The following is a 44,245-nucleotide window of genomic DNA, read 5'->3' on the forward strand; positions in this document are numbered from 1 at the left end:
CCAACGCGAAAAGCGCCACCAGCCAACCAGGGCGCAGCCGGCGAGTCATGCTAGCGAGATTAACCGACTCAGACCCGGCCCCGGGCGATCGAGCGTCACGCTAGCGTGGCGCCCGTCGGCAAGCGCCGCCCCAGCGTGACGCTCGGGCGGCAGGTGCCCCATCAGCGGCTAACGCCGTGCCCGTTCATGCCGGGGTCGGGTCGGGTGAACACCGTGACGAAGTTCTCCAGCGACGTGTTGATGTCGCCCCGCAGGGCGGCGGCCACGATCATGCCGATCGGCCCGAACAGCGCCGGGCCGCCGAGGTGGACGTCGAAGCTGACGGTGGAGCCCTCCTCTGCGGGCTGAACCTTCGCCATCAGCTTGACCTTCACGCCGCCGACGCCGTCGCCGTTGAGTGTCATGCCTTCCGGCGGCTTGTACCGCACCACCGTCCATTTGATCCGGTTGTACATGCCCTTGACTTCGACGATCGACTCCACGACCGTGCCCTTCTCGATGTCGTCGGGCAGTTTGCTGCGCCACACCCGGTGGATAGTCAGCCAATCCTTGTACCGGGACAGGTCCGACGCGTGCTTCCAGGCCACCTCGGGTGGCAGCGGGACATCGATCGATCCGGAGAGTTTCGCCATGAGCTCAGTTCTGGTTGTCGCCTTTTGCCGCGGCCTCGGCTGCCTTCTTGGCCTCTTCCTGCACTTTGTGGATGGTGTCGGAGTACTTGTGCTGGGTCTTGTCGTCGACGAATTCGCCGGCCTTGTCGATCGCAGTCCCGACCTTGTCGGCGTTCTGCGACAACAGGTCTTTCGCCTTGTCCAGGAGTCCCATGCACCCGTCCTTTCTCCGCCGGAAATCCTACTAACCCAGCGGGCCCGAGCTCCGGGTGGTCAGCGCCACAATCGCGGCTGCACGCCCAGCATCCGCGCCCGGATCCACCACATCGCCTCGACCGCGGCCGCGCCCAGCACGCCGACCCCCACGGCGGTCGACGTCACCACCACATCGGAGGGGTCGAGCAGGAACGCCTTGCGGGCCAGCGGGATGCTGAAGATCGCGACGTAGGCCAGGGCCGAGGCGATGACCAGCGCGACCCGCCACCATTGGTAGGGACGGGCCACCACTGCGAGCACCCACAGCGCCGTCATCAGCAGCGTGATCAGGGCCGCGGTGGACGCCTGCTCCTGTTGCTGAAACGTCGCGTGCCGGCCGTGGTAGGCCAGCAGATAGGACGCGAAGGTCGCGGTGCCCACGATCACCCCGGACGGCAGCGCCGAACTGAGCACCCGCCGGACGAAGCCGGGGTAGGCGCGTTCGTTGTTGGGGGCGAGCGACAGGATGAACGACGGGATTCCGATGGTGAACCACGCCGCGATCGTCACGTGAATAGGCTGAAACGGGTACAGCAAGGGATCGGCTTTGATCGCCTTGGCGAACAGGCATTCAATGCCGACCAGAAGCGCGAGCAGCACAGAGTAGACGGTCTTGGTCAAGAACAGGTTGGCGACGCGCTCGATGTTGCCGATCACCCGCCTGCCCTCGGCGACGACGTACGGCAGAGTGGCGAACCTGTTGTCCAGCAACACGATTTGTGCGACCGCGCGCGAGGCCGGGCTGCCGGCCCCCATCGCGACGCCGATGTCGGCATCCTTGAGGGCCAGCACGTCGTTGACGCCGTCGCCGGTCATCGCGACGGTATGCCCGTGCGCTTGCAGGGCGTGCACGATCGACCGCTTCTGGTCGGGCCGCACCCGCCCGAACGTGGTGTAGGTATCCAGCGCGTTGGCCAGTTGCGCGGGTTCCGACGGCAGCCGGCGCGCATCCATCGTCTCACCTCGCAGCCCGAGCTTCTCGGCGACGGCTCCGACGGACACCGCGTTGTCGCCAGAGATCACCTTCACCGAAACGCCCTGCTCGGCAAAGTAATCCAACGTTTCCGCGGCGTCGGGGCGCACCCTTTGCTCGAGAACCACCAGCGCGACGGGGGTGACGCGCCCCGGGGCGTCCGGGTGGTCTACGGCCACATCGCCGGTGCCGACCAGCAGCACCCGCAGCCCCTGCGCGCCGATGCGCTCGGCCCGCCCGGCCGCTTCCGACGCCGGATCGAGCAGCACGTCCGGCGCCCCGATCACCCAGTTGCCGCGGTCGCCGTACGAGACCCCGCTCCACTTGGTGGCCGACTTGAAAGGCGCGGTCGCCGTGGCCACCCAGTCGGGTGGCCGCTGATAGGTCTCGGCGATCGCCTGCATACTGGCGTTGGGCCGCGGGTCGGCGGCGGCCAACGCCGCCAGCGCCTCATCGACGTTGTCGCGTTGCGCCGCTTGGAGTTCCTCGACCCCCGCCACGCGCATGCCGTTCTCGGTCAAGGTGCCGGTCTTGTCCGCGCAGACCACATCGACCCTGGCGAGCCCTTCGATGGCGGGCAGCTCCTGCACCAGGCACTGGCGCTGGCCGAGCCGGATCACCCCAACGGCGAACGCGACCGACGTCAGCAGGACCAGCCCTTCGGGCACCATCGGCACCAGAGCACCGACCGTCCGCAGCACCGACTGCCGCCAGCCCGCATGGGTGGTGAAGAACTGGGTGTAAATCGTCAGCAAGCCGGCCGGAATCAACAGGTAGGTGATGAACTGCAGGATCCGGTTGATGCCCATGCGCAGTTCGGATTTGACCAAGGTGAACTTGCTGGCCTCTTCGGCGAGCTTGGCGGCGTACGCCTCCGGTCCGACCTTGGTGGCCCGGTAGGCCCCCGTCCCGGCGACGACGAAGCTTCCCGACATCACGGCGTCGCCGGTGGCCTTGCCGATCGGGTCGGCCTCACCGGTCAGCAGCGATTCGTCGATCTCCAGGTTCGTCTCTTCGACGACCTGGCCATCGACGACGACCTGGTCGCCGGGTCCGAGTTCGATGATGTCATCGAGCACCACCTCCGAGGGCGGCAGCGTACGAGTCCCGGATGACCTGCGCACCAACGGTTTCGCCTGTCCCACGATCGCCAGCGCGTCCAGAGTCTGCTTGGCCCGGATCTCCTGCACCATGCCGACGACGCTGTTGGCGACGATAAGCAAGCCGAACATCCCGTTGATCACCGAGCCGGTCGCCAACACGATCAGCAGCAACACGCCCAGGATGGCGTTGATCCGGGTGAAGACGTTGGCCCGCACGATGTCCGGAATGCTGCGGGTGGCCCGTTCTCGGACAGCGTTGCTCTTCCCGTCGGCGACCCGCTGCGCCACCTCGGCATCGGTCAGACCGGCGATCATCGGGTAAACGTTCCCAGTTTGTCGGAGTCGTAGTACTCCAGGTTCAGCGTGTTACCGGAGAACACGGCCTTCGAAATCGTTCCCGGTGGGGCATTTTCGTCGGTCAGACCGAAGGTGAAGGTGTCGCCGTCCCAATGCGTCAGGCTGAGAGCACGGTTCTTCGGCCCCATCACCAACTGCAGGCCACCGTCGCGCTCCGTAACGACGGCCGGGCCCCAGTAGTCGTTGGCGTAGACGCCGGCGTAGTCGCCGAGCGCTCTGGCCGGTGCGGGGTTGGAGGGCGGTTGCTTGCCGACCAGCGAACCCTGCGGGTTGTTGAGCCAGCCGATCGCCTTCTTGTACAGCGCACCCCAGTCCTCGCGGATCTGGCCATACTCAACGAGTTCGATGAACTGAGCCGCCAGCGTCTCCGGGATGCCGTAGGGCGCGCCGTTCGTCAGCGCGATGATGGCCAGGTCCTCCGAGGGCAGCGCGACGAAGTTCGTGGCCGCCCCCAGATCGAAAGCGCCCGAATGGGAGTACTCGGTTCGCCCGGAGGAATCAACCGATGCGTTGAAGCCGTATCCGTAGAACCCGGAGCGTGCCATGGGCGTCTTAGCCGGCGCCGAGACGGCCTGCGGACTGGTAGCTGGCAGCAAGGCTTCCGGCGACACGATCCGCTGCCCGTCGTAACTTCCCTTGCCCAGCAACATCATCAGCCAGCGGGCCATGTCATGGACCGATGAACTGACGCCTCCCGCGGGTGACTGAGGATCGGGGTCGCGCTGGAATCGCGCTTCCCACTTGTCGCCGACCTTGATGTGGTTGACCGCATGGTTGGGCCGGGCGACGAAGTCAACGAACCGCGAACTGGTCGATGTCATCCCCAGCGGGCGGTAGAGCACCTCCTCGCAGAGGTCTTCCCATGACTTGCCCGCCGCGGCGGCCACCGCCTCGGCGGCCGCGGTCACCCCATAGTTCGTGTAGGCGTAGCTGGCCCGAAACGGGGCCAGCGACAGGAACTTCAGCCGCTCGAGCGTCTGCCGTCGGTCGTAACCCAGGTCTTCGAGTTTGTCGCCGGCGTGGTCGGGCAGCCCGGAACGGTGCGAATAAAGATCGGCGACGGTCACATGGCTGGTGACGTAGGGATCGCTGAGCGTGAACCACGGCAGCTTGGACGCGACCGGGGTGTCCCAGGCGAGGACGCTGTCACCGACTTCATGCGCGACCACCGTGGAACCGACCGATTTGGACACCGACGCCAACTGGAAGACGGTGTCGGCGTCGACGACGTTGTCTTGGCCCTGCCCCTTCCTCACGTCCTTGACTCCGAAGCCCTTGGCGTACAACACTTTCCCGCCGTGGACGATGGCCACGGCCATCCCCGGGACGCCGGTGCTCTTCATCAGGTCGCCGACCAGGCCGTCGACCTTTGCGACGGCGTCGTCGATGCGACCGGCGGGGATGACAACGCCGGAGATCTCGTTGGGCGGTGCGTCAGAGAGCGCGGGCGGGCTGGAAGTGGGGTGCGCGGGCCCGCATCCGGTCATGCCGAGCAGCACCGTGACAGCGGCTGCGGCGGCGCGTTTCGTCATGGCGGAACCTTAGCGTGGGGAGGTTTCCGGGCTCCCCAATCAGAGCCGCCACCACGGGTTCGATTTCACCGGCGACGTGGGATCGATGCGCTGGCCCGGGGCGGGCACCGCGACGTCGACCCGCTCCTGCTCCGCGGCGGTGAGCAGTCGCTCGACCGGCTCGGCCCACGGATGGGGGGCCAACCGGAACGTGCCCCAGTGGATCGGCACCAGCAGCCCGGCCTCGGTGAGGTCCAGGTGCGCCCGAACCGCCTCCTCGGGGTTCATGTGCACGTCCGGCCACGCGGTGTTGTAGGCCCCGATGGGCAGCAGGGTCAGGTCGAACGGCCCGTGCTCTTCGCCGATGTGCGCGAAGCTCTTGGTGTACCCGGTGTCGCCGCCGAAATACGCGCGGTGGTTCGGGCCGACGAAGGCCCATGACGCCCACAGCGTGGCGTTGCGGTCCAGGAAGCGACCCGAGAAGTGCCGCGCCGGCAGGCAAGTCACGATGAGCTCATCGAGCTTGGCACTCTGATGCCAGTCGAGTTCGACGATGCGCCGCTCGGGGATTCCCCACGCCCGCAGGTGGGCGCCGACACCGAGGGGGACGAAGAAGGGCGCCCGCTGTGTGTGGGCCAGCGCCATGACCGTGTCGATGTCGAGGTGGTCGTAGTGGTCGTGGCTGATCACCACCGCATCGACGGCGGGCAGCCCCTCCAATTGCACCGGCGGCGGATGCAGCCGCCGCGGCCCCACGATGTCCGACGGTGAGCACCGGTCGCTCCACACCGGATCGGTGAGCACCCGGTAACCGTCGATTTCCAGCAGCGCCGTCGAGTGGCCGAACCAGCTGACCGCGAGCGGGCCGGAATCACCCTCGAAGATCGCCGGCGCGGCCAACGGGATCGGCGACGCCGGCCGGCCAACACCACGATTGCCGATCAGCTCCCAGACGACGAGCCGCAGTTCTTCGCGGTCCATGGAATCGGAGGCGGGGTCGAGGTTGACGAATACGCCGTCGCGGTAATTCGGTGATCCCTCGGCCATCGCCCGTATGGCGGCGGGGCGCGCACCGAGGGCCGCCGGTGCCCCATGCAGCGCCCGCACCACCCAGCTGCCGGCCGCCAGCGACGCCGTCCCCGCGGCCAGCCGCAGCGCCCCCCGCAGCATGACGGTCAGGCCCCCTTGAACTTCGGCGGTCGCTTCTCGATGCGGGCCACCTGGGCTTCGATGACGTCCTGGCTCCCCCACGCTTTGTCGAAGAGCTCCTTGTGCACCGGCCCGGCCTCTTCGATGGCACCGTCGTCGTTGAGTACCCGCTTGGCATGCTGAAGTGCCAGCGGGGCCAGGCCGGCGATCTCGGCTGCCCAGGCCTGGGCGTCGGCCAGGGTCCCGATGCGGTTGGCCATTCCGGTCTGCAGCGCAGCGTCTGCGGTGAGCTTCTCCGCGGCCAGCAGCATCGCGCGGGCCCGGCCGTGACCGACCAGCGAAGACAACCGCCGGATGCTCCAATTGTCAAGCGCCAGACCGTATTTCGAGGTAGGGAACTGAAAGAACGCCTCAGGTGCGACAACCCGCAGATCGCATTGCATGGCCAGCTGCAGGCCCGCGCCGATGGCGGGGCCGTTGATGGCGCCGATCACCGGGATCAGGGTGGCATCCATCAACTTGTGCAACTCGATCAGCCGGTCGGGATAGTCGGCGGCGAACGCATCGCCGCTCAGGTCGGCACCGGCGCAGAACACGGTGCCCTGGCCGGTCAGCACGATGGCCCGCACAGTGCCGTCGCTCGCCTTCTGGAAGGCCTCCCGCAGCTCCTCGACGAGCTGCGAATTGAGCGCGTTGCGCCGCTCCGACCGCTGCAACTCAATGGTCAGCACGGCTTCGGCCTGGGTAACACCGATCATGGCAGCCACCCTATATAGCCTCGTGTCGTGAGTCGTATCACGGCTGATCAGCTGCGCGACGCGGTGCTGGACGACGGTTCCTTCGTCCGCTGGGACGGCGAGCCGCTCGCCATCCCGGTCAGCGACGCGTATTCGCGAGAGTTGGCCGAGGCGCGGGCGGCCACCGGCCTGGATGAATCGGTGCTGACGGGCGAGGGCCGCATTTACGGGCGTCGGGTGGCGGTCGTGGTGTGTGAATTCGGTTTCCTGGGCGGCTCGATCGGCGTGGCGGCGGCCGAGCGAATCACCGCCGCGGTGCAGCGGGCGACCGCCGAGGGCCTGCCGTTGTTGGCCTCGCCGAGCTCCGGCGGCACCCGTATGCAGGAGGGCACGGTCGCCTTTCTGCAAATGGTGAAGATCGCCGCCGCGGTGCGACTGCACAAGCGGGCCCACCTGCCCTACCTGGTCTACCTGCGCAACCCGACTACCGGCGGGGTGTTCGCGTCGTGGGGTTCGCTGGGCCACGTCACGGTGGCCGAGCCGGGCGCCCTGATCGGATTTCTCGGGCCCCGGGTGTATCAGCTGCTCTACGGCGAGCCGTTTCCCGAGGGCATCCAGACCGCGGAGAACCTGCACCGCCACGGCGTGATCGACGGTGTCGTCGCGGTCGACGAGCTGCGCCGGATGCTCCACCTCGCGCTGACCGTCCTCGCCGACCCGCCCGAACCGCTGCCGGCGGCTCCGCCGCCCGAACCGATCCCCGACGTGCCGGCGTGGGACTCCGTGGTGGCGTCCCGCCGCCCTGACCGTCCGGGTGTCGGCCAGTTGTTGCGCCACGGCGCCTCCGATCTGGTGCTGCTGTCGGGGACGGGGCAGGGGGAAGCGGCGACGACCCTGTTGGCCCTGACCCGCTTCGCCGGGCAGCCCGCGGTGGTGCTCGGCCAGCAACGGGTTACGGGCGGGATGGTGGGACCCGCGTCGCTGCGGGAGGCCCGGCGGGGCATGGCGCTGGCCGCCGAGCTGCGCCTGCCGCTGGTGCTGGTGATCGACACCGCCGGCCCAGCGCTGTCGGCCGAGGCCGAACAGGGCGGGCTGGCCGGGCAGATCGCCCAGTGCCTGGCCGAGCTGGTGACCCTCGACACCCAGACGGTGTCGGTGTTGCTCGGACAGGGCAGCGGTGGGCCGGCGCTTGCGATGGTGCCCGCCGATCGGGTGCTGGCCGCTTTGCACGGTTGGCTGGCACCGTTGCCGCCGGAAGGCGCGAGCGCGATCGTCTTCCGCGACACCGTTCACGCCGCCGAACTCGCTGCGGCGCAAGGTATCCGGTCCGCCGACCTGCTGGCGTCGGGCATTGTCGACGCGGTGGTGGCGGAGCATCCCGACGCCGCCGACGAACCGGTCGAGTTCTGCCAGCGGCTCTCCCGCACCATCGCCGCCGAGCTGCAGGGGTTGCGGGCGACGCCCGACGACGAGCGCCTGGCAAGCAGACTTCACCGCTACCGCCGCATCGGGCTGCCCTGACTTTCGCGACACATAAGCGACGCACACCACACGCGGCCGCAAAGCGTCGCCGTGGTTCATGTCTCGCGGGTCAGCCCTCGGGCAACCCGAGGTAACGCTGGATCGTCGGACCGAGCCACTCCACGATCTCGTCTCGGCTCATCTCCACGATCGGCGGGAGCCGTAAGACGAAGCGGCACAGGGCCATCCCCAGGATCTGCGTCGCGATCAGCCCGGCCCGCACGTCGGCGTCGGGCGGCGGCACGAAGGAGGCCACCAGCGGCTGGATCTGGCTCCCGAAGATCTCCTGCATCCGTTGCGCCGCTTCGCCGTTGGTGGTGCTGGACCGCAGCAGGATCACCAGCGCCTCGTCACCCTCCCAGCGTTCGAGAAAGTGCCGGACCATCGAGTGCCCGACCTGCGCCGGGTCGATTGCAGCCACGTCCGGGAACCGCAGATCGAACTCGGCCGCGGCCGCGAACAACTTGTCCTTGCTGCCGTAGTACCGCATGACCATCGCCGGATCGATCCCCGCGTCGGCGGCGATCGTCCGGATGGTCGCGCCCTGAAAGCCGACCGCGCCGAACCGCTCGCGGGCCGCCGCCAGGATCGCCGCCTTGGTCTGGTCCGACGACCTTCTCATGCCAACGATTGTAGGCCAACAACTGTTGACATAGTGCGATCGGCGCGCCAGCATGGAGTCATGCCAACAAGCGTTGACTAACGCACAACGGAGAGAGGAGCCGGGCATGCACGACACCGATGTCCTGGTGGTGGGGGCAGGTCCGACCGGTCTGACACTCGCGGCCGCACTGCTGCGCCGCGGGATCGGAGCGACCGTCGTCGACAAGATGGCGGCCGGCGCCAACACGTCCCGCGCCGCGGCCGTCAACGCCCGCACCCTGGAGGTGCTCGAAGGGCTCGACGTGTCCCGACGGATGGTCAAGGCGGGGCTGATCGCGCCGCGATTCACCATTCGGCAGGGCGGGCGCGTCCTGATGCCCGTCGACTTCGACCAGCTGCCCTCGGCACATCGCTACACCCTGATGCTGTCCCAGGCGGATACCGAGCGGCTGCTGCTCGAGCGGCTGCACGAACTCGGCGGCGACGTAGCCCGGCCCAAGGCGCTGAGCCGCATCACCCAGGACGCCGACGGCGTCACCGCGACGTTCGACGACGGCGACACCATCAGGGCGCGCTATGCCGTCGGGGCTGACGGCATGCACAGTACGGTCCGCGCACAGGCCGGAATCGGCTTCAAGGGTGGGGAATTCGGCGAATCCTTCACACTCGCCGATGTGCGAGTGACCGGCGAGGCGCCCCGCGACGAGGTGATCCTGTTTTACGCCAAAGACGGCCTGACGGTCCTGGCGCCGCTGCCCGGTGACATCTTTCGCGTCGTCGCACCGACCGCCGACGCACCCGAGCGGCCGTCGGTGGAGTTCGTGCAACAACTATTGGACGCCCGGGGCTTCGGGCCGGGCCGAACGGTCGTCACCGAGCTGGTCTGGGGATCGCGGTTCCACATCCATCACCGCGTCGCCGACAGCTACCGGGCCGGCCGTCTGTTGCTGGCCGGCGACGCGGCCCACGTGCACAGCCCGGCCGGGGGCCAGGGGATGAACCTGGGGATCGCCGACGCCGCGGCGCTGGCCGGGGCGCTCACCGAGGTCCTGCGCGGCGGCCCGCAGGACACACTGGACGTCTACAGCACCACGCAGCGCCAGCGCGCCGAGCGCGTGCTGAAACTGACGGGGCGGCTAACCCGGGTCTCTACGCTGCCACGCCCGTTGCGCCCCCTGCGCAACACCGGAATGCGGCTGGCCGCAGGGATCCCGGCGGTGCGACGGCGGCTGGCGTTGCGGTTGAGTGGGCTCGCACCCCAGTGATCCACGGGTCCAACGGAAGTCACTGGGCAACCGGGGCTGGTGGTCGCCGTGACACCGACTGGGAACGGAACGCCTCGCAGGCGAATGTCCAATTCCACCAAAGATTTTGACGCGGTTAAGCCGCTACCAGCGCGCAGTTTCGGCGCAGCGTCGAAAACGTAACCATTTAGGCACCGGCGGACCATCCAGGGCACCGCACCGCGCGACAATCAGGCAAGATGGGCGGCATGGACACTGGTGGGACTTCGCCTCGCGTCTTGGTCGTCGACGACGACTCCGATGTACTCGCCTCGCTGGAACGTGGCCTGCGGCTGTCCGGGTTCGAGGTGTCGACCGCGGTCGACGGCGCTGAAGCCTTGCGCAGCGCCACCGAGACCCGGCCGGACGCGATCGTGCTCGACATCAACATGCCCGTGCTGGACGGCGTCAGCGTCGTCACCGCCCTGCGGGCGATGGACAACGACGTCCCGGTCTGCGTGCTCTCGGCGCGCAGCTCGGTCGATGACCGCGTCGCCGGCCTGGAAGCCGGCGCCGACGATTACTTGGTTAAACCGTTCGTGTTGGCCGAGCTCGTCGCGCGGGTGAAGGCACTGCTGCGCCGTCGCGGCGCGGTCGCCTCGACCTCCTCGGAGACCATCACGGTCGGCCCGCTGGAAGTAGACATTCCCGGTCGGCGCGCCCGGGTCAACGGCGTCGACGTCGACCTGACCAAGCGTGAGTTCGACCTGCTGGCCGTGTTGGCCGAGCACAAGACCGCGGTGCTGTCCCGGGCGCAGCTGTTGGAGCTGGTGTGGGGTTACGACTTCGCCGCCGACACCAATGTGGTCGACGTGTTCATCGGGTACCTGCGCCGCAAGCTGGAGGCCAACGGCGGGCCCAGACTGCTGCACACCGTCCGCGGAGTTGGGTTCGTGCTGCGCATGCAGTGACAAGTCGAGCGGCGATGAATTTTCTGTCCCGGATCCTGACCCGTACGCCGTCGCTACGCGCCCGGGTTGTGGTCGCGACGGCCATCGGCGCGGCGATTCCCGTGCTCATCGTCGGCGTCGTCGTCTGGGTGGGCATTACCAACGACCGCAAAGAACGGTTGGACCGCCGCCTCGACGAGGCCGCGGGTTTCGCCATCCCTTTCCTGCCGCGCGGCCTCGACGAAATCCCGCGCTCCCCCAACAACAACGACGCCAAAATGACCATCCGCCGTGGCGACCAGGTCAAGTCGAACTCCAACGTGACGCTGCCCAAGCTGGACGTCGACTACGCCGACGCCTACGTCAACGGCGTGCGGTATCGGGTGCGGACGGTGACGATTCCCGCGCCGGAACCCACGTCGCTGGCCGTGGGCGCGACGTATGACGCGACGCTCGCCGAGACCAACAACCTGCACCGGCGGGTACTGCTGATCTGTGGCTTCGCCATCGGCGCGGCCGCCGTGTTCGCCTGGCTATTGGCCGCGTTCGCCGTGCGCCCATTCAAACAGCTCGCCCAGCAGACCCGATCGATCGACGCGGGAGACGAGGCGCCGCGGGTGGAGGTGCACGGCGCCACCGAGGCCGTCGAGATCGCCGAGGCCATGCGCGGCATGCTGCAGCGCATCTGGAACGAGCAGAACCGGACCAAGGAGGCGCTGGCGTCGGCCCGCGACTTCGCCGCCGTGTCCTCGCACGAGCTGCGCACCCCGCTGACCGCGATGCGCACCAACCTCGAGGTGCTGTCCACCCTGGATATGACCGACGACCAACGCAAGGAGGTACTGAGCGACGTCATCCGCACCCAGTCGCGGATCGAAGCCACCTTGAGCGCCCTGGAGCGGCTGGCCCAGGGCGAACTGTCGACCTCCGACGATCACGTGCCCGTCGACATCACCGAGCTCCTCGACCGCGCCGCCCACGACGCCATGCGCATCTACCCCGACCTCGACGTGTCACTGGTCCCCTCGCCGACGTGCATCATCGTCGGCTTGCCCGCCGGATTGCGCCTGGCGGTGGACAACGCGATCGCCAATGCCGTCAAGCACGGCGGCGCGACCCGTGTCCAGCTCTCGGCGGTCAGCTCGCGCGCCGGGGTCGAGATCGCTATCGACGACAACGGCGGCGGCGTGCCCGAAGACGAACGCGACGTGGTGTTCGAGCGGTTCTCCCGCGGGTCGACCGCCTCGCATTCGGGCTCGGGGCTGGGGCTCGCGTTGGTGGCCCAGCAGGCCCACTTGCACCGCGGGACAGCGGCATTGGAAAGCAGCCCGCTGGGCGGCGCCCGGCTGGTGTTGCGGCTCCCCGGCCCGAGCTAGCGCGACTTCGTCGAGGGCACAAGGCTTTTGACCGGTCCCCCGCGCAGGCCTGTCCGCGCGGCCCGCGATGGGGACCTAGCGAGCCGCCCCCTGCCGGGTCGGGCACACTGGAGCGATGGCCAACGGCAAGAAACCGACCGACAACGAAACCCTGGCGCACATCCGCGACCTGGTCGCCGAGGAGAAAACCCTGCGGGCGCAGCTGCAACAGCACGACATCTCCGAATCGGAGGAGCACGATCGCCTGCGGCGGCTCGAGGTCGAGCTCGACCAGTGTTGGGACCTGCTGCGGCAGCGTCGCGCGCTGCGCGACAGCGGCGGTGACCCTCGCGAGGCCGAGGTGCGTCCGCCCGACGAGGTTGAGGGCTACCTGAACTGAGCCACGCCGCGGATGTCGACGCCGTCGTCATAGGTGGCGGCCACAACGGCCTGGTCGCCGCGGCGTATCTGGCCCGGGCGGGCCTGCGGGTGCGGGTGCTGGAGCGGCTCGGGCACATCGGCGGAGCCGCGGTGTCGGCGCAGGCCTTCGACGGGGTGGGTGTGCGGCTGTCCCGGTATTCCTATCTGGTCAGCCTGTTGCCGCCCCGCATCGTCGACGACCTGGGTGCCCGGGTGCGGTTGGCCCGGCGGCGGTACTCCTCTTACACCCCGGATCCGGCCACGGCTGGGCGCCGCGGGCTGCTGATCGGGGCGGCCGGTGACGCGTTCGCCGCGATCGGCGCCGCGCCCGACGCGCAGGGGTTCGCCGCCTTTTACGAACGCTGCCGGCTGGTGACCCAGCGGCTCTGGCCGACGCTGCTGGAACCGCTGCGCACTCGCGAACAGGCCCGCCGGTGGGTCGCCGACGCAGGCGAGGCGGCGGCCGCGTGGCGCGCCTTGATCGACGAGCCGATCGGACATGCCATCACCGCGGCCGTCGGCAACGACGTAGTCCGCGGCGTGATCGCGACGGACGCGCTGATCGGAACATTCGCTCGCCTCGACGACCCGTCGCTGATCCAGAATGTCTGCTTGCTGTATCACGTGCTCGGCGGCGGGACCGGGGACTGGGATGTCCCGGTCGGCGGGATGGGCGCGCTGACCGAGGCCCTGGCGGCCGCCGCCGTGGGTCACGGCGCCGAAATCACCACCGCCGCTGAGGTTTATGCCGTCGAACCGGACGGTCTGGTGCGTTTCCGCGCCCGCGACGATGAGCACGCCGTCCGGGCCCGGTTTGTCCTTGCGGGTGTCACGCCGGCGGTACTGTCCGGCCTGCTTGGCGAACGACCGCCCACACCCGCCCAGGGGGCGCAGGTCAAGGTCAACATGGTGCTGCGGCGGCTGCCCCGGCTGCGGGACGACGGGGTGACCTCCGAGCAGGCGTTCGCCGGGACGTTTCACGTCAACGAGGCCTGGACACAGCTGGATACGGCATACGCGCGGGCCACCTCCGGGCATGTCCCGGATCCGCTGCCCTGCGAAGCCTATTGCCATTCGCTGACCGACCCGAGCATCCTGTCGGCCGACCTGCGCGGGGCGGGCGCCCACACGATGACGGTGTTCGGCCTGCACACCCCGCACTCGCTGTTCGATGGCACCTACTCCGGCGCGCTGCGCGACCGGCTCACCGAGTCGGTGCTGGCGTCACTGAATTCCGTTCTGGCCGAACCAATTCAGGAACTGCTGCTGCCCGACGCGCACGGACGCCCCTGCATCGAGACGACGACCACCCTCGACCTGCACCGCACGCTGCGGATGACTGCCGGCAACATCTTCCACGGCGGCCTGGCGTGGCCGTTCGCGGACGACGACGACCCGTTGGACACGCCGGCGCTGCGGTGGGGGGTGGCCACCGCGCATGAGCGGATCATGCTCTGCGGCTCAGGCGCCCGCCGCGGCGGTGCGGTGTCGGGCATCGGCGGACACAACGCCGCCATGGCGGTGCTCGCCTCGCTGTGACTGCCAGAGATGGCGACCCGCGTCGCCCGGTTACCGGGCGTCGATGGTCTTGTAGTTGCGCTCGGTGTAGCCGGTGTAGATCTGGCGCGGACGGCCGATCTTGCTGTCACCCTCGTCGTGCATCTCACGCCAGTGCGCGATCCAGCCGGGCAGCCGGCCCAGCGCGAACAGCACCGTGAACATCCGGACCGGGAAGCCCAAGGCCCGATAGATCAGCCCGGTGTAGAAGTCGACGTTCGGGTACAGCTTGCGCTCGACGAAGTAGTCATCGGTCAGCGCCGCTTCTTCCAGTTCCTTGGCGATGTCCAGCAGCGGGTCGCCGCCCAGCTTGGCCAGGATCTTGTCGGCCTGTTCCTTGACGATGCGGGCGCGGGGGTCGTAGTTCTTGTAGACCCGGTGGCCAAAGCCCATCAGCTTGACGCCCTCTTCGCGGTTCTTCACCTTGCGGACGAACTCGCTGACGTCGTCGCCACTTTCGCGAATCTGCTCGAGCATCTCGAGCACCGCCTGGTTGGCGCCGCCGTGCAGGGGCCCCCACAGCGCGTTGATGCCACCGGAGATCGAGGTGAACAGGTTGGCCCGCGACGACCCCACCAGCCGCACCGTCGACGTCGAGCAGTTCTGCTCGTGGTCGGCGTGCAGGATGAGCAGCATGTCCAGCGCCCTTACCACTTCGGGGTCGGCCTGATAAGGCTCGGCAGGCAGCCCGAATGTCATCCGCAGGAAGTTCTCCACCAGCGTCAGGTTGTTGTCCGGATAGAGGAACGGCTGGCCGACGGACTTCTTGTACGCGTACGCGGCGATGGTGGGCAGTTTCGCGAGCAGGCGGATCGTCGACAGCTCGACCTGGCTGTTGTCCATCGGGTCGAGCGCGTCGGGATAGTAGGCGCTCAGCGCGTTCACCACGCTCGACAGCACCGGCATCGGGTGGGCGTTGCGGGGGAAGCCGTCGAAGAATCGCTTGAGGTCCTCGTGCAGCATGGTGTGCAGCTGGATCCGCTTGGTGAACTCGGCGAGCTGGTCGGAGTCCGGCAGCTCGCCGTAGATCAGCAGGTAGCTCACCTCGATGAAGGTCGACTTCTCGGCGAGCTGGTCGATCGGGTAGCCGCGGTACCGCAGGATCCCGGCGTCGCCGTCGATGTAGGTGATGGCGCTCTTGCATGCGGCGGTGTTGACGAACCCGTTGTCGAAGGTGGTGTGCCCGGTCTTGGACAACAGGGGACCCAGCGCAATGCCGTCCGCACCTTCGGTGGCGCGAACGATTTCTAGGTCGATCTCGCCCCCCGGGTACTTCAGAGTTGCGGTGTCGTCGGTGTCGGCCACGAGAACCCCTTTGCGCTCTGGCTGGTATGGCTGCCCTGACTAGGTGCTTATAGGTGAAGGTAGTCGTTGTCGTGTTCGCGCGCCTGCCCGGGGGTCGAGTGTGCGGCGTCACACCGACCCTGGGCCCGGGGCTAGGGCTGGAGGCGTTCGAGGTGAGAGCCGGTGACCCGGATCCGGTTATGCAACCGGTCCTCCCGCCCCTGCCAGAATTCGACCGACTCCGGAGCGAGCAGGTAACCGCCCCAGCCCGGCGGCACCGGGATCTGTTCCTGCTCGGCAAACCGCGCGGTCACCTCCGCCAGCTGGTCAAGCAGCGCCGCGCGGGAGGCGATCGGCCGGGACTGCCGCGAAGCCCACGCGCCCAGTTGAGAGCCACGCGGCCGCTTCGACCAGTAGTCCTCGGTGTCCTGCTGCGTGACCTTGCTCACCGGACCGCCAAGGTGCACCTGCCGCCCCAATTGGTACCAGGGGAACGTCACCGACGCGTACGGCGTCACGGCCAGGTCCGCGCCCTTGGCCGAGTCATAGCTGGTGAAAAATGTGATCCCGGACTCGTCCACGCTCTTGCACAGCACCGTTCGGCTCGTCGGCTTACCGTCGGCGACGGTGGCCAGCACCATGGCGTTGGGCTCGGCAACGCCGGACCGCTCGGCGTCGTCGATCCATTTGCGTAACAAGGCAACCCAACCGTCATCGAGCCAATCCGCGTCGAGATCGGGACTGCCGTCCTTTTCCACCGATCCGTATTCCACGCGCATCCTTTGCAGGTGGTCGGGGTCTGGTCCTGCCATCGCGCCAACGCTACCGGGCTTGCCACCGGCCGGTAGCGTCGGCGCGAGCGTGGGGTGCGAGAATTTCGCCTATGACTGTGGTCCCCGAAGACTTTGTTCCCGGCCTCGAGGGCGTGGTCGCCTTCACGACCGAGATCGCCGAACCGGATAAAGACGGCGGTGCGCTGCGCTACCGCGGCGTCGACATCCAAGACCTGGTGAACCAGCAGGTCACGTTCGGTGACGTGTGGGCCCTGCTGGTCGACGGGAGGTTTGGCCACGGATTGCCGCCCGCCGAGCCGTTCCCGCTGCCCATCCATACCGGCGACGTGCGCGTCGACGTGCAGGCGGGCCTGGCGATGCTGGCCCCGATCTGGGGCTACCGACCCTTGCTCGACACCGACGACGCCACGGCGCGCGACCAGCTGGCCCGGGCGTCGGTGATGGCGCTGTCCTACGTCGCGCAGTCCGCCCGCGGCATCTACCAGCCGGCGGTTCCCCAGCGGATCATCGACGAATGCTCAACCGTCACAGCGCGATTCATGACTCGCTGGCAGGGTGAGCCCGACCCGCGGCACGTCGAGGCGATCGACGCCTACTGGGTGTCGGCCGCCGAACACGGCATGAACGCCTCGACGTTCACCGCGCGCGTGATCGCGTCGACCGGGGCCGACGTCGCGGCGGCGTTGTCCGGGGCGATCGGGGCGATGAGCGGGCCGCTGCACGGCGGCGCGCCGGCCCGCGTACTGCCGATGCTCGAAGAAGTCGAGCGCACCGGCGACGCCCGGGCCCTGGTCAAGAGAATTCTGGACAGCGGCGACAAGCTGATGGGTTTCGGGCACCGGGTCTACCGCGCGGAGGACCCGCGGGCGCGGGTGCTGCGCGCGACCGCCGAGCGGCTCGGAGCACCGCGCCACGAGGTCGCGGTCGCGCTGGAGCAGGCCGCCCTCTCGGAGCTGCGTGAGCGCCGTCCAGACCGCGCCATCGAGACCAACGTCGAGTTCTGGGCGGCGGTGATCCTGGACTTTGCCCAGGTGCCCGCCAACATGATGCCCGCGATGTTCACCTGCGGGCGCACCGCGGGATGGTGTGCGCACATCCTCGAGCAGAAGCGGCTGGGCAAGCTGGTTCGCCCGTCGGCCATCTATGTGGGACCGGGCCCGCGCAGCCCTGAATCCGTCGAGGGATGGGATCGCAGCCTCACCAACGCCTAGTTGTCGGTGCCCGGCGATCAAATGAGTGTCGCCGCGATGAGTTTGTGTCGCGGGCGCAGTCATAACTCGCGAGCCTGCCCGCGCCGGGCCGGCCTGGGAACCGACAGCAAGGAGAACCACAATGGCGATCAACATCGAACCCGCCCTGTCCCCGCACCTGGTGGTCGACGACGCGGCCGCGGCGATCGACTTCTACGTCAAGGCTTTTGGCGCCGAGGAGATCGGGCGGGTCCCTCGTCCGGACGGAAAGCTCGTTCATGCCGCGGTGCGCATCAACGGCTTTATGGTCATGCTCAACGACGACTTCCCCGAGATGTGTGGGGGCAAGTCGATGACGCCCACGTCCTTGGGCGGCACCCCGGTCACCATCCACCTGACGGTCACCGACGTCGATGCCAAGTTCCAGCGGGCGCTGGATGCGGGCGCCACCGTGGTCGCTCCGTTGGACGATCAGTTCTGGGGTGACCGCTACGGCGTGGTCGCTGACCCGTTCGGCCACCAGTGGTCGATGGGACAGCCCGTCCGCGAGGTCGGCTACGACGAGATCCAGGCGGTGATGGCCGGGCAGGCCGCCGGTTAGCCGAGCAAGCGGGCCAGCAGCCGGCGTCGTGGCGGCGGCTCGGAGGCGGCAGCGGCGGCGAGCATGTCGGCCACCTCGGTGAATTTGCCGCGCGGCCGACCGGCGGCGCTGCCGCGAGCAATCTCCGCGGCGTCGATGGCTCGCCAGCCGCGAGCATCGACGGCGTCGGGCTGCCGGTCCCGCACCAGCTCGGCCAGCGCCTCCGGCTCTCCGACCGGATCGCCGAGCCTGCCGGCATTGAAGTCGGCCACCAGGGCGTGAACGGTCTGCAGCGAACACGATTTGTTCGTGCCGATGAATCCGCTGGGGCCGCGCTTGATCCAGCCCGCGACATAGGCCCCGGACACCGGCTCCCCGGAGGTGGGGTCGACCACACGCCCACCTTCGTTCGGAACGACAGCCGCCGAATCGTCGAACGGTAGACCGGGAATCGGCTTGCCGCGGTAGCCAATTGACGTCAGCACCAGGCCCGCGTCCAGCCGGCGCAACTCGTCACCACCGGTGGTTACGAACTCCACGCCGGTGGCGCGGTCCTCACCCAGAACCCGCTTGGGGGTCAGCTGATAGGCCAGCCGGATCCGCGGTCGCCCGTTTCCTTGGGCCGGCGACGAATCGTCACCGAGCGTGGTCAAGATGTCCAACTTGCGCTTCGTCAGACCGTCGGTTGCGGCGGCGAGCTCGGCCGCCACCAGTTCGTGGTCGGCCGCACTGAGCACGACCGCGGACGAGCCGGCGAGCCCGATCAGTTCGGGCAGCGTGAAGGCCGACTGTGCGGGGCCGCGCCGGGCGGCGACCACCACCTCGCGGACCGACGAAGCGTGCAGCGTCGCCAGCGCACGATCGGAGATGTCGGTGCGGGCCAGGTCGTCGGGGTCCGCGGTGAGCACCCGGGCCACGTCCAGGGCGACGTTTCCGTTACCGACGATCACCACCCGCTCGTGGCCCAGATCTACCGGTAGACCGGCGAATTCGGGATGCCCGTTGATCCACGCAACCAATTCGGTGGCCGTTCCGGTGCCCGGCAGACCCATGCCCTCGATGTCGAGTCGACGGTCGTCGGGCGCCCCGACGGCGTACACCACGGCGTGGTGGTGGGCGAGGAGATCGGCATGGCTCAGGTGCTTGCCGACCTCGACGTTGAGGTAGAACCGGAAGCGGCGATGACCGGCGACACGATCGAACAGCCGCGTGACGCGCTTGGTGTTCTGGTGATCGGGCGCCACCCCGGCGCGCACCAGCCCGTAGGGCGTCGGCAGCTTCTCAAAGACGTTGACCCGCACGCCATGCTGGGTGAGCAGCTCATCGGCGGCATACATGGCCGCCGGCCCGGAGCCGACGATGGCCACGGTCAACGGCCGGCGGCGAGCACGCACCTGGGCGGCCGGGATCACCGGGGCCAGCTTCGACGTCGGGGGCAATTTCTCCCCCTCGGGCCGCTCCGGGTAGAAGGATGCGTTGATCTCGACGAACGGCAGCTGCTTGATGTCCAGCCGGGTGTCGGGCGCGATCGCGCCGACGGGACAGGCGCTCACGCACGCGCCGCAGTCCACGCACGCCACCGGATCGATGTAGAGCATCTCCGAAGTCGTGAAGCCGGGCTCATCGGGCGTGGGGTGAATGCAGTTCACCGGGCACGCGAAAACACAGGACCCGTCGTTACAGCACGACTGGGTAATGACGTGCGGCATAGGCGATACCCGCGCGGGCCTAGGCGGCCGGCGCCGTGGCCAGGTGCTGACGCTGCGGCTCGCTACGGTACCGCGACGGCTTGCCGTCGATCTTGCAGAGCCGCCACATGAGCCGCGCGGAACGCGTCTCCATCAGACCGGTGTCGTGGGCCAGCATTCGGACGTCACCGAACATGTCGCTCAGCCACTTTCGCGATTCCGGCGACCGGAAGAACAGTTCCCGCTTCACCTCGCGCGGGATGTCGAACTCCTGCCAGAACGCCTTGGGCGGCACCACGATCGCGCGGCACAGCACCTTCATCGTCAGCGGCAGGTACAGCGCCGTCCAGAATCGCTGCCGGCGCGTCAGTTGCGGCACCCGCCTGCGCAGGAACTCGTGGGCGAAGGAGATGTGCCGCGCCTCCTCGGCGACGTGAATGGCCATCACCCGCTCCATGATCGGATGCAGCGACTTACCCTCGCGCAGAACGTTTTTCTGCGTGTGGTCGATCGGCTCCTCGCCGGCGAGCACGCCGATGAAGAACGCCACCGGCAACGGACCGGCCACCAGCGGAACCAAGGGCGACAGCCACTTGAGCACCCGAGGCATGCCCGGAACGTCCGCGCCGACGCGGTTGACCATCTCCTGGAACATCATGGTGTGGTTGCACTCTTCAACCGATTCGTGCAGGCAGTACCGGTATTCCGGGGACCCGTTCGGCACCCAGAACGTGTAGTTCATCAGGCCGCGGATCAGGATCGATTCGAAGTGCAACCCCACCTTCGCGACGTTCGCCTGGCGCCACATGCCGATCTTGATCTTGCGCTCGTCGGACTGCGCTTGGTACCAGGGATGACGGCCCAACGGATCGGTCGCCGGCAGGATCCACCGGGGATCGTTCTCCGTGACGGCGAACTCCGGTGAGTCCCAGTCGATATCGGTGTAGGGATTGAAGTTCCGCCGCACCGACCCCTCGGACAGTGTGGCGAGCGTGTTGACGTACTCGGCGTCGTCGCGCACTTCCATATTGCGGCGCCAACGCCGAACCATGCGTGTCCTGGCCATATCCAAGCCTCCCCAGCGAGGTTTACATCTGGACGTGCTATGTCCAAACAGTACCGCAGGTACCGCATATCTTCTAGACCCCCTGCGGGCACTGTGGCCTGACCAGTGGTCAGGGTTTCAGTGTGCCCTGCCTCACACAGCTGGAGACACCGCACGCGGCACGGCCAGGAGTTTTGCCCCAACGGCGGGGTCGGGCGGTCGGACCGCTGCGTGGCCGGTCACGTCCGCTCACTACCCTGATGAACATGGCTGACCAGCTCGAGGTTCCCTCCGACATCAAACCCCGCGACGGCCGCTTCGGATGCGGCCCGTCCAAGGTGCGGCCCGAACAACTGCAGGCGCTGACGACCACCGCGGCCCCGCTGTTCGGCACATCGCACCGGCAGGCGCCCGTCAAGGGTCTGGTGGGACGGGTCCGGTCGGGGCTGGCCGAACTGTTCTCCGTGCCGGACGGTTACGAGGTCATCCTCGGCAACGGCGGCGCGACGGCATTCTGGGACGCGGCGGCGTTCGGGCTGATCGACAAGCGCTCGCTGCACCTGTCCTTCGGCGAGTTCAGCTCGAAGTTCGCCTCGGCGGTCGCCAACAATCCGTTCATCGGGGACCCCATCGTCATCAAGGCGGATGCCGGCAGCGCCCCCGAACCGCAGAGCGATCCCTCGGTCGACGTGATCGCCTGGGCGCACAACGAAACGTCGACCGGGGTGGCGGTGCCGATCCGCCGCCCTGCCGGCTCGGGCGACGCTCTGATCGTCATCGACGCCACCTCCGGCGCCGGCGGCCTGCCGGTGGACATCGCCGAGACCGATGCCTATTACTTCTCCCCGCAGAAGAATTTCGCCAGCGACGGGGGCCTGTGGCTGGCCATCATGAGCCCGGCCGCCCTGGCGCGGGTGGAGTCCATTGCCGGATCCGGCCGCTGGGTGCCCGACTTCCTGTCGCTGCCGATCGCGGTGGACAACAGCCTGAAGAACCAGACCTACAACACCCCGGCGATCGGCACACTGGCGCTGATGGCCGACCAGATCGACTGGATGCTGGGCAACGGCGGGCTGGAGTGGGCCGTCAAGCGAACGGCCGACTCGTCCCAGCGGTTGTACTCGTGGGCCCAAGAGCGGCCCTACACCACGCCGTTCGTGGCCGACCCGGCCCTGCGGTCCCAGGTGGTGGGCACCATCGATTTCGTCGACGACGTCGACGCCGCGGCAGTCGCGAAGATTTTGCGGGCGAACGGCATCGTCGACGTCGAGCCGTACCGCAAACTCGGGCGCAACCAGTTGCGGGTCGGGATGTTCCCGGCGGTCGACCCCGACGACGTCAGCGCCCTGACGCAGTGCATCGACTGGGTAGTCGAGAAGCTTTAGCCCGGCGACGACGCGGGCCGGGACGCCCAGCTGTGGGGGTACCTCCCGCTTGCGGGGAGCAATCAGCACGCAACCGCCCAGCGTGTCAGAGCCGGTTCTGGGCGTTAGCTGAACTAGAGTGCGGTCGAGACGGGTCCGTCGACCTGCACGGAGCCTGCGAGGAGAAACCATGCGGGAACTCAAAGTGGTTGGGGTCGATGCCGACGGCAAACACATCATCTGTGAAGCCGGCGATCCCGGGGAACCGTTCAAGCTCGCGGTCGACGATCAGCTGAAAGCCGCCGTGCGCGGCGAAACCGCGTCACCAGAGCAACCGCAACTCGACATACAGGTCACAAACATGTTGAGCCCCAAAGAGATTCAAGCCAGGATCCGGGCCGGTGCGTCGGTTGAGCAGGTGGCCGCGGCGTCGGGATCCGACATCTCACGGGTTCGCCGGTTCGCGCATCCGGTGTTGCTGGAGCGTGCGCGCGCCGCGGAGCTGGCAACGGCGGCTCATCCGGTGCTCGCCGACGGCCCCGCGGTACTCAGCCTGCTGGAGACCGTGAGCTCCGCCCTGGTGACGCGCGGCCTGGAGCCCGACAGGCTCAGCTGGGACGCCTGGCGCAACGAGGACAGCCGCTGGACCGTACAGCTGGCCTGGAAGGCCGGCCGGTCCGACAACATCGCGCACTTCTCCTACTCCCCCGGCGCGCACGGCGGAACGGTCACGGCGATCGACGACGCGGCCAAGGAGCTGATCGACCCGAACTTCGACCGTCCGCTGCGGCCGCTCGCGCGAGTGTCCCACGTCGACTTCGAGGAACCGGCGAAGCCGGCCGCCGCCGCTCCGGAAGAGCAGCCCGCTCCCCCAGAGCAGCCGGTGCACACCCGCCGGGGCAAGCCCGTTATCCCGGCTTGGGAGGACGTGCTGCTCGGCGTGCGCTCGGGGGGACAGCGCTAGAGCGAATGGTGGCGCTAGCGCGCCACCGTCAGCGCAAGCAGTGTCAACCACGCTCCGCCGACCCCGATCCCCGCGCCCAGCAGGAACCAGCGCAGCACCAACTTGTGCCGCCAACCCCACAGCGTGGGCGCCAGCCCGCCGGCCGCGACGACGTTGAGCCCGACCGCCAGCAGCGGATGCACCCGGACCAGTCCCAGGCTCAGCACCACGATGGCGGCCCCGGTCACTGCGGCGACGAACCCGGCAACGGTCAAACCCGTTGCCCAGGGCACGGAATCGTCGGTCACGGCCCGAGCCTAGCCCGCTCGTAGAACGCCAAGGCGGCCGCAGTGGCGACGTTGAGGGAGTCGGTGCCGCGCGACATCGGGATCCGCACGCGCAGGTCGCTCGAGCCCAGGGCGGCCGGCGTGAGCCCCGGCCCCTCGGCGCCCACCAAGACCGCGACGCGTTCGTCGCGGACGGCCGCCATGGCCTCGGGCAGCGCGCAGGCCTTGCCGTGCGGGGTCATCGCCAGCAACCGAAATCCGTTCTCCTTCAGCACCGCGAGGTCAGCGGGCCAGTCGCGCGCTCGCGCGTACGGGACCAGCAGCGCGTGGCCCATGGAAACCCGCACGGCGCGACGGTAAAGCGGGTCGGCGCAACCGCTGCCGAACACCACCGCGTCCACGCCCAGTCCGGCGGCGTTGCGAAAGATCGAGCCCAGGTTCTCGTGGTCGTTGACGCCCTCGAGCACCGCGACGGTCCGGGCGCGCTCGACCAGTTCGGCCAGGCCGGGCTCCGGCACCCTGCGGGCGGCCGCCAGCACACCCCGATTCAGGTGAAAGCCCACCACCCGGGCCATGACGTCAGCCGACGTCCGGTAGAACGGCACGGCACTGCCCGCGAGGCCGTCGGCGAGCTCGCCCAGCCGTCGGTCGGTCCCCAGCAGGGCGTGCGGGGTGAACCGGGAGGCCAGCATGCGCTGGACGACCAGCACGCCTTCGGCGATCACCAGGCCCTTGCCGGACGGCAGGTCGGGACGGCGGTCGACGCTGTTCAGGTCGCGGAAATCGTCGAGCCGCGGGTCGTCGGGATCGGCGACGTCCTGAACGTTCAGGCTATCGGTTCCGTCGCTCACGGGCCTTCGTCGACCAGGGCCAACATCAGGTCGGCCGCGTTGCGCAGGGTGTCGCGCTGCTCGCTGTCCAGCGTCGCCAGCCGTTTGGCCAACCACTCCTGGCGGGCGCGCCGGGTCGCCTTGACCAGCTCGGCGCCGGAATGGGAGACCGAGACCAGCACCTGCCTGCCGTCGATGGGATGCGGGGCGCGGTCCACCAGGCCCATGTCGGCCAGCGAAGCGATCACGCGGGTCATCGACGGTGGCCGGACGCGTTCGCGAATTGCCAGCGCACCCGGCGTCATCGGGCCCTCGTTGGCCAGCGTCGCCAGCGCCGACAGCTGGGACAACGACACTGGGGACGACGGGTTTCGGAACCGGAGTTGGCGGGCGAGCCGCATGACCGCCAGCGACAGGTCGCTGGCCAGCCGCGCATCGCTGTCAGGCATGGCGCGAGGTTACACGGAACCTCAAGAAATCGGGATACGAAACGGTGAACGACGGGCTCTGATCGTCACCGCTGGGCGCGCCGAATAGCGCCGAACCGCTTGGGCCAGCGCTTAACCCGCGCTGCGCAGGCGTTTTGGGTTCGCCCCGCCGCGCATGTGGGTGTTTTGGCCGGGGGCAGGGGCGGTTATGTTAATCGCGATGTCTGTCGAACCCGGCCCGAACCGCGAGCCTCCGCCGTTGCCGCCCGCGCTGCTCAACGCGTGGCCGTTCCTCACCGTCGGCGCGCTCGGTTGGGTGGTCGCGGCGGCCGCCTCCTTCCTCGTGCCGTCCCTGCAGAGCTGGCGTCCGCTGACGCTGGCCGGGCTCGGGGTGACAGTGCTCGGCACGAGCATCTTCGTGCTGCAACTCGCACAAGCCCGTCGGGGTGCCCGTGGGGCACAGGACGGACTTGAGAACTATTTCGACCACCGCTAGTTTTCGCAATCACCGACTCGGGAGGGATCGATGGTAGCCCCGCTACTGCAAGCCCAAATCGACATCGACGCACCGGTTTCCACGGTGTGGGGGCTGATATCCGATCTCCGGCGGATGCCGGAGTGGAGCCCGCAGTGTCGTTGGACGAAGACGTTCGGTCCGCTGCGGCAAGGCACGCGCACGCTCAACATCAATCGCCGTCACGCAATGTTCTGGCCGACCACTTCGACGGTCGTCGAGGTCATTCCCGAGACCAAGCTGGCGTTCCGTGTCAACACCAACAACACGATCTGGAGCTACGAACTCCAGCCCACCGGCACGGGCACCCGGGTGATCGAGAGCCGCCATGCCGAGAACGGGGTGACCGCGTTTTCCAGCCTGTCGGTCAACGCGCTGTTCGGCGGGACCACCAACTTCGAACGCGAATTGCTCGACGGGATGAACGCCTCGCTGGCCAAGATCAAGGCTGCCGCCGAGAAGGCCTAGTCCGCCTCGGGCCGCGACTCCGGCGTCTCGGCTTCGGCCTGCGCCGTTTCGGGCGGGGCCTCCGGCGCACCGGCCTCGGGTTCCGGCGTCTCCGAAGTTGTTGTCGCTGACTCCGGTTCCCCCTGCGGGCCATCGGGAGGCTCGACGTCCCCGGGCGGCGATTCCGCTTCCTCGGTCGGCGCGTCCGCGGCCTCCGGCTGCGAAACCTCGGCCGGCTCCGCCTGCGCGGGCGGCTCGACGACGTCGAGCACGCCGTCGTCGTAGGGCTCGTACATCGGTGAACCGGTGCCCGCCGGAGCCGGGGTATCCGAGTGCGCGCCGCAACCGTACTGCCTGTCGACGATCTGCCCGTCGGCCGACAGCTCGTTGCCGCACACGCCGAACATCGCGCCGAGCGATCCCGCCAACGGCAGGTAGAAGCCGCAGTCACGGCAAACGCGTTTGGTGGACCGCGCCATCGGCGAGTCGGGACCGTGCTCGCCGGTGTGCCATCGTTCGGCCGCGTCCGCGCGGCCGAAGGCGCTCATAACCCAGCGCCGGCCCAGCCCGATCTCGGCGGCGGTCTCATCGACCTGTGGGTCGCCGCTGGCGGTGTAGCCGGGAACCAGCCGCGGATCGTCGGCCGCGGGTGCCAGCAGGTCTCCGGGGCTCAAGTCCCCGGGCCGCACCCGCTGGTCCCACGGAACCCACTGGGGTGCCAGCAACGCGGTCGGGCCCGGGATCAGCACCACCTCGCTCACGGTCGCGTGGTCGGCACCGGGATGGGCGGCGACCACGACGGCCCATTGCCAGCCCTGATACCCGGGCAGATGAGCCAGGAACCGGTGCGTGGCGGCGGCCGGGTCCTCGTAATTGACCCCCAGATAGTCACCCACGGTCTCTGCGCCGCTGAACTCGACGACGGCGGCCCTGGCCTGGTCCACCGCACCCGTCAGCACCGTGGCCAACCCCGCGGGCCACTCGGCCACGGTTGCTCCGGCGGATTGCTCGCTGGATCCGGTCAAGGTGTCCTCTTTCTCCATTGCGGTTCCAATACTAGGTCGGCGAGCCACACCCCGTTGCCTGCAGACGCTTGTCGTCGGCATAGGGGAGAATCTGCAACGTGTCTGGACGGCGGCGTGACGATCCGGGCCGCGTGGCCTCAACTGCGGGTCGCCGGCCCCGCAACGGAGCTGGTAATCAACATCCCGGCATGGCCAATTACCCCGCCGACGATGCCGGCGATCGGCGCGCGCGCCGGTCACCGCCGATGCCGAGCGCCAATCGCTACCTGCCGCCGATCGGCCAGCATTCGGAGCCGGATCAGCACGACACTCCACCCCCACGCCCTGCCGCCCCCGGCGAACGGATCACGGTCACCCGCGCCGCCGCGCTGCGCAGCCGCGAGATGGGGTCGCGGATGTATTGGATGGTGCAACGCGCCGCCACCGCCGACGGCGCCGACAAGTCCGGCCTGACGGCGCTGACGTGGCCGGTGGTGGCCAACTTCGCGGTGGACGCGGCGATGGCCGTGGCGCTGGCCAACACGCTGTTCTTCGCGGCGGCCACCGGCGAGAGCAAGGGCCGGGTCGCGCTGTATCTGCTGATCACCATCGCGCCGTTCGCGGTCATCGCGCCGCTCATCGGCCCGGCGCTGGACCGCTTGCAGCACGGCCGGCGAGTCGCGCTCGCCGGGTCGTTCGTGCTGCGGACGGCGCTGGCGCTGGTGTTGATCATGAATTACAACGGCGCCACCGGGAGCTACCCGTCCTGGGTGCTCTATCCGTGCGCGCTGGCCATGATGGTGTTCTCCAAGTCGTTCAGCGTGTTGCGCAGCGCGGTCACGCCGCGCGTCATGCCGCCGACCATCGACCTGGTGCGGGTGAACTCGCGGCTGACCGTGTTCGGTCTGCTCGGCGGCACCATCGCCGGCGGGGCGATCGCCGCGGGCGTGGAGTTCGTCTGCACCCACCTGTTCAAGCTGCCCGGCGCGTTGTTCGTCGTCATCGCGGTCACAGTCGTCGGCGCCTCGCTGTCGATGCGGATCCCCCGCTGGGTCGAGGTGACGGCCGGCGAGGTGCCCGCCACATTGAGCTACCGCCAGGACAGCGAACCGCAGCGGCGAAGCTGGCACCACGAAGTCAAGAAAGTCGGGGGAACGCTCCGACAACCGCTGGGCCGCAACATCATCACCTCGTTGTGGGGTAACTGCACCATCAAGGTCATGGTCGGCTTCCTGTTCCTGTACCCGGCGTTCGTCGCCAAGGCGCATCAAGCCAACGGCTGGGTACAGCTGGGCATGCTCGGGATGATCGGCGCGGCGGCCGGCATCGGCAATTTCGCCGGTAACTTCGCCGCCGCGCGCCTGCAGCTGGGCCGCCCTGCCGCGCTGGTGGTGCGGTGCACGCTGGCGGTCTCGGCGGTCGCGTTGGCGGCCGCGGTGGCGGGCACGCTGGTGGCGGCCGTGATCGCCACCCTGGTCACGTCGGGATGTAGCGCCATCGCGAAGGCCTCGCTGGACGCCTCACTGCAAAACGATCTGCCCGAGGAGTCGCGCGCGTCGGGATTCGGGCGTTCGGAGTCGACGCTGCAGCTGGCCTGGGTGCTCGGTGGCGCCGTGGGCGTCCTGGTGTACACCGACTTGTGGGTCGGCTTCACCGCCGTCAGCGCCCTGCTGATCCTCGGATTGGCGCAGACACTCGTTAGCTATCAAGGGAACTCGCTCATCCCCGGACTCGGAGGTAACCGGCCCGTCATGGTGGAGCAGGAAGGCGTCCGTCCCGGCCGCCCGGCGGTGGTGCCCGAGTGAAACGCAGTGCGGCCATGCTGCTGGCCGGCCTGATGACTCTGGCGTGCGTGGCCGTCGGTGTGGGTACCTGGCTGCTCGTGCGCCCGTCCGGTGCCCAGCGCCCGGAGATCAGCGCGTATTCGCACGGCCACCTCGCGAGGGTGGGGCCGTACCTCTACTGCAGCGTGCTCAACCTCGAGGAGTGTGACACGCCCCAGGCCCAGGGTGAGCTGAAGGTCAGCGAGCGCTACCCCGTGCAACTCTCGGTGCCCGACGCGATTTACCGCGCACCATGGCGGCTGCTGCAGGTCTACGAGGATCCGACCAACACCACCAGCACCATCTTCCGGCCGGGCACCCGGTTCGCGGTCACCATCCCGCCGGTCGACCCGCACCGCGGGCGCATGGTCGGGATAGTGGTGCAGTTGCTGACGCTGGTCATGGATCCCGGGGGCGAGCTGCGGGATGTCCCGCACGCGGAATGGTCAGTACGCCTTACCTATTGAGCATTGGATCGCCGAACGTCGAGTCGCATTCCGCCCATCGAGTCGACGCTCGTGCACCCGATCACGCCCCATGCCCGGCGGGCACCCGCTCCCCTTCGACCGGCGGACCCGGACGGGTGCCGTCGCCGAAAGGCTTGCCGCCCAATACTTCCCGGCCATGGGGCGAGAGCCAGCCCGACAGATCCGGCCCCTTGGGCACGATGCCGGTGGGATTGATGTCGGCGTGCACGATGTAGTAGTGCTGCTTGATCTGCACGAAGTCGACGGTGTCACCGAACCCGGGCGTCTGGAACAGGTCGCGCGCATAGGCCCACAACACCCGCATCTCGCTCAGTTTGCTTTTATTGCACTTGAAGTGGCCGTGGTAGACCGGATCGAAGCGGGCCAACGTGGTGAACAACCGCACATCGGCCTCGGTTATGGTGTCGCCCACCAGGTATCGCTGACCGGCCAGCCGATCGCCGGCCCAATCCAACGCGGCGAACAGCCGGTCGTAGGCCGCGTCGTAGGCCTGCTGCGAGCCGGCGAAGCCGCACCGGTACACCCCGTTGTTGATCTCGGTGTAGACCCGCTTGTTCACCTCGTCGATCTCCGCGCGCAGGCGCTCGGGGTACAACTCCGGAGCACCCTCGCGGTGGTAGGCGGCCCATTCCGTGGAGAAATCCAGGGTCATCTGCGCGAAGTCGTTGGTGACGACAGCGCCGGTGGGAACGTCGACGATCGCGGGCACCGTGATGCCCTTGGGGTACTCGGGGAAGCGCTTGAAGTAGGCGTCCTGCAGCCGGGGGATCTTCAAGACGGGGTCCACACCGCCGGGGTCCAGATCGAACGTCCAGCTGCGCTCGTCGTGCGTGGGCCCGCAAAACCCAATGGACAGAACGCCTTCCAAGCCCAGCAACCGACGGACGATGATGGCGCGGTTGGCCCATGGGCATGCGCGGGCCACGACCAGCCGGTACCTGCCGGGCTCCACCGGGTAGCCGTCGCGCCCGTCGGCGGTGACGCGGGTGGTGATGTAGTTGGTGTCTCGGTTGAAGTCACCTTTTCCGGCGACGTAGGCGGCCATGGCGACAATTCTGCCCCAGCCCCACGCCGGCCAGCGGCGGCGGCGAACTAGGCGTCGAGCTCTCGGGCGACCGCGCGAACCACCTCGGAAACCCGTCGAGCCGTCTTGCGGTCCGGGTAGCGGCCCTTGCGCAGCTCGGGCTGCACGGCGCTCTCCAGCAACGTGATCATGTCCTCGACCATGCCGTGCAGTTCGTCAGGGCTGTGCTTGTGCTCGGCCGGCACCTCGCGGCGGCCCTGAGCCTTGGTGAGGCTGGGCGGCGGCTCAATCAGCTTGAGGCTCAGCGCCTGAGGCCCGCGCCGCCCGGAGGCGATGCCGAACTCCACGCGCTGGCCCGCTTTGAGCCCCTCGACCCCAGCGGGCAACGCCGACGAGCGGACGTACACGTCCTCGCCGTCCTCTTGCGACAGGAAGCCAAACCCCTTGTCGGCGTCGTACCACTTAACCTTGCCGGTCGGCACTGGTCTCACCTGCTTGTCTAACGGATCAATAGAATGGCCAACACAATAAGCGTCCCGCCTGCGCAGGACGCCGTTTGGTCCTTGATCCTACTCGGATGCTCGCCTCACGAGCACCCCCGTTATTGCGCACTCGGTACGCTGGGCATTACCGGTGGAGGAGATATGCGCCTGATCCTGAACATCATCTGGCTCGTGTTCGGCGGCCTGTGGATGGCCGCCGGATACGTGGTCGCGGCGCTCGTCAGCTTCTTGCTGATCGTCACCATTCCGTTCGGCTTCGCATCGCTGCGCATCGCCTCGTACGCGTTGTGGCCGTTCGGCCGCACCATCGTCGACAAACCCACCGCCGGCACGGGCGCGCTGATCGGAAACGTGATCTGGGTGCTGCTGTTCGGACTGTGGCTGGCGATCGGCCACGTGATCAGCGCGCTGGCGATGGCCGCCACGATCGTCGGCATCCCGCTGGCGCTGGCCAACCTCAAACTGATCCCCGTGTCGTTGATGCCGCTGGGCAAGCAGATCGTTCCCGTCGGTTCGCCCTCCCAGGTAATGGCCGCATGACGCTGACCGCGCTGGGTGTGCCGTCGGTTCCGGGCCGCGTCGCCGGCAGACCCGCGCTGAACGCCCCGACCACGGGCCCGTTGGTGGACACCTACGGGCGGGTCGCCACCGACCTGCGAGTCTCGCTGACTGACCGCTGCAATCTGCGGTGCAGTTACTGCATGCCGGCCGAGGGACTGGACTGGCTGCCCGGCGAGCAACTGTTGCGACCCGACGAGCTGGCCCGCCTGATGCACATCGCCGTCACCCGGTTGGGCATCACCAGCGTGCGGTTCACCGGTGGCGAGCCCCTGTTGGCACGGCACCTCGAAGAGGTGGTCGCGGCGGTGGCCGGGCTGCGGCCACGCCCGGAGATCTCGCTGACCACCAACGGCGTCGGCCTGGCGCGGCGGGCCGCCGGGCTCGCCCGGGCGGGCCTAGACCGGGTCAACGTGTCGATGGACAGCGTGGATCGCGACCACTTTGCGACGATCACCCGCCGGGACCGGCTCGGCGACGTGCTCGACGGCCTGGCCGCGGCACACGACGCCGGCCTGACGCCGGTCAAGGTAAACGCGGTGCTCGACCCCGTTACCGGGCGGGAGGACGTCGTCGACCTGCTGCGGTTCTGCCTCGAGCGCGGCCACCAATTACGGGTCATCGAGCAGATGCCGCTGGACGCCGGGCACCAATGGCGCCGGGGCGCCGCGCTGAGCGCCGATGACGTGCTCCACACGCTGCGCCCCCACTTCCGGCTCCGTCCCGACCCGGCGCCGCGCGGTTCGGCGCCCGCCGAGCTCTGGCTGGTCGACACCGGCCCGGGCACGCCGAGCGGAAAGTTCGGCGTCATCGCGTCGGTTTCCCATGCCTTCTGTTCGGCCTGCGATCGCACCCGCCTGACCGCCGACGGTCAGATCCGCAGTTGCCTGTTTTCGACTGAGGAGACCGATCTTCGGACCCTGGTGCGCACCGGCGCGTCCGACGACGCGATCGAAGCGGCGTGGCGGGTCGCCATGTGGGGCAAGCCCGCCGGGCACGGGATCAACGACCCGAGCTTCACCCAGCCCGACCGTCCGATGAGCGCGATCGGTGGCTAGTCCGATGGGTCAAGCGTTCGCTCAGCAGGACGGGGTTCAGGTGACGGTGCGTTACTTCGCGGCCGCACGGGCGGCCGCGGGAGCCGAGTCGGAAACGGTGGTGCTGCGCCCCGGCACCACGGTGGCCGAACTGGTCGAGCGCCTCGCCGTGCGTGGCTCGCCACTCGCCAAGGTGTTGGGCAGGTGTTCCTACCTGTGCGACGGGATCGCCGTCCGCGACGAGACCACACCGTTACGCACCGGAAACACGATCGACGTCCTACCCCCCTTCGCCGGCGGGTGAAACTGTGAAATATCTCACGTAACGGAACGATAACGTCGTCATCACGCTCCGATATCGGGTGCTATGACCTGCGTGGATGCCGCGTGTCCGGAGCGTTTTCCCAGATGGCCGCGAGGGAAACGCCGGGTTTCGCAGGACGTGACGGGGCCGACAGAACCCGCTACCTTTCTCCGAAGGCTCGCTAAGACAACCGAATTGGCGGACCTCCCCTCCTATCGCGCCGAGCTCCATCCAATAGGCGGGGCCCACTGACCAACGTGGATGGAGACGGGGGACCCACCGGTCCACCGTGATCGGATTGGGGCCGCGTGCGGCCCCTAGGGGTGAAGCCGACGTCGCTCCCCAGCGGATGCGACAACGGCCGGGTGGCCTCTCCAACCCGAACCCGACAGCTGACCTCGCAGGCGCGTGACGAGAGAGGATTTTTTACGGCCTATGAGTGGACGTCACCGTAAGCCCAGCACGTCAAACATCAGCGTCGCCAAGATCGCCGTCACCGGTGCGGTCCTCGGCGGCGGCAGCATCGCCCTAGCTGGCCAGGCGGCCGCGGCGACCGACGGCGAATGGGACCAGGTAGCCCGTTGCGAATCCGGCGGCAACTGGGCAATCAACACTGGCAACGGCTACCACGGCGGCGTGCAGTTCAGTTCGAGTACTTGGGCTTCGCACGGTGGCGGCCAGTACGCGCCGTCGGCCGAACTGGCCACCAAGGAACAGCAGATCGCCGTCGCCGAGCGCGTGCTGGCCACCCAGGGCCGCGGTGCATGGCCCGTGTGTGGTGGCCCGCTGTCCGGCCCGAGCCCGCGCGAACTCCCCGCGCCGGCCGGCCTGGACGCCCCGCTGGATGCGCCCGGGATCAATGGACAGCCGGCGCCCCTGGCTCCACCGCCCGCCGACGCGCCCCCGCCGCCGGTGCAGCTGGCCGGCTTCGACCGGCCGGCCCCTCCGGCGGACCTGCCCCCAGCGCCTCCGGCGGACCTGCCGCCCGCGCCTCCGGCGGACTTGCCCCCGGCACCCCCGGCCGACGCCATGCCGCCGGCGCCTCCCGCCGATGTGCCGCCGGCACCCCCGGCGGACCTGCCCGCGGCACCCCCGGCCGACGCGCCGTTCGTGGACACCGACTTCCGCGGCTTCGTCCCGGCCAACATGCCGCAGGATGTTTCCTCGGTCGGCTACACGAAGCAGCTGTGGGACGCCATCCGGGCTGAAGACATCCAGGGCAACGACGCGCTCGACGCGATCGCCCAGCCATCGCCGGCCGCCTGAGGTCCGCCCGTCAGACTGCCCGGCACGCCTCGAACGTTTCCGCTTCGGGGCGTGCCGGCGTTCCAATCGCTGTTACGCCGAGCCCACCCATTCTTCGGTTCCATCGTCGAAGAACTGGTGCTTCCATACCGGTAACCGCGCCTTGATCTCGTCCACGAGCAGGGCACAGGTGCCGAACGCCGCCTGACGGTGGTCGGCCGCGACAGCGGCCACCAGCGCGGCCTCCCCGATCCGCAACACCCCGATCCGGTGGCTGGCCGCGACGGCGCGCACCCCGCTCGACTCCTCGGCGACGTCGGAGACGACCTTGGCCAAGACCTGCTCGGCCGACGGATGCGCGGAGTACTCCAGCCGCACCACCCGCCGCCCGCCGTCGTGGTCGCGAATCATGCCGACGAAGCCGACGACGGCCCCGGCCGACTGATGGGCCACGAGCTCTTCGTGCTCGGCCAGGAAGATCGGGTGATCGGTCATGGCAGCGCGGACGACGAGCGTCATCGCTGGTGGTCTCCACCGGCGAGTTGATCGAGCGCGTGATCGAGCACGTCGGCGAGTACGCCCAGGCCGTCGCGCACCCCACCGGGGGAACCCGGCAGGTTGACGATCAGGGTCCGTCCCGCCACACCGCACACCCCGCGCGACAGCACCGACGTCGGCACCTTCGGCAGGCCCGACCGGCGGATGGCGTCGGCCAGTCCCGGGATCATATAGTCCAGCGCCGCGACCGTCTGGTCGGGCGTGCTATCACTCGGCGAGATGCCGGTGCCGCCCGACGTGATCACGACGTCGACGTCGTCGTCGACGGCCTTGCGCAGGGCCTCGCCGACCGGCTCACCGTCGGCGACCACCTCCGGTTCGGCGAACGAAAACCCGCGCTCTGTAAGCCATTCCGCGATGATCGGCCCGCAGCAATCGTCATACACCCCCGCCGAAGCGCGGGTCGAGGCGATGACGATGCGGGCGGATCGGGTGCCCATCACCGCACCCACGTTCCGGTCTTGCCGCCTTCCTTGCGCAGCACGCGGATGTCGTCGAGGCGCGCGGCGGGATCCACGGCTTTGATCATGTCGTAGAGCGTCAGACCGGCCACACTGACGGCGGTCAACGCCTCCATCTCCACCCCCGTGCGGTCGGTGCTGCGGACGGTCGCGGTGATCTCGATATCGGCGGGCCCGACGGTGAAATCCACGTCGACTCCTGTGAGCGCCAACTGGTGGCAGAGCGGGATCAGCTCGCTGGTGCGCTTCGCGGCGAGGATGCCGGCCACCCGGGCGGTGGCCAGCGCGTCGCCCTTGGGCAGACCCCCGGCCGAGATCAGCTCCACCACGCGCGGGGAGGTATGCAGGGCACCGGCGGCCACGGCCGTCCGTTTCGTGGTTCCCTTCCCGCTGACATCGACCATGTGCGCCGCGCCGCGGTCGTCCAGGTGTGACAGCGCGCCCGGGCCGGATTCTCCCGATGCCCAGGTCGCCGGGGGCTTGGCGGCCTCAGAGGCCTTAGCCATCCTGGCGCCTACCGGTTTACGACGGTGACCGGGTGCAGGTAGGGCAGGTCAGTGGAGGGCAGCGGGAATACCAGCTCGCCGAACGGCGACAATGCGCCCGTCCGGTCGGTGACGAGTTCGCTCACCGCGTGGTCGTCCGGGTCCGTCGTCGGCCACCCGTTGTCGACATACCTGGTTTTGCGGGCTTTGCCCTCAGCAGTGTCAGCCACGGCGTCCATTCTGACAGGTCGCTCTTGCGCGTGTCGTGCAAGACCGGCAGTTCGGCCGAGGAGCTGCCAACATTCGTTGCCTACGTGCTACCCGCCGACTGTTTTACGCTGGTCAGCAATGACCGACAACACCCCGGACATCCCGCTGGGGTCGTGGCTGGCCGACTTGCCCGACGAGCGGCTGATCCGACTGCTAGAGCTGAGGCCGGACCTCGCCCAGCCCCCGCCCGGCAGCATCGCTGCGCTGGCCGCACGCGCTCAGGCGCGCCAGTCGGTCAAGGCCGCCACCGACGAGCTCGACTTTCTTCGCCTCGCGGTGCTCGACGCGCTGCTGGTGCTCCAGGCCGACACCGCGCCGGTGCCGACGACGAAACTGCTGGCGTTGATTGGTGAGCGCGCTCGCGAGGCCGACGTGCTGGGCGCTCTGGACGACCTCCGCGAGCGGGCGTTGGTCTGGGGTGACAGCGCGCTCCGCATCGCGCCGGACGCCGGAACGGCGCTGCCGTGGCACCCCGGCCAAGTCACCCTCGAGGACGCCTCCCGCACGGGCGAAGAGATCGCAAACCTCATCGACGGCCTGAACCCGGCCCAGCTCGAGGTGCTGGAGAAGCTCCTCGAGGGTTCCCCGATGGGCCGCACCCGTGACGCCGCGCCCGGCGCCCCCGCGGACCGGCCGGTGCCTCAGCTGTTGGCGATGGGGCTGCTGCGGCGCATCGACGCCGAGACCGTGATCCTGCCCCGCCACGTCGGGCAGGTGCTGCGCGGCGAACAACCCGGCCCGATGCAGCTGACCGCACCCGATCCGGTCGTGTCGACCACCACCGCCGACGATGCCGACGCGGCGGCGGCCGGGGCGACCATCGACCTGCTGCGAGAACTCGATGTCGTGATCGAAACGCTAGCGGCCGCACCGGTTTCCGAGCTGCGCAGCGGCGGACTGGGAATTCGTGACGTCAAACGGCTCAGCAAGTCGACGGGCATCGAGGATTCGCGGCTGGGCCTGATCCTCGAGTTGGCGGCCGCGGCCGGATTGATCGCCAGCGGGATGCCCGACCCGGAACCGGCCGCCGGCCCCAACCACGATGGACCATTCTGGGCGCCAACGGTGGCCACCGACCGGTTCACGGCGCTACCCACCGCCGAGCGCTGGCAGCTACTGGCCAGCAGCTGGCTGGACCTGCCGAGCCGCCCGGCCCTGATCGGCAGCCGCGGTCCGGACGCCAAACCCTATGGCGCCCTCACCGATGCGCTGTATTCGACGGCCGCGCCGCTGGATCGCCGGCTGCTGCTGGGCACGCTGGCCCAATTGCCCCCGGGCGCCGGCGTCAACGCGGTCTCGGCGTCCGAGGCGCTGATCTGGCGACGCCCCCGCTGGGCCAAGCGGCTGCAGCCCGGACCCGTGGGTGACCTGCTGGCCGAGAGTCACGCGCTGGGCCTGGTAGGTCGCGGGGCGCTCAGCACCCCCGGCCGTGCCCTGCTCGATGAGCCCGCCGACCCTCGCGCCGCGGTCGACGCCATGGCGCGGGCATTGCCGAAACCGATCGATTACTTCCTGCTTCAGGCTGACCTGACCGTCGTCGTGCCGGGGCCATTGGACCGCGATCTCGCCGAGGACCTGGCCGCGGTGGCCACGGTCGAATCGGCGGGCACCGCGATGGTGTATCGCATCAGCGAACAGTCGATCCGGCATGCGCTCGACGTGGGCAAGACCCGCGACTGGATGCATGCCCTGTTTGCCAGGCATTCCAAAACGCCCGTCCCGCAGGGGCTCACCTACCTGATCGATGACGTCGCGCGACGGCATGGTCAGCTGCGGATCGGCATGGCCGCTTCGTTCGTGCGATGTGAGGACCCCGCTCTGCTGGCCCAGGCCGTCGCCGCACCCGCGACGGAAGGGGTGCAACTGCGCGCCTTGGCCCCGACCGTCGCGGTGTCTCCGGCGCCGATCGCCGAGGTGCTGATCGCGCTGCGCGCGGCGGGCTTCGCCCCGGCAGCCGAGGACTCCACCGGCGCCATCGTCGACGTTCGCCCCCGCGGCGCCCGGGTGCCCGCGCCGCAGCAACGACGGCCCTACCGCCCGATGCCACGCCCCAACAGCGAGAGCCTCAACGCCGTGGTCGCGGTGCTGCGCAAGGTGACCGCCGCACCGTTCGGCAGCAATCGCGCCGATCCGGGGGTCACCATGTCGTTGTTGCAGCGCGCGGCCAGGGAACAAGACACGCTGGTGATCGGTTATCTGGATGCTGCGGGTGTCGCCACCCAGCGGGTGGTGTCGCCGATCACCGTTCGGGGCGGTCAGCTGACCGCATTCGACTCGGCGTCGGGGCGCCTGCGTGACTTCGCCATCCACCGCATCACGTCGGTGGTGTCGGCCAACGGCCGATAATGGATTGCGGCCAGGCGCGCGCCCGCGAGACGATGAGAAGGAGTTGGGCCATTGACTGACGGCCCGTTGATCGTGCAGTCCGACAAGACGGTGCTGCTCGAGGTCGACCACGAGCAGGCCGGCGCGGCACGCGCGGCCATCGCGCCGTTCGCCGAGCTGGAGCGTGCGCCCGAGCATGTGCACACCTACCGCATCACGCCGTTGGCGCTGTGGAACGCCCGCGCCGCCGGCCATGACGCCGAACAGGTCGTCGATGCGCTGGTCAGCTTCTCGCGCTACGCGGTGCCCCAGCCGCTGCTGGTCGACATCGTCGACACCATGGCCCGCTACGGCCGCCTGCAATTGGTCAAACACCCGGCGCACGGCCTCACGCTGCTCAGCCTGGACCGCGCGGTGCTCGAGGAGGTGCTGCGCAACAAGAAGATCGCACCCATGCTCGGCGCCCGCATCGACGACGACACCGTCATCGTGCACCCCAGCGAGCGCGGCCGCGTCAAGCAGATGTTGCTCAAAATTGGTTGGCCCGCAGAGGATCTCGCGGGCTACGTGGACGGCGAGGCGCACCCGATCAGCCTGGCGCAGGACGGCTGGCACCTGCGCGATTACCAGCAGATGGCCACCGATTCGTTCTGGGCCGGCGGGTCCGGGGTGGTGGTGCTGCCGTGCGGGGCGGGCAAGACGCTGGTCGGCGCGGCCGCGATGGCGAAGGCCAGCGCGACGACGCTGATCCTGGTCACCAACATCGTCGCGGCGCGGCAATGGAAGCGCGAACTGGTGGCGCGTACCTCCCTCACCGAGGACGAGATCGGCGAGTATTCGGGAGAGCGCAAGGAGATTCGGCCCGTCACCATCTCGACGTATCAGATGATCACCCGCCGCACCAAGGGTGAGTACCGGCATCTGGAGCTTTTCGACAGCCGCGACTGGGGGCTGATCATCTACGACGAGGTACACCTGCTGCCCGCGCCGGTGTTCCGGATGACCGCCGACCTGCAGTCCAAGCGACGCCTGGGCCTGACCGCCACCCTGGTCCGCGAAGACGGCCGCGAGGGCGACGTGTTCTCCCTGATCGGCCCGAAGCGCTACGACGCGCCGTGGAAGGACATCGAGGCGCAGGGCTGGATCGCGCCGGCCGAGTGCGTCGAGGTGCGGGTGACCATGACCGACAACGAGCGGATGATGTACGCCACCGCCGAACCCGAAGAGCGCTACAAGCTTTGCTCGACAGCGCATTCGAAGATCGCGGTGGTGAAGTCGGTGCTCGGCCGCCACCCCGGCGAGCAGACGCTGGTGATCGGCGCCTACCTCGACCAGCTCGATGAGTTGGGCGCCGAGCTGAACGCTCCGGTGATCCAGGGGTCGACCCGGACCAAGGAACGCGAGGAGCTGTTCGACGCGTTCCGCCGGGGCGAGGTGTCCACACTGGTGGTGTCCAAGGTCGCCAACTTCTCCATCGACCTGCCGGAAGCCTCTGTCGCGGTACAGGTTTCGGGGACCTTCGGCTCCCGCCAGGAGGAGGCGCAGCGGCTGGGCCGGTTATTGCGGCCCAAGGCCGACGGTGGTGGCGCCATCTTCTACTCCGTGGTGGCGCGCGACAGCCTGGACGCGGAGTATGCCGCGCACCGGCAGCGTTTCCTCGCCGAGCAGGGCTACGGCTACATCATCCGCGACGCCGACGACCTGCTGGGCCCGGCGATTTAGACGCAACGGCGGAACACTTTCGGCTAAGTTGCCTAGTGCAACTATTGCATAGCGCTATAGTGGGACCAACTCCATCGCCGGAGAGGTGGGCCCATGAAGATTGGCATTGTCGGCGCCGGCATCGCCGGTCCCACGCTTGCGTATTGGTTGTGGCGCTATGGCCACGAAACCACCTTGATCGAGAAGGCGCCGCAACTCCGCACCGGCGGCTACGTCGTGGACTTCTGGGGTGGCGGGTATACGGTTGCCGAACGTATGGGACTCACCGCCGAGCTGCACGCGGCGGGATACGCGGTACGCGAGGTCCGACTCGTCGATCGGAATTCGCAACGGGTGGGGGGCTTTTCGGCCGAGGTGTTCAGGCGAAACGTGGGCGGCCGGTTCGTCACCGTGGCCCGCGGCGATCTGTCCGCCATGGTCTATCGCTGCATCGACGGCCAGACTGAAACGTTGTTCGCCGAAAGCGTGTCGGCGATCGAGCAAGACGACTCGGGGGTACGGGTCACCCTCGAAGGCGGCGGGTCGCGGCAATTCGACCTGCTCATCGGCGCGGGCGGCATTCATTCTCCCGTGCGGGATTTGGTATTCGGCCCCGAGTCGAGATTCGAGACGGACCTCGGCTACCGAGTCGCGGCATTCGAGACCGAGGGTTATCAGCAGCGTGACGAACTCGTGTATCTCGCCTACACCATGCCGGGGCGCATGATCAACCGTTTCGCGATGCGCGGCGGGAAGACGATGTTCCTTTTCGTATTCACCCCCGATCAAATGCGCGGCGCCGATCCACGAGATGCACGGCAAGCCAAGGCAATCCTGCATGAGGTCTTTGGTACGGCGGGCTGGGAATGCCCAGAGATCCTGCGCCATCTCGACGGCGCCTCCGACGTGTACTTCGATCGGACCAGCCAAATCGTCATGGAGCACTGGTCGAACGGCCGAGTGGCGCTCATCGGTGACGCGGCGGCCGCGGTTTCCTTGCTGGCGGGCGAAGGCACGGGGCTGGCGATGGTCCAGGCCTACGTATTGGCGGGCGAGCTCAGTCGCGCCGGAGCCGATCACGCGGATGCGTTTCGTCGCTATGAGCGACGGCTGCGCCCGATCGTCGAGGCGAGACAGCGGTCGGCGCGCGCATTCGCCGCGGTGTTCGCCCCAAAGACGGTGCCCGGCCTATGGATCCGCAATCAGGGGTCCAGAATGTTGAACATTCCGCGGCTGGCCGACTGGATCGTGCGGAGCGAGTTCCGCGACGACATCGCACTGCCCGAGTACGCCGCGTAGCCGTGTGCGCAAGGCTCTTGCGAGCCATGCGCCGTTCGCCGAATTTGATATCACCCGCGACATCAAATTGGGGACGCACGCATTGTCCCGGACTCGGCGCGGCGACGAACTATAGCCGAACAGCTTTCCCAGAAGCGGAAACCACATTCTCAATCTTGGTGGCCGAACCCGGCGACGGCCGGCCGGATATCTTGAGATCGCGACCAAGGAGATGACATGCCAGTCACGGTGATACTCGAACTGCAGTTCAAACCCGACGCGGTGCCGCAGGCGCGCGACGTCATGGGCCGGGCGTTGCGGGATACCCGGGCCTTCGCCGGGAATCTTCATACCGACGTGCTGGTCGACGAGGACGACGAGGCCCACTGGTTGATCTACGAGCTGTGGGACACAGTCGATCACGACGAGGCTTATCGCGCCTTCCGCGCCGGCGATGGACGACTGACCGAGTTGCCGCCGCTGCTCGCCGCGCCCCCCGTCAAGAAGCGGTACGTCACTTCCGACCTCTGACGCGCTAAGTCAGCGCGGGAATCACCTCGCGCACCTGTTCCGGCGATGAGTGGCGGCCGGCCCGGGCACGGCGTAACGCCGTCCCGCTCGATCGGCAACGGCTTGACCCCCGCTAGGCTTACCCATCGTCAAGCTAGCGGGAGGTCGGTATGCGCATACTGGTCTCCGGCGCCAGCATCGCCGGCCCGGTGCTGGCCTACTGGCTGACCCGGCGCGGCTTCGACGTCACCGTCGTCGAGCCCGCGCCCACGCTGCGCAAGACCGGTGGCCACGCCGTCGACCTGTTCCGTCCAGCGCTGGAGATCTCGGCCGAGATGGGCGTATTGCCCCGGATCGAAGCACGCGCCACCGGAACGAACCGCATGATCATGCATCGGGAAGGCCGCGCGCGGCCGTTCGAGATCGATCTCAGCAAGATCTACTCGGCCACGTCGGGCCGGCACGTGGAGATCATGCGCGACGACCTCAGCGAGATCTATTACGCCGCAGGTCGCGACGACGTGGAATACCTGTTCGGTGACACGATCACCTCGATCGACCCCGACGGCGAGGTGACGTTCGAGCATGCCCCCGTCCGGCGGTTCGACGCCGTCGTCGGCGCCGACGGGCTGCACTCCAACGTCCGGCGGTTGACCTTCGGCGACGAGGCCAACCAAACCCGGTTCCTCGGCGGCTATCTGGCGGTGGTGTCGGCGCCCAAGGCGCTCGCCTGCCGCGGCGAGATGACCTGCCACGTCGGCGTCGGCCGCCTCGCGGCCATCTACACCGCCGAGCACCTCGACGACGCGCGCGCCGTCTTCCTGTTCCGCAGCAACCGTGAACTCGACTTTGACCACCGGGATACCTTGCGGCAGAAGGAGTTGCTGCGGGCGGCGTTCGCGAACATGCACGAGCAGGTGAGCGATTGGCTCGGCGAAGTCGACCGCACGCCGGCCTTCTACTTCGATTCCATCAGCCAATTGCGACTGGACCGATGGTCACGCCGGCGAGTCACCCTCGTCGGCGACGCCGGATACTGCCCCGGTCCCGCGGTGGGCGGCAGCACCAGCCTCGCGGTGCTCGGCGCCTACGTACTGGCCGGCGAGCTCGCCCAGGCGGACGGCGACCTCCTGCGCGCGTTCTCCGCCTACGAATTGCAGATGCGCGAGCCGGTACACCAGAGCCGCTCGTTCGCCCGCGGCGCCGCCAAGGGCATCATCCCTGGGTCCCGGCTGGGGGTGTGGGCGTTGACCCGGGGCGCGCAGCTGGTTTCGGCGATGCCCGGGTCGTTGTCGCGGTCGCTGGCCAAACTGAACGCCAAGGGCGTCCGGTTGCACGACTCGATGCGGGTGCCCGACTACAGCGCGACCGACCCCCGGGGCAACGAACGGACCAACCGCCGATGGAACTAGTCGGGGTCGGGATCCGGAGTGCTGCTGGACGACCCGAAGGCCTTCCCTCGCGCACAACGGCGGCGGATCGCCGCGGCCCTGAAACGGGTTTAGGCATACCGTTGGGGCATGGCCTCCAAGCACACGCTCTTTCGCCTCTTTTACCGAATCGGCTTCACCCCGTGGGACGGTCATCCGATCGCACAGAAATTGCGAGACCTGGTCGAGGGCACCGATGACACGCCCCCGCTGCCGATCGGATCGGCCCTCGACCTCGGGTGCGGTACCGGTGACTCCTCGATCTACCTCGCACAGCACGGATGGAAGGTCACCGGCGTCGATTTCGTCGCGAAGGCACTCGAGAAGGCCCGCGCCAAGGCCGCCAATCTGCCGGTCGACTTCGTCGGGGCCGACGTCACGCGCCTGAGTCGGACGGCGATCGGCACGGGCTTCCACCTGATCGTCGACAACGGCTGTCTGCACAACATGAGCGATGCGGATCGCGAGGCGTACGTCCGAGAGGTCAGCGCGGTGGCCGCGTCCGGCGCACGCCTGTTCATCGTCGCGTTCCGTCCCGGCGGGAGGTTCGGCGTGCCGGGTGTCGAGCCCGCCGAGATGGAATCACGATTCTCCGCCGGATGGACGCTGTTGTCCGCAGGCGACGAGGGGGACCTCGATGAAGCGCGGCTGAGTCGGGGAAATGCGCGCGAGCAGAGCCCGGCGCGGTACTACCTCTTCCAGCGCCGCGACACCTGATCCGCGAGCAGACGCAAAATCGCACTGCGGGAACAATTCCCATGCGATTCTGCGTCTGCTCGCCCAGCCTGTCCTACGTCAGCGAGGCCGGCGGCAGGAAGCGGTCGCCATACTTGGCGGCCAACTCGCGCGCCCGCGCCACGAAGGCTTCCTTGCCGATACCGCCCGGACCCTGGTAGCCGACGATGAACTGCGCGCTGCCACCGGTGTACGGCGGGTAGCCGATGCCCATGATCGAGCCGATGTTGGCGTCGGCGGTCGACGTCAACACGCCCTCGTCGAGGCACTTCTGGGTTTCCAGCGCCTCGGCGAACAGCATCCGGTCGATCATGTCCTGCAACGGAATCTCCGCGCTGCCGGACTTGAACGTCTCCCGCAGGCCCGGCCACAGGCGCGTGCGCTTGCCGTCGACGTACTCGTAGAAACCCGCGCCCTTCAACCGCGACGGTCGACCGAGCTCGATCATCTTCTCGACGACCGCCTCGGCGGGGTGCGGTTCGTAGGTGCCGCCGGCATCCTCGACAGCGGCGCGGGTGGCCGTGGCGATCTTATGCATCAGCTCCAGGTTGAGCTCGTCCGACAGCTGCAGCGGCGGAGCCGGGTAGCCGGCCTGCGAGCCGGCGTGCTCGATGCTGGCGGGCTCCACGCCCTCACCGAGCATCGCCAACGCCTCGTTGACGAACGTGCCGATGACGCGGCTGGTGAAAAAGCCGCGGCTGTCGTTGACCACGATCGGGGTCTTGCCGATGGCCAGGGTGTAGTCGAACACCCGGGCCAGTGCCTCGTCGGACGTCTTTTCGCCCCT

General features: G+C 68.5%; 45 protein-coding genes, 1 pseudogene and 1 riboswitch. Of the genes and pseudogenes, 24 read left to right on the forward strand and 22 right to left on the reverse strand.

Going from position 1 to position 44,245, the window contains the following annotated elements:
• Positions 1-161: 161 nt before the first annotated feature.
• Genes A5695_RS13495 through A5695_RS13520 form a run of 6 tightly spaced genes read right to left on the reverse strand, consistent with a single transcriptional unit; the run spans position 162 to position 6,717 of the window.
• A complete protein-coding gene (locus A5695_RS13495) occupies positions 162-632 on the reverse strand; it encodes an SRPBCC family protein (RefSeq protein WP_068082417.1) in 471 nt (156 codons plus the stop codon).
• A gap of 4 nt (positions 633-636) precedes the next feature.
• Positions 637-825 carry an antitoxin gene (locus tag A5695_RS13500; RefSeq protein WP_068082419.1) on the reverse strand — a complete coding sequence of 63 codons (189 nt, stop codon included), beginning with the start codon at positions 823-825 and terminating at the stop codon, positions 637-639.
• Positions 826-884: 59 nt separating this feature from the next.
• Positions 885-3,257 (reverse strand): HAD-IC family P-type ATPase, encoded by a 2,373-nt coding sequence (locus tag A5695_RS13505; RefSeq protein WP_068082422.1) that lies wholly within the window; start codon positions 3,255-3,257, stop codon positions 885-887.
• Entirely contained in the window at positions 3,254-4,831 is a 1,578-nt protein-coding gene (locus tag A5695_RS13510; RefSeq protein ID WP_068082425.1) for a serine hydrolase, read from the reverse strand. The genes A5695_RS13505 and A5695_RS13510 overlap by 4 nt, the downstream gene beginning before the upstream one ends.
• Before the next feature lie 39 nt (positions 4,832-4,870).
• Positions 4,871-5,980: an MBL fold metallo-hydrolase gene (locus tag A5695_RS13515; RefSeq protein ID WP_068082428.1), complete on the reverse strand. Its 1,110-nt coding sequence runs from the start codon at positions 5,978-5,980 to the stop codon at positions 4,871-4,873.
• A gap of 5 nt (positions 5,981-5,985) precedes the next feature.
• Entirely contained in the window at positions 5,986-6,717 is a 732-nt protein-coding gene (locus A5695_RS13520; protein ID WP_068082430.1) for an enoyl-CoA hydratase, read from the reverse strand.
• A gap of 27 nt (positions 6,718-6,744) precedes the next feature.
• On the opposite strand from A5695_RS13520, the gene A5695_RS13525 reads away from it, so the two are divergent.
• Positions 6,745-8,217 (forward strand): carboxyl transferase domain-containing protein, encoded by a 1,473-nt coding sequence (locus A5695_RS13525; RefSeq protein WP_068082435.1) that lies wholly within the window; start codon positions 6,745-6,747, stop codon positions 8,215-8,217.
• Between the two features lie 70 nt (positions 8,218-8,287).
• Here the strand turns inward: A5695_RS13525 and A5695_RS13530 are convergent, their stop codons facing one another.
• The gene (locus tag A5695_RS13530) at positions 8,288-8,839 is read right to left on the reverse strand and encodes a TetR/AcrR family transcriptional regulator (protein ID WP_068082437.1); all 552 of its coding nucleotides are present in this window, start codon (positions 8,837-8,839) and stop codon (positions 8,288-8,290) included.
• A 106-nt stretch (positions 8,840-8,945) separates the two neighbouring features.
• Here A5695_RS13530 and A5695_RS13535 point away from each other — a divergent pair, with 106 nt between their 5' ends.
• The 5 genes from A5695_RS13535 (at position 8,946) to A5695_RS13555 (ending at position 14,307) form a co-directional block, all read left to right on the forward strand.
• Positions 8,946-10,085, forward strand: coding sequence for an FAD-dependent monooxygenase (locus A5695_RS13535; RefSeq protein ID WP_068082440.1), 1,140 nt, complete (start codon positions 8,946-8,948; stop codon positions 10,083-10,085).
• Between the two features lie 218 nt (positions 10,086-10,303).
• Entirely contained in the window at positions 10,304-11,014 is a 711-nt protein-coding gene (gene prrA, locus A5695_RS13540) for a two-component system response regulator PrrA (RefSeq protein ID WP_102419630.1), read from the forward strand.
• Positions 11,015-11,028: 14 nt separating this feature from the next.
• Positions 11,029-12,369, forward strand: coding sequence for a HAMP domain-containing sensor histidine kinase (locus A5695_RS13545; RefSeq protein ID WP_068082442.1), 1,341 nt, complete (start codon positions 11,029-11,031; stop codon positions 12,367-12,369).
• 115 nt (positions 12,370-12,484) lie between these two features.
• Positions 12,485-12,748: a DUF2630 family protein gene (locus tag A5695_RS13550; RefSeq protein ID WP_068082444.1), complete on the forward strand. Its 264-nt coding sequence runs from the start codon at positions 12,485-12,487 to the stop codon at positions 12,746-12,748.
• A complete protein-coding gene (locus tag A5695_RS13555) occupies positions 12,745-14,307 on the forward strand; it encodes an NAD(P)/FAD-dependent oxidoreductase (protein ID WP_068082447.1) in 1,563 nt (520 codons plus the stop codon). The genes A5695_RS13550 and A5695_RS13555 overlap by 4 nt, the downstream gene beginning before the upstream one ends.
• A gap of 30 nt (positions 14,308-14,337) precedes the next feature.
• Here the strand turns inward: A5695_RS13555 and A5695_RS13560 are convergent, their stop codons facing one another.
• Together A5695_RS13560 and pdxH are read right to left on the reverse strand one after the other, a co-directional pair.
• Positions 14,338-15,630, reverse strand: coding sequence for a citrate synthase (locus tag A5695_RS13560; RefSeq protein WP_068082450.1), 1,293 nt, complete (start codon positions 15,628-15,630; stop codon positions 14,338-14,340).
• A 131-nt stretch (positions 15,631-15,761) separates the two neighbouring features.
• The gene (pdxH, locus tag A5695_RS13565) at positions 15,762-16,421 is read right to left on the reverse strand and encodes a pyridoxamine 5'-phosphate oxidase (protein ID WP_068082452.1); all 660 of its coding nucleotides are present in this window, start codon (positions 16,419-16,421) and stop codon (positions 15,762-15,764) included.
• 71 nt (positions 16,422-16,492) lie between these two features.
• Here pdxH and A5695_RS13570 point away from each other — a divergent pair, with 71 nt between their 5' ends.
• Both A5695_RS13570 and A5695_RS13575 read left to right on the forward strand, forming a co-directional pair.
• Positions 16,493-17,614, forward strand: a complete 1,122-nt coding sequence (locus tag A5695_RS13570) for a citrate synthase 2 (protein ID WP_068082454.1) — start codon at positions 16,493-16,495, stop codon at positions 17,612-17,614.
• 121 nt (positions 17,615-17,735) lie between these two features.
• A complete protein-coding gene (locus A5695_RS13575) occupies positions 17,736-18,194 on the forward strand; it encodes a VOC family protein (RefSeq protein WP_068082458.1) in 459 nt (152 codons plus the stop codon).
• Here A5695_RS13575 and A5695_RS13580 read toward each other — a convergent pair.
• Together A5695_RS13580 and A5695_RS13585 are read right to left on the reverse strand one after the other, a co-directional pair.
• A complete protein-coding gene (locus A5695_RS13580) occupies positions 18,191-19,882 on the reverse strand; it encodes an FAD-dependent oxidoreductase (protein WP_068082459.1) in 1,692 nt (563 codons plus the stop codon). The genes A5695_RS13575 and A5695_RS13580 overlap by 4 nt on opposite strands.
• Before the next feature lie 19 nt (positions 19,883-19,901).
• Positions 19,902-20,927: a diiron oxygenase gene (locus tag A5695_RS13585; RefSeq protein WP_068082462.1), complete on the reverse strand. Its 1,026-nt coding sequence runs from the start codon at positions 20,925-20,927 to the stop codon at positions 19,902-19,904.
• Positions 20,928-21,172: 245 nt separating this feature from the next.
• Between A5695_RS13585 and serC the strand changes: the two genes are divergently transcribed.
• Both serC and sepH read left to right on the forward strand, forming a co-directional pair.
• Positions 21,173-22,291, forward strand: a complete 1,119-nt coding sequence (serC, locus tag A5695_RS13590; protein WP_068082529.1) for a phosphoserine transaminase — start codon at positions 21,173-21,175, stop codon at positions 22,289-22,291.
• Positions 22,292-22,460: 169 nt separating this feature from the next.
• Positions 22,461-23,234, forward strand: coding sequence for a septation protein SepH (gene sepH / locus A5695_RS13595; RefSeq protein WP_068082466.1), 774 nt, complete (start codon positions 22,461-22,463; stop codon positions 23,232-23,234).
• A 14-nt stretch (positions 23,235-23,248) separates the two neighbouring features.
• On the opposite strand, the gene A5695_RS13600 is transcribed toward sepH, so the two are convergent.
• Genes A5695_RS13600 through A5695_RS13610 form a run of 3 tightly spaced genes read right to left on the reverse strand, consistent with a single transcriptional unit; the run spans position 23,249 to position 24,779 of the window.
• Positions 23,249-23,521, reverse strand: a complete 273-nt coding sequence (locus A5695_RS13600) for a DUF2537 domain-containing protein (protein WP_068082469.1) — start codon at positions 23,519-23,521, stop codon at positions 23,249-23,251.
• Positions 23,518-24,351, reverse strand: coding sequence for an RNA methyltransferase (locus A5695_RS13605; protein WP_068082477.1), 834 nt, complete (start codon positions 24,349-24,351; stop codon positions 23,518-23,520). The genes A5695_RS13600 and A5695_RS13605 overlap by 4 nt, the downstream gene beginning before the upstream one ends.
• A complete protein-coding gene (locus tag A5695_RS13610) occupies positions 24,348-24,779 on the reverse strand; it encodes a MarR family transcriptional regulator (RefSeq protein ID WP_068082480.1) in 432 nt (143 codons plus the stop codon). Before A5695_RS13610 ends, A5695_RS13605 begins: the two co-directional genes overlap by 4 nt.
• Positions 24,780-24,978: 199 nt before the next feature.
• Here A5695_RS13610 and A5695_RS13615 point away from each other — a divergent pair, with 199 nt between their 5' ends.
• Positions 24,979-25,254, forward strand: a complete 276-nt coding sequence (locus A5695_RS13615) for a DUF2530 domain-containing protein (protein ID WP_068082531.1) — start codon at positions 24,979-24,981, stop codon at positions 25,252-25,254.
• Between the two features lie 30 nt (positions 25,255-25,284).
• Positions 25,285-25,740, forward strand: a complete 456-nt coding sequence (locus tag A5695_RS13620) for an SRPBCC family protein (RefSeq protein ID WP_068082487.1) — start codon at positions 25,285-25,287, stop codon at positions 25,738-25,740.
• Between the two features lie 218 nt (positions 25,741-25,958).
• Here the strand turns inward: A5695_RS13620 and A5695_RS13625 are convergent.
• Positions 25,959-26,744, reverse strand: a pseudogene (locus A5695_RS13625) (DUF3027 domain-containing protein); the annotation flags it as partial.
• Positions 26,745-26,875: 131 nt separating this feature from the next.
• Here A5695_RS13625 and A5695_RS13630 point away from each other — a divergent pair.
• Together A5695_RS13630 and A5695_RS13635 are read left to right on the forward strand one after the other, a co-directional pair.
• Positions 26,876-28,528: an MFS transporter gene (locus A5695_RS13630; protein ID WP_156749624.1), complete on the forward strand. Its 1,653-nt coding sequence runs from the start codon at positions 26,876-26,878 to the stop codon at positions 28,526-28,528.
• 14 nt (positions 28,529-28,542) lie between these two features.
• Positions 28,543-29,013, forward strand: a complete 471-nt coding sequence (locus A5695_RS13635; RefSeq protein WP_068082536.1) for a DUF2771 domain-containing protein — start codon at positions 28,543-28,545, stop codon at positions 29,011-29,013.
• A 61-nt stretch (positions 29,014-29,074) separates the two neighbouring features.
• Here A5695_RS13635 and A5695_RS13640 read toward each other — a convergent pair whose 3' ends face one another.
• A complete protein-coding gene (locus A5695_RS13640) occupies positions 29,075-30,079 on the reverse strand; it encodes a glutathione S-transferase family protein (RefSeq protein ID WP_068082494.1) in 1,005 nt (334 codons plus the stop codon).
• A gap of 47 nt (positions 30,080-30,126) precedes the next feature.
• A complete protein-coding gene (locus tag A5695_RS13645) occupies positions 30,127-30,540 on the reverse strand; it encodes a cold-shock protein (protein WP_068082497.1) in 414 nt (137 codons plus the stop codon).
• Between the two features lie 162 nt (positions 30,541-30,702).
• Between A5695_RS13645 and A5695_RS13650 the strand changes: the two genes are divergently transcribed.
• The 4 genes from A5695_RS13650 (at position 30,703) to A5695_RS13665 (ending at position 33,726) form a co-directional block, all read left to right on the forward strand.
• Positions 30,703-31,101 carry a YccF domain-containing protein gene (locus A5695_RS13650; RefSeq protein ID WP_068082499.1) on the forward strand — a complete coding sequence of 133 codons (399 nt, stop codon included), beginning with the start codon at positions 30,703-30,705 and terminating at the stop codon, positions 31,099-31,101.
• Positions 31,098-32,177 carry a GTP 3',8-cyclase MoaA gene (moaA, locus tag A5695_RS13655; protein ID WP_068082500.1) on the forward strand — a complete coding sequence of 360 codons (1,080 nt, stop codon included), beginning with the start codon at positions 31,098-31,100 and terminating at the stop codon, positions 32,175-32,177. The genes A5695_RS13650 and moaA overlap by 4 nt, the downstream gene beginning before the upstream one ends.
• A 4-nt stretch (positions 32,178-32,181) precedes the next feature.
• On the forward strand, positions 32,182-32,460 hold the full coding sequence (locus A5695_RS13660; RefSeq protein WP_068082504.1) for a MoaD/ThiS family protein: 279 nt from the start codon (positions 32,182-32,184) through the stop codon (positions 32,458-32,460).
• A gap of 208 nt (positions 32,461-32,668) precedes the next feature.
• Positions 32,669-32,883, forward strand: a riboswitch (cyclic di-AMP (ydaO/yuaA leader).
• 12 nt (positions 32,884-32,895) lie between these two features.
• Entirely contained in the window at positions 32,896-33,726 is an 831-nt protein-coding gene (locus A5695_RS13665; protein WP_068082507.1) for a transglycosylase family protein, read from the forward strand.
• Positions 33,727-33,798: 72 nt separating this feature from the next.
• Here the strand turns inward: A5695_RS13665 and A5695_RS13670 are convergent, their stop codons facing one another.
• From A5695_RS13670 to A5695_RS13685, 4 genes are read right to left on the reverse strand one after another with little or no spacing between them, the layout of a single operon-like run.
• Positions 33,799-34,224, reverse strand: a complete 426-nt coding sequence (locus A5695_RS13670) for a molybdenum cofactor biosynthesis protein MoaE (RefSeq protein ID WP_068082510.1) — start codon at positions 34,222-34,224, stop codon at positions 33,799-33,801.
• Positions 34,221-34,703: a molybdenum cofactor biosynthesis protein B gene (locus tag A5695_RS13675; protein WP_068082539.1), complete on the reverse strand. Its 483-nt coding sequence runs from the start codon at positions 34,701-34,703 to the stop codon at positions 34,221-34,223. The genes A5695_RS13670 and A5695_RS13675 overlap by 4 nt, the downstream gene beginning before the upstream one ends.
• Positions 34,703-35,230, reverse strand: coding sequence for a cyclic pyranopterin monophosphate synthase MoaC (moaC, locus tag A5695_RS13680; RefSeq protein ID WP_068082512.1), 528 nt, complete (start codon positions 35,228-35,230; stop codon positions 34,703-34,705). The genes A5695_RS13675 and moaC overlap by 1 nt, the downstream gene beginning before the upstream one ends.
• A gap of 8 nt (positions 35,231-35,238) precedes the next feature.
• Positions 35,239-35,439, reverse strand: a complete 201-nt coding sequence (locus A5695_RS13685; protein WP_139273158.1) for a hypothetical protein — start codon at positions 35,437-35,439, stop codon at positions 35,239-35,241.
• 118 nt (positions 35,440-35,557) lie between these two features.
• Here A5695_RS13685 and A5695_RS13690 point away from each other — a divergent pair, with 118 nt between their 5' ends.
• The 6 genes from A5695_RS13690 (at position 35,558) to A5695_RS13715 (ending at position 43,440) form a co-directional block, all read left to right on the forward strand.
• Positions 35,558-37,825, forward strand: a complete 2,268-nt coding sequence (locus A5695_RS13690) for a helicase-associated domain-containing protein (protein WP_068082515.1) — start codon at positions 35,558-35,560, stop codon at positions 37,823-37,825.
• Positions 37,826-37,876: 51 nt separating this feature from the next.
• Positions 37,877-39,526 carry a DNA repair helicase XPB gene (locus tag A5695_RS13695; protein WP_068082517.1) on the forward strand — a complete coding sequence of 550 codons (1,650 nt, stop codon included), beginning with the start codon at positions 37,877-37,879 and terminating at the stop codon, positions 39,524-39,526.
• 93 nt (positions 39,527-39,619) lie between these two features.
• Positions 39,620-40,804 carry an FAD-binding domain gene (locus A5695_RS13700; protein WP_068082518.1) on the forward strand — a complete coding sequence of 395 codons (1,185 nt, stop codon included), beginning with the start codon at positions 39,620-39,622 and terminating at the stop codon, positions 40,802-40,804.
• A 216-nt stretch (positions 40,805-41,020) separates the two neighbouring features.
• Positions 41,021-41,314, forward strand: a complete 294-nt coding sequence (locus A5695_RS13705; RefSeq protein ID WP_068082520.1) for a putative quinol monooxygenase — start codon at positions 41,021-41,023, stop codon at positions 41,312-41,314.
• A 149-nt stretch (positions 41,315-41,463) separates the two neighbouring features.
• Complete coding sequence (locus A5695_RS13710) at positions 41,464-42,705, forward strand: FAD-dependent monooxygenase (protein ID WP_068082521.1); 1,242 nt, start codon at positions 41,464-41,466, stop codon at positions 42,703-42,705.
• Positions 42,706-42,813: 108 nt separating this feature from the next.
• On the forward strand, positions 42,814-43,440 hold the full coding sequence (locus A5695_RS13715; RefSeq protein WP_068082523.1) for a bifunctional 2-polyprenyl-6-hydroxyphenol methylase/3-demethylubiquinol 3-O-methyltransferase UbiG: 627 nt from the start codon (positions 42,814-42,816) through the stop codon (positions 43,438-43,440).
• A 73-nt stretch (positions 43,441-43,513) separates the two neighbouring features.
• Here A5695_RS13715 and A5695_RS13720 read toward each other — a convergent pair.
• Positions 43,514-44,245, reverse strand: a 732-nt coding sequence (locus A5695_RS13720) for a 3-hydroxyacyl-CoA dehydrogenase family protein (protein ID WP_231974816.1), incomplete at its 5' end; no start/stop codon positions are given.

This window comes from Mycobacterium sp. E1747 (assembly GCF_001667775.1).
Lineage (GTDB): Bacteria > Actinomycetota > Actinomycetes > Mycobacteriales > Mycobacteriaceae > Mycobacterium.

Bases quoted from the DNA above. Each gene is read 5' to 3' on its own strand.
- A5695_RS13575 (WP_068082458.1), top strand. From the start codon at position 17,736: ATGGCGATCAACATCGAACCCGCCCTGTCCCCGCACCTGGTGGTCGAC.
- A5695_RS13520 (WP_068082430.1), bottom strand. From the start codon at position 6,717: ATGATCGGTGTTACCCAGGCCGAAGCCGTGCTGACCATTGAGTTGCAG.
- A5695_RS13535 (WP_068082440.1), top strand. From the start codon at position 8,946: ATGCACGACACCGATGTCCTGGTGGTGGGGGCAGGTCCGACCGGTCTG.
- A5695_RS13670 (WP_068082510.1), bottom strand. From the start codon at position 34,224: ATGACGCTCGTCGTCCGCGCTGCCATGACCGATCACCCGATCTTCCTG.
- A5695_RS13665 (WP_068082507.1), top strand. From the start codon at position 32,896: ATGAGTGGACGTCACCGTAAGCCCAGCACGTCAAACATCAGCGTCGCC.
- A5695_RS13550 (WP_068082444.1), top strand. From the start codon at position 12,485: ATGGCCAACGGCAAGAAACCGACCGACAACGAAACCCTGGCGCACATC.
- A5695_RS13610 (WP_068082480.1), bottom strand. From the start codon at position 24,779: ATGCCTGACAGCGATGCGCGGCTGGCCAGCGACCTGTCGCTGGCGGTC.
- A5695_RS13510 (WP_068082425.1), bottom strand. From the start codon at position 4,831: ATGACGAAACGCGCCGCCGCAGCCGCTGTCACGGTGCTGCTCGGCATG.
- moaC (WP_068082512.1), bottom strand. From the start codon at position 35,230: ATGGCTAAGGCCTCTGAGGCCGCCAAGCCCCCGGCGACCTGGGCATCG.
- A5695_RS13715 (WP_068082523.1), top strand. From the start codon at position 42,814: ATGGCCTCCAAGCACACGCTCTTTCGCCTCTTTTACCGAATCGGCTTC.
- A5695_RS13495 (WP_068082417.1), bottom strand. From the start codon at position 632: ATGGCGAAACTCTCCGGATCGATCGATGTCCCGCTGCCACCCGAGGTG.
- A5695_RS13620 (WP_068082487.1), top strand. From the start codon at position 25,285: ATGGTAGCCCCGCTACTGCAAGCCCAAATCGACATCGACGCACCGGTT.
- A5695_RS13585 (WP_068082462.1), bottom strand. From the start codon at position 20,927: ATGGCCAGGACACGCATGGTTCGGCGTTGGCGCCGCAATATGGAAGTG.
- A5695_RS13570 (WP_068082454.1), top strand. From the start codon at position 16,493: ATGACTGTGGTCCCCGAAGACTTTGTTCCCGGCCTCGAGGGCGTGGTC.
- pdxH (WP_068082452.1), bottom strand. From the start codon at position 16,421: ATGGCAGGACCAGACCCCGACCACCTGCAAAGGATGCGCGTGGAATAC.
- A5695_RS13690 (WP_068082515.1), top strand. From the start codon at position 35,558: ATGACCGACAACACCCCGGACATCCCGCTGGGGTCGTGGCTGGCCGAC.
- A5695_RS13650 (WP_068082499.1), top strand. From the start codon at position 30,703: ATGCGCCTGATCCTGAACATCATCTGGCTCGTGTTCGGCGGCCTGTGG.
- serC (WP_068082529.1), top strand. From the start codon at position 21,173: ATGGCTGACCAGCTCGAGGTTCCCTCCGACATCAAACCCCGCGACGGC.
- sepH (WP_068082466.1), top strand. From the start codon at position 22,461: ATGCGGGAACTCAAAGTGGTTGGGGTCGATGCCGACGGCAAACACATC.
- A5695_RS13530 (WP_068082437.1), bottom strand. From the start codon at position 8,839: ATGAGAAGGTCGTCGGACCAGACCAAGGCGGCGATCCTGGCGGCGGCC.
- A5695_RS13705 (WP_068082520.1), top strand. From the start codon at position 41,021: ATGCCAGTCACGGTGATACTCGAACTGCAGTTCAAACCCGACGCGGTG.
- A5695_RS13700 (WP_068082518.1), top strand. From the start codon at position 39,620: ATGAAGATTGGCATTGTCGGCGCCGGCATCGCCGGTCCCACGCTTGCG.
- A5695_RS13545 (WP_068082442.1), top strand. From the start codon at position 11,029: ATGAATTTTCTGTCCCGGATCCTGACCCGTACGCCGTCGCTACGCGCC.
- moaA (WP_068082500.1), top strand. From the start codon at position 31,098: ATGACGCTGACCGCGCTGGGTGTGCCGTCGGTTCCGGGCCGCGTCGCC.
- prrA (WP_102419630.1), top strand. From the start codon at position 10,304: ATGGGCGGCATGGACACTGGTGGGACTTCGCCTCGCGTCTTGGTCGTC.
- A5695_RS13640 (WP_068082494.1), bottom strand. From the start codon at position 30,079: ATGGCCGCCTACGTCGCCGGAAAAGGTGACTTCAACCGAGACACCAAC.
- A5695_RS13675 (WP_068082539.1), bottom strand. From the start codon at position 34,703: ATGGGCACCCGATCCGCCCGCATCGTCATCGCCTCGACCCGCGCTTCG.
- A5695_RS13635 (WP_068082536.1), top strand. From the start codon at position 28,543: ATGCTGCTGGCCGGCCTGATGACTCTGGCGTGCGTGGCCGTCGGTGTG.
- A5695_RS13500 (WP_068082419.1), bottom strand. From the start codon at position 825: ATGGGACTCCTGGACAAGGCGAAAGACCTGTTGTCGCAGAACGCCGAC.
- A5695_RS13710 (WP_068082521.1), top strand. From the start codon at position 41,464: ATGCGCATACTGGTCTCCGGCGCCAGCATCGCCGGCCCGGTGCTGGCC.
- A5695_RS13515 (WP_068082428.1), bottom strand. From the start codon at position 5,980: ATGCTGCGGGGGGCGCTGCGGCTGGCCGCGGGGACGGCGTCGCTGGCG.
- A5695_RS13505 (WP_068082422.1), bottom strand. From the start codon at position 3,257: ATGATCGCCGGTCTGACCGATGCCGAGGTGGCGCAGCGGGTCGCCGAC.
- A5695_RS13615 (WP_068082531.1), top strand. From the start codon at position 24,979: ATGTCTGTCGAACCCGGCCCGAACCGCGAGCCTCCGCCGTTGCCGCCC.
- A5695_RS13580 (WP_068082459.1), bottom strand. From the start codon at position 19,882: ATGCCGCACGTCATTACCCAGTCGTGCTGTAACGACGGGTCCTGTGTT.
- A5695_RS13660 (WP_068082504.1), top strand. From the start codon at position 32,182: ATGGGTCAAGCGTTCGCTCAGCAGGACGGGGTTCAGGTGACGGTGCGT.